General features: G+C 64.8%; 58 protein-coding genes (1 of these 58 only partly in view). 22 read left to right on the top strand and 36 right to left on the bottom strand.

Annotated elements, in window-relative coordinates; all coding sequences use genetic code 11:
• The first annotated feature begins 812 nt into the window (after window positions 1–812).
• The 8 genes from scpB (at window position 813) to PO883_RS14530 (ending at window position 11,107) form a co-directional block, all read left to right on the top strand.
• On the top strand, window positions 813–1,616 hold the full coding sequence (scpB, locus tag PO883_RS14495; RefSeq protein ID WP_167086562.1) for an SMC-Scp complex subunit ScpB: 804 nt from the start codon (window positions 813–815) through the stop codon (window positions 1,614–1,616).
• A 34-nt stretch (window positions 1,617–1,650) separates the two neighbouring features.
• The gene (locus PO883_RS14500; protein WP_289310404.1) at window positions 1,651–3,696 is read left to right on the top strand and encodes a pseudouridine synthase; all 2,046 of its coding nucleotides are present in this window, start codon (window positions 1,651–1,653) and stop codon (window positions 3,694–3,696) included.
• A 477-nt stretch (window positions 3,697–4,173) separates the two neighbouring features.
• Complete coding sequence (gene rimP / locus PO883_RS14505; protein ID WP_167086444.1) at window positions 4,174–4,662, top strand: ribosome maturation factor RimP; 489 nt, start codon at window positions 4,174–4,176, stop codon at window positions 4,660–4,662.
• Window positions 4,659–6,224 (top strand): transcription termination factor NusA, encoded by a 1,566-nt coding sequence (gene nusA, locus PO883_RS14510; RefSeq protein ID WP_099874597.1) that lies wholly within the window; start codon window positions 4,659–4,661, stop codon window positions 6,222–6,224. The genes rimP and nusA overlap by 4 nt, the downstream gene beginning before the upstream one ends.
• Before the next feature lie 47 nt (window positions 6,225–6,271).
• Window positions 6,272–9,109 (top strand): translation initiation factor IF-2, encoded by a 2,838-nt coding sequence (infB, locus tag PO883_RS14515; RefSeq protein WP_289310405.1) that lies wholly within the window; start codon window positions 6,272–6,274, stop codon window positions 9,107–9,109.
• A 96-nt stretch (window positions 9,110–9,205) separates the two neighbouring features.
• Window positions 9,206–9,685: a 30S ribosome-binding factor RbfA gene (gene rbfA / locus PO883_RS14520; protein ID WP_289310406.1), complete on the top strand. Its 480-nt coding sequence runs from the start codon at window positions 9,206–9,208 to the stop codon at window positions 9,683–9,685.
• Between the two features lie 6 nt (window positions 9,686–9,691).
• Entirely contained in the window at window positions 9,692–10,615 is a 924-nt protein-coding gene (gene truB, locus PO883_RS14525; protein ID WP_289310407.1) for a tRNA pseudouridine(55) synthase TruB, read from the top strand.
• Entirely contained in the window at window positions 10,616–11,107 is a 492-nt protein-coding gene (locus tag PO883_RS14530; protein WP_289310408.1) for a hypothetical protein, read from the top strand.
• Between the two features lie 66 nt (window positions 11,108–11,173).
• Here PO883_RS14530 and PO883_RS14535 read toward each other — a convergent pair whose 3' ends face one another.
• Genes PO883_RS14535 through PO883_RS14545 form a run of 3 tightly spaced genes read right to left on the bottom strand, consistent with a single transcriptional unit; the run spans window position 11,174 to window position 13,874 of the window.
• Entirely contained in the window at window positions 11,174–11,968 is a 795-nt protein-coding gene (locus tag PO883_RS14535) for a MipA/OmpV family protein (RefSeq protein WP_289310409.1), read from the bottom strand.
• Between the two features lie 23 nt (window positions 11,969–11,991).
• A complete protein-coding gene (locus PO883_RS14540) occupies window positions 11,992–12,627 on the bottom strand; it encodes a response regulator transcription factor (RefSeq protein ID WP_289310410.1) in 636 nt (211 codons plus the stop codon).
• A complete protein-coding gene (locus PO883_RS14545; protein ID WP_289310411.1) occupies window positions 12,624–13,874 on the bottom strand; it encodes a sensor histidine kinase in 1,251 nt (416 codons plus the stop codon). The genes PO883_RS14540 and PO883_RS14545 overlap by 4 nt, the downstream gene beginning before the upstream one ends.
• 136 nt (window positions 13,875–14,010) lie before the next feature.
• On the opposite strand from PO883_RS14545, the gene PO883_RS14550 reads away from it, so the two are divergent.
• Complete coding sequence (locus PO883_RS14550) at window positions 14,011–14,784, top strand: hypothetical protein (protein ID WP_289310412.1); 774 nt, start codon at window positions 14,011–14,013, stop codon at window positions 14,782–14,784.
• A gap of 11 nt (window positions 14,785–14,795) precedes the next feature.
• Here the strand turns inward: PO883_RS14550 and PO883_RS14555 are convergent, their stop codons facing one another.
• Window positions 14,796–15,329: a suppressor of fused domain protein gene (locus PO883_RS14555; protein WP_289310413.1), complete on the bottom strand. Its 534-nt coding sequence runs from the start codon at window positions 15,327–15,329 to the stop codon at window positions 14,796–14,798.
• 279 nt (window positions 15,330–15,608) lie between these two features.
• Between PO883_RS14555 and typA the strand changes: the two genes are divergently transcribed.
• Together typA and PO883_RS14565 are read left to right on the top strand one after the other, a co-directional pair.
• Entirely contained in the window at window positions 15,609–17,444 is a 1,836-nt protein-coding gene (gene typA, locus PO883_RS14560) for a translational GTPase TypA (protein WP_167086434.1), read from the top strand.
• A gap of 328 nt (window positions 17,445–17,772) precedes the next feature.
• Window positions 17,773–18,690: a prolipoprotein diacylglyceryl transferase gene (locus PO883_RS14565; RefSeq protein WP_289310414.1), complete on the top strand. Its 918-nt coding sequence runs from the start codon at window positions 17,773–17,775 to the stop codon at window positions 18,688–18,690.
• 119 nt (window positions 18,691–18,809) lie between these two features.
• On the opposite strand, the gene PO883_RS14570 is transcribed toward PO883_RS14565, so the two are convergent.
• From PO883_RS14570 to flgB, 12 genes are all read right to left on the bottom strand, one after another.
• A complete protein-coding gene (locus PO883_RS14570; RefSeq protein WP_289310415.1) occupies window positions 18,810–19,823 on the bottom strand; it encodes a hypothetical protein in 1,014 nt (337 codons plus the stop codon).
• A 4-nt stretch (window positions 19,824–19,827) separates the two neighbouring features.
• Window positions 19,828–20,739, bottom strand: a complete 912-nt coding sequence (gene flgL, locus PO883_RS14575; RefSeq protein WP_289310416.1) for a flagellar hook-associated protein FlgL — start codon at window positions 20,737–20,739, stop codon at window positions 19,828–19,830.
• Between the two features lie 10 nt (window positions 20,740–20,749).
• Window positions 20,750–22,120, bottom strand: coding sequence for a flagellar hook-associated protein FlgK (flgK, locus tag PO883_RS14580; RefSeq protein WP_289310417.1), 1,371 nt, complete (start codon window positions 22,118–22,120; stop codon window positions 20,750–20,752).
• Window positions 22,121–22,193: 73 nt separating this feature from the next.
• Entirely contained in the window at window positions 22,194–22,583 is a 390-nt protein-coding gene (locus PO883_RS14585; RefSeq protein ID WP_289310418.1) for a rod-binding protein, read from the bottom strand.
• A 12-nt stretch (window positions 22,584–22,595) separates the two neighbouring features.
• Window positions 22,596–23,705 carry a flagellar basal body P-ring protein FlgI gene (locus PO883_RS14590; protein ID WP_289310419.1) on the bottom strand — a complete coding sequence of 370 codons (1,110 nt, stop codon included), beginning with the start codon at window positions 23,703–23,705 and terminating at the stop codon, window positions 22,596–22,598.
• A gap of 33 nt (window positions 23,706–23,738) precedes the next feature.
• Entirely contained in the window at window positions 23,739–24,392 is a 654-nt protein-coding gene (gene flgH, locus PO883_RS14595) for a flagellar basal body L-ring protein FlgH (protein WP_289310420.1), read from the bottom strand.
• Window positions 24,392–25,180 carry a flagellar basal-body rod protein FlgG gene (gene flgG / locus PO883_RS14600; protein ID WP_167399876.1) on the bottom strand — a complete coding sequence of 263 codons (789 nt, stop codon included), beginning with the start codon at window positions 25,178–25,180 and terminating at the stop codon, window positions 24,392–24,394. The genes flgH and flgG overlap by 1 nt, the downstream gene beginning before the upstream one ends.
• A 31-nt stretch (window positions 25,181–25,211) precedes the next feature.
• The gene (locus PO883_RS14605) at window positions 25,212–25,937 is read right to left on the bottom strand and encodes a flagellar basal body rod protein FlgF (protein WP_289310421.1); all 726 of its coding nucleotides are present in this window, start codon (window positions 25,935–25,937) and stop codon (window positions 25,212–25,214) included.
• A gap of 38 nt (window positions 25,938–25,975) precedes the next feature.
• Entirely contained in the window at window positions 25,976–27,163 is a 1,188-nt protein-coding gene (locus PO883_RS14610) for a flagellar hook protein FlgE (protein ID WP_289310422.1), read from the bottom strand.
• Window positions 27,164–27,175: 12 nt separating this feature from the next.
• Window positions 27,176–27,871: a flagellar hook capping FlgD N-terminal domain-containing protein gene (locus PO883_RS14615; protein ID WP_289310423.1), complete on the bottom strand. Its 696-nt coding sequence runs from the start codon at window positions 27,869–27,871 to the stop codon at window positions 27,176–27,178.
• 4 nt (window positions 27,872–27,875) lie between these two features.
• Window positions 27,876–28,295, bottom strand: a complete 420-nt coding sequence (gene flgC / locus PO883_RS14620) for a flagellar basal body rod protein FlgC (protein ID WP_167086423.1) — start codon at window positions 28,293–28,295, stop codon at window positions 27,876–27,878.
• A gap of 2 nt (window positions 28,296–28,297) precedes the next feature.
• Window positions 28,298–28,663: a flagellar basal body rod protein FlgB gene (flgB, locus tag PO883_RS14625; protein WP_167086422.1), complete on the bottom strand. Its 366-nt coding sequence runs from the start codon at window positions 28,661–28,663 to the stop codon at window positions 28,298–28,300.
• 98 nt (window positions 28,664–28,761) lie between these two features.
• Between flgB and flgA the strand changes: the two genes are divergently transcribed.
• A complete protein-coding gene (gene flgA / locus PO883_RS14630) occupies window positions 28,762–29,502 on the top strand; it encodes a flagellar basal body P-ring formation chaperone FlgA (RefSeq protein WP_289310424.1) in 741 nt (246 codons plus the stop codon).
• Window position 29,503: 1 nt separating this feature from the next.
• On the opposite strand, the gene flgJ is transcribed toward flgA, so the two are convergent.
• From flgJ to PO883_RS14715, 17 genes are all read right to left on the bottom strand, one after another.
• Window positions 29,504–30,235, bottom strand: a complete 732-nt coding sequence (flgJ, locus tag PO883_RS14635) for a flagellar assembly peptidoglycan hydrolase FlgJ (RefSeq protein WP_289310425.1) — start codon at window positions 30,233–30,235, stop codon at window positions 29,504–29,506.
• Window positions 30,222–30,650, bottom strand: a complete 429-nt coding sequence (flgN, locus tag PO883_RS14640; RefSeq protein ID WP_289310426.1) for a flagellar export chaperone FlgN — start codon at window positions 30,648–30,650, stop codon at window positions 30,222–30,224. The genes flgJ and flgN overlap by 14 nt, the downstream gene beginning before the upstream one ends.
• Window positions 30,647–30,940 (bottom strand): flagellar biosynthesis anti-sigma factor FlgM, encoded by a 294-nt coding sequence (gene flgM / locus PO883_RS14645; RefSeq protein WP_289310427.1) that lies wholly within the window; start codon window positions 30,938–30,940, stop codon window positions 30,647–30,649. Before flgM ends, flgN begins: the two co-directional genes overlap by 4 nt.
• A 35-nt stretch (window positions 30,941–30,975) precedes the next feature.
• Window positions 30,976–31,923: a flagellar motor protein MotB gene (locus PO883_RS14650; protein WP_289310428.1), complete on the bottom strand. Its 948-nt coding sequence runs from the start codon at window positions 31,921–31,923 to the stop codon at window positions 30,976–30,978.
• Entirely contained in the window at window positions 31,907–32,839 is a 933-nt protein-coding gene (gene motA, locus PO883_RS14655) for a flagellar motor stator protein MotA (protein WP_167086416.1), read from the bottom strand. Before motA ends, PO883_RS14650 begins: the two co-directional genes overlap by 17 nt.
• 57 nt (window positions 32,840–32,896) lie before the next feature.
• Complete coding sequence (locus tag PO883_RS14660; protein ID WP_289310510.1) at window positions 32,897–33,583, bottom strand: FliA/WhiG family RNA polymerase sigma factor; 687 nt, start codon at window positions 33,581–33,583, stop codon at window positions 32,897–32,899.
• Window positions 33,584–33,724: 141 nt separating this feature from the next.
• Window positions 33,725–34,189: a flagellar basal body-associated FliL family protein gene (locus PO883_RS14665; protein ID WP_289310429.1), complete on the bottom strand. Its 465-nt coding sequence runs from the start codon at window positions 34,187–34,189 to the stop codon at window positions 33,725–33,727.
• Window positions 34,186–35,532 (bottom strand): flagellar hook-length control protein FliK, encoded by a 1,347-nt coding sequence (locus tag PO883_RS14670; protein WP_289310430.1) that lies wholly within the window; start codon window positions 35,530–35,532, stop codon window positions 34,186–34,188. Before PO883_RS14670 ends, PO883_RS14665 begins: the two co-directional genes overlap by 4 nt.
• Window positions 35,533–35,535: 3 nt before the next feature.
• Window positions 35,536–35,853: a hypothetical protein gene (locus PO883_RS14675; protein WP_289310431.1), complete on the bottom strand. Its 318-nt coding sequence runs from the start codon at window positions 35,851–35,853 to the stop codon at window positions 35,536–35,538.
• Window positions 35,846–36,235: a flagellar export chaperone FliS gene (gene fliS, locus PO883_RS14680; protein ID WP_289310432.1), complete on the bottom strand. Its 390-nt coding sequence runs from the start codon at window positions 36,233–36,235 to the stop codon at window positions 35,846–35,848. The genes PO883_RS14675 and fliS overlap by 8 nt, the downstream gene beginning before the upstream one ends.
• A gap of 15 nt (window positions 36,236–36,250) precedes the next feature.
• Window positions 36,251–37,636, bottom strand: a complete 1,386-nt coding sequence (fliD, locus tag PO883_RS14685; protein WP_289310433.1) for a flagellar filament capping protein FliD — start codon at window positions 37,634–37,636, stop codon at window positions 36,251–36,253.
• Between the two features lie 28 nt (window positions 37,637–37,664).
• Window positions 37,665–38,099 (bottom strand): flagellar export protein FliJ, encoded by a 435-nt coding sequence (locus PO883_RS14690; protein WP_167086410.1) that lies wholly within the window; start codon window positions 38,097–38,099, stop codon window positions 37,665–37,667.
• Window positions 38,096–39,412 carry a flagellar protein export ATPase FliI gene (fliI, locus tag PO883_RS14695; RefSeq protein WP_167086409.1) on the bottom strand — a complete coding sequence of 439 codons (1,317 nt, stop codon included), beginning with the start codon at window positions 39,410–39,412 and terminating at the stop codon, window positions 38,096–38,098. The genes PO883_RS14690 and fliI overlap by 4 nt, the downstream gene beginning before the upstream one ends.
• On the bottom strand, window positions 39,409–40,095 hold the full coding sequence (gene fliH, locus PO883_RS14700) for a flagellar assembly protein FliH (RefSeq protein WP_167086408.1): 687 nt from the start codon (window positions 40,093–40,095) through the stop codon (window positions 39,409–39,411). Before fliH ends, fliI begins: the two co-directional genes overlap by 4 nt.
• Window positions 40,092–41,120, bottom strand: a complete 1,029-nt coding sequence (locus PO883_RS14705; RefSeq protein ID WP_099874634.1) for a flagellar motor switch protein FliG — start codon at window positions 41,118–41,120, stop codon at window positions 40,092–40,094. The genes fliH and PO883_RS14705 overlap by 4 nt, the downstream gene beginning before the upstream one ends.
• A complete protein-coding gene (gene fliF / locus PO883_RS14710) occupies window positions 41,101–42,819 on the bottom strand; it encodes a flagellar basal-body MS-ring/collar protein FliF (protein WP_373890068.1) in 1,719 nt (572 codons plus the stop codon). Before fliF ends, PO883_RS14705 begins: the two co-directional genes overlap by 20 nt.
• Window positions 42,820–42,862: 43 nt before the next feature.
• Window positions 42,863–43,219 carry a flagellar hook-basal body complex protein FliE gene (locus PO883_RS14715; protein WP_289310434.1) on the bottom strand — a complete coding sequence of 119 codons (357 nt, stop codon included), beginning with the start codon at window positions 43,217–43,219 and terminating at the stop codon, window positions 42,863–42,865.
• A gap of 438 nt (window positions 43,220–43,657) precedes the next feature.
• Between PO883_RS14715 and PO883_RS14720 the strand changes: the two genes are divergently transcribed.
• The 7 genes from PO883_RS14720 to PO883_RS14750 all read left to right on the top strand — a co-directional run bounded on the left by PO883_RS14720 (window position 43,658) and on the right by PO883_RS14750 (window position 49,983).
• Window positions 43,658–44,533: a hypothetical protein gene (locus tag PO883_RS14720; protein ID WP_289310435.1), complete on the top strand. Its 876-nt coding sequence runs from the start codon at window positions 43,658–43,660 to the stop codon at window positions 44,531–44,533.
• Window positions 44,534–44,613: 80 nt separating this feature from the next.
• Complete coding sequence (locus PO883_RS14725; protein WP_187363281.1) at window positions 44,614–44,925, top strand: FliM/FliN family flagellar motor switch protein; 312 nt, start codon at window positions 44,614–44,616, stop codon at window positions 44,923–44,925.
• Entirely contained in the window at window positions 44,922–45,683 is a 762-nt protein-coding gene (gene fliP, locus PO883_RS14730) for a flagellar type III secretion system pore protein FliP (protein ID WP_289310436.1), read from the top strand. Before PO883_RS14725 ends, fliP begins: the two co-directional genes overlap by 4 nt.
• 30 nt (window positions 45,684–45,713) lie before the next feature.
• Window positions 45,714–45,983, top strand: a complete 270-nt coding sequence (gene fliQ, locus PO883_RS14735) for a flagellar biosynthesis protein FliQ (protein WP_167086403.1) — start codon at window positions 45,714–45,716, stop codon at window positions 45,981–45,983.
• Between the two features lie 4 nt (window positions 45,984–45,987).
• The gene (fliR, locus tag PO883_RS14740; protein WP_167086402.1) at window positions 45,988–46,764 is read left to right on the top strand and encodes a flagellar biosynthetic protein FliR; all 777 of its coding nucleotides are present in this window, start codon (window positions 45,988–45,990) and stop codon (window positions 46,762–46,764) included.
• On the top strand, window positions 46,757–47,899 hold the full coding sequence (locus PO883_RS14745) for a flagellar biosynthesis protein FlhB (RefSeq protein WP_289310437.1): 1,143 nt from the start codon (window positions 46,757–46,759) through the stop codon (window positions 47,897–47,899). Before fliR ends, PO883_RS14745 begins: the two co-directional genes overlap by 8 nt.
• Window positions 47,896–49,983 carry a flagellar biosynthesis protein FlhA gene (locus tag PO883_RS14750; RefSeq protein WP_289310438.1) on the top strand — a complete coding sequence of 696 codons (2,088 nt, stop codon included), beginning with the start codon at window positions 47,896–47,898 and terminating at the stop codon, window positions 49,981–49,983. The genes PO883_RS14745 and PO883_RS14750 overlap by 4 nt, the downstream gene beginning before the upstream one ends.
• A 126-nt stretch (window positions 49,984–50,109) precedes the next feature.
• Here the strand turns inward: PO883_RS14750 and PO883_RS14755 are convergent, their stop codons facing one another.
• From PO883_RS14755 to PO883_RS14765, 3 genes are all read right to left on the bottom strand, one after another.
• Window positions 50,110–51,012, bottom strand: a complete 903-nt coding sequence (locus tag PO883_RS14755) for a flagellar hook-length control protein FliK (protein ID WP_289310439.1) — start codon at window positions 51,010–51,012, stop codon at window positions 50,110–50,112.
• A 91-nt stretch (window positions 51,013–51,103) separates the two neighbouring features.
• On the bottom strand, window positions 51,104–51,964 hold the full coding sequence (locus PO883_RS14760) for a flagellin (protein WP_167086398.1): 861 nt from the start codon (window positions 51,962–51,964) through the stop codon (window positions 51,104–51,106).
• Between the two features lie 199 nt (window positions 51,965–52,163).
• Window positions 52,164–53,024: a flagellin gene (locus tag PO883_RS14765; RefSeq protein WP_289310440.1), complete on the bottom strand. Its 861-nt coding sequence runs from the start codon at window positions 53,022–53,024 to the stop codon at window positions 52,164–52,166.
• A gap of 269 nt (window positions 53,025–53,293) precedes the next feature.
• Here PO883_RS14765 and PO883_RS14770 point away from each other — a divergent pair, with 269 nt between their 5' ends.
• The 3 genes from PO883_RS14770 to PO883_RS14780 form a co-directional block, all read left to right on the top strand.
• A complete protein-coding gene (locus tag PO883_RS14770) occupies window positions 53,294–54,214 on the top strand; it encodes a hypothetical protein (protein WP_289310441.1) in 921 nt (306 codons plus the stop codon).
• Between the two features lie 25 nt (window positions 54,215–54,239).
• Entirely contained in the window at window positions 54,240–54,680 is a 441-nt protein-coding gene (locus PO883_RS14775; RefSeq protein ID WP_289310442.1) for a hypothetical protein, read from the top strand.
• 146 nt (window positions 54,681–54,826) lie between these two features.
• Window positions 54,827–55,176, top strand: partial view of an acyltransferase gene (locus PO883_RS14780; protein ID WP_289310443.1) — the beginning only. It continues 775 nt past the right edge of the window; only the first 350 of its 1,125 coding nucleotides appear in the window; the start codon lies at window positions 54,827–54,829; its stop codon lies off the right edge, out of view.

Here is a 55,176-nt window from a genome sequence, read left to right on the forward strand (position 1 = left end):
GAAATTTCCCGCGAACGAAACCGGCTCCCTCACGAATTCCTACAACCGGGGTCAGAGCTCTAACTAGAAATTAGTTGCATATGAAGGAATCTTTTAGCACCGGGGTCTGACCTCTGATTAGCAACTAATTGCGAAATCTGGCGTAGCACCGGGGTCTGACCTCTGATTAGCAACTAATTGCGAAATCTGGCGTGATAAACGGGATTTCGGCATGGTTGCTACTTGAGAATTTCGGTGGTGGGGCATCGCCTTCATGGAGCGGAGGCAGGGCAGGATCTGGGCAGCGCCGTTATCTGCTATTCGCCTGGCAACTAATTTCTAATCAGAGGTCAGACCCCGGTTGAAGTGTGTTTTGGATCTGGGTGGCAATTAATTGCTAGTCAGAGCTCTGACCCCGGTTTGGGGTGCTGGCGATTTTGGTGCAGGGCATTTGCAGGGGATTCTGACGCCCATGCTTGTCCTTTTCGCGCTTTTATCAGGTACAATGGCCGCAGTTGGAGGAAACGATGTCGATCGTTCGTGTAGTGCGCGCCCGGAGCTTGGCCTCCTTGCCGCTGCGGCGAACCAGCGTTTCTCTTGAAAATCAACGGTTTAGCCTCGCCAGGTATGCAGGTAGCCGTGTGGCAGGGTTCGCATCTCGCCACCAGTAATATTCCCGCCCAGCGCGCTTCGTCCCGGGCGACGGATTCCAGTTTCAACGTGTTTCTCTGCAAAATGGCGTCATTCTGTGACGCTCGCTGCCATGCGTTGAGTGGTATTTGTTTGATTTTTTCTCTGCAGACCTAATTGCAATATCCGCATACGACATCGTTATGAATACTGATGAGGCCAAACGGGTCCTCGAAACCGCTTTGCTCTGTGCGCGCGAGCCCATGTCGATTCATGGCATGAAGAAGCTGTTCGTCGATGTCGATGATCATGGCCGCCCGATGGGCGCCGGGGTCGGTGCCGATACCATCAAGATCATGCTGGAAGAATTGCGCCGCGACTGGAGCGAACGCGGCATCGAAATCGTCAGCCTGGCCAGCGGCTGGCGCTTCCAGAGCCGCCCGGAAATGAAGCAGTATCTCGATCGCCTGAGCCCGGAAAAGCCGCAGAAATATTCGCGCGCCACCCTGGAAACGCTGGCGATCATCGCTTACCGCCAGCCAGTCACACGCGGCGATATCGAAGAAATACGTGGCGTTGCCGTCAATTCGCAGACGATCAAGATGCTGGAAGACCGCGGCTGGATCGATGCCATCGGCCACCGCGAAGTGATCGGGCGCCCGGCCTTGCTGGGCACGACCAAGCAGTTCCTCGACGATTTGGGCTTGAATTCGCTGTCCCAGCTGCCGCCATTGCAGCAAATCAGCGACATGCGGGGCGGTCTCGAAATGGAAGCACTCGAGGCAGCCTTGCAGGAAAATTTTGATAAAGCGGCGGCCTCGGAGGCCGCAAACGACGATGGTGCAGGTAGCGGCGACGCGCAGGAGGAATTTCCTCCCGCCGTCGCGGATGCGGCCGGCTCCGATACTTCATCTCCTGAAGTCCTCATTCACGACCCTGCGCCAGAAATAACGGTTGACGCTGCGCCAGGTCAGCACAACCAAGAAACGAATAATGAATCCAACTAAACCGACAGAGACAAGTACCGCCGACGTAGCAGGCATGGATGAGGCCGTAGCCAAGCCAAAACGCCGCACCAAGGCACAGATAGAGGCGGACGCCGCCGCCGGCATCGAGGCGCCGAAAGCGAAGCGCGCCGCCGCTAAAAAAGCCGTCGCCGACGTCGAGGCCACCGCGCCCGCCGAGGCGCCAGCCAAGCCTGCCGCCAAACCGCGCGCCAAGAAGCTTGTTGCCGTTGAAGCGGCCGAGTCCGCCCCGGCAGCCGCCAGCGCCCCAGCCGCCGCGTCCGTGAGCGCCGCGCCAGCAGCCGGTACGCCCGCCGCCGGTATGCCAGCAAGCGACACGCCAGCCCCGGCCGCCCGCAAGCCGCGCGCGCCGAAAGCGGCCGTCGCCGATGGCGCGCCAGCGCCCGCCGCCGATGCCGCCGCCCCGGCCGCCGAGGGCACCGCCCCTGCGAACCAGGACCGTGGTCCACGTCCGCCACGTGGCCCGCGCCAGATGCGCGAACTGCGCGGCCAGCGCGAAGCCCGTATCCAGATGGAGCGCGCCGAATCGGGCGAGCCGGAAGTCGTCGCCGAAGCACCGGTCGAAGCGGTTGCCCGCCCCGAGCGCGGTCCGCGCCCGGAGCGCAGCCTGGACGCCAAGCCGCGCGTGAAAAAGAATAAAAAAGGCAATCCGGGCTTGCAGCACCACGGCAAGAACAAGATGAACGACGCCGATGCCGCGTTTTCGTACGTGACCTCGGACGCCTTCGACGCCAACGACGGCGGCCGCGCGCAGCCAGTCAAGCAGGTGCGGCGCGACCTCACTTCGGACGACGACGCGCCCAAGCTGCACAAGGTGCTGGCCGAAGCCGGTCTCGGTTCGCGCCGCGACATGGAAGACCTGATCGTCGCCGGGCGCGTCTCGGTCAATGGCGAGCCGGCCCACATTGGCCAGCGCATCCTGCCGACCGACGCCGTGCGCATCAACGGCAAGCTGATTCACCGCAAGGTCACCAGCAAGCCGCCACGCGTGCTGGTGTACCACAAGCCGGCCGGCGAAATCGTCAGCCATGACGATCCGGAAGGCCGTCCATCGGTATTCGACCGCTTGCCGACCATGAAAGCCGGCAAATGGCTGGCCGTCGGCCGCCTCGACTTCAATACCGAAGGCTTGCTGCTGTTCACGACCTCGGGTGACCTGGCCAACCGCCTGATGCACCCGCGCTACAACATCGACCGCGAATACGCGGTGCGTACCCTGGGCGAGCTGGAAGAGGGCATGCGCCAGAAGCTGCTGGCCGGCGTCGAGCTCGACGACGGCGTGGCCTCGTTCACCAAGATCGCCGATGGCGGCGGTGAAGGCATCAACAAGTGGTACCGCGTGGTCATCGGCGAAGGCCGCAACCGCGAGGTGCGCCGCATGTTCGAGGCGATCGGCCTGACCGTCTCGCGCCTGATCCGTACCCGCTACGGCATCATGACCCTGCCAAGCAACCTCAAGCGCGGTCGCTGGGATGAAATGGAAGAAAACACCGTGCGCGACCTGCTGGCCGCGTTCGGCGTCGAGAAAAAAGGCGCCGGCGGCGACGCGCGCGGTCCGAAAGGCCGCAGCGATGCCAAGCCGCGCACGGACGAGGACAAGCGTTCCGATGGCAACCGCATCGACCGCGTCGACGCCAACCGCAATGCCGATCCGTTTGGTCCGCCAAATGGACGTGGCGGTGCGGGACGCGGCGCCGCTGGCCGTCCGCAGGGGCGTCCCGGTGGCGCGGGCGGCGGCATGGGCGGCATGGGCGGCCAGCCGCGCGGTGCCGGCGGCTTCGATGGCCAGAGCCGTGGCCAGGGCCAGGGTCGCCCGCAGGGTGATGGACAGCCGCGTTCGGCGCGTCCGCAGGGCGATGCGCAGCCGCGCAGCGGCCGTCCGGGCGGTGGCAATGGTGGTAATGGCGGTAATGGTGGCGGGGCCAAGGGGCCGCGTCAGCCGGATCCGCTGCAAACGACCTTCGGTTTCGGCAATGCCGGCGGCGCTAATCGCCGTCCGCAGGGTCCGCAAGGCCCGCGTAGCGCCGATCACGGCATGCCGCGTCGCGGTCGCCGGGGTTAATTTTTTCCCTAGGCGCGCGTTGCGGTTACCGTTGGCGCCCGCGTTGCCCGCATTGCTCGCGTACACCGCGTCTCGTCGGCTCTGGCATTGCCAGAACCGACTTCCCGCGCAGGCGGGAACCCAGGTTTGCTCTGAAGCCAGTGACGGCACCGAGAACTTGGGTTCCCGCCTGCGCGGGAACGACGGAGGGTGTTGTTTTGTGTTCCCCGGCGCGCGCACGGATCTCCGCGCAGCACTCCTGGCGCGGCTTTTGTTTTAAGATTGATAAGTGTTGTATGCCTGTTCATTTACCCGTCATCGGATTGCGAACGGCCCGATAACAGGTTATAATCTGCAGCCTAATAAAAGTTCTTCCCACCGCAGACCGGTGCAAGTGCTTTCATCTGGTTGGGAGTATAGGAAGATGGGCAGATGCCCATTTTTTTTTTGGTGAATCGTTTTTAGTGGTCCCGCGGGACCGTGATCTGGAGAACTTGTTTGCAGCAGTTTGAATTAATCGCCAAGACAGTCAGTGGCCTGGGCTACGAACTCGTTGATGTCGAACGGGGCGAGCGCGGCATCCTGCGCGTGTATATCGATTTCACTGCAGCCGACGCGGCCGAAAAAGGCCCGATTACGGTCGAGGACTGCGCCACCGTGAGTCACCAGCTGTCGCACGTACTGACTGTGGAAAACGTCAACTACGAGCGCCTGGAAATCTCGTCGCCGGGGCTGGACCGCCCGGTACGCACCCTGGCCGATTTCGCGCGTTTCGCCGGTTGCGAATGCACCGTGAAGCTGCGCGTGGCCATGCCCGGCACGGCCGACCGCAAGACCTACACCGGTATCTTGCAGGCCCCGCAAGGCGAGAATGTCGCATTGGAATTTGAAAGCAAGGATGGTCCGGCGCTGTTGGAGTTTACGCTCGCCGACTTGGATAAGGCACGCTTGGTGCCGCAGGTGGATTTTAGGAGTCGCAAAGCATGAGTCGCGAAGTTTTGTTATTGGTTGATGCGCTGGCGCGCGAAAAAAATGTCGATAAAGATGTGGTCTTCGGGGCGCTCGAATTCGCCTTGGCGCAAGCCACGAAGAAGCGTTACGAGGGCGAAGTCGACATTCGCGTGTCCATCGACCGTGATTCGGGCGAGTTCGAATCCTTCCGCCGCTGGCACGTGGTGCCCGACGAGGCCGGCCTGCAGCTGCCCGACCAGGAAATCCTGCACTTTGAAGCCAAGGAAAACATTCCCGACATCGAAGTCGACGAATACATCGAAGAACCGATCGAGTCCGTCGAATTCGGCCGCCGCTTCGCGCAAGACACCAAACAGGTGGTCTTGCAGCGGGTCCGCGACGCCGAGCGCGAACAGATCCTGGTCGACTTCCTGGAGCGCGGCGACTCGCTCGTGACCGGCACCATCAAGCGCATGGAACGCGGCGACGCGATCGTCGAATCGGGCAAGATCGAAGCACGCCTGCCACGCGACCAGATGATCCCTAAGGAAAACCTGCGCATCGGCGACCGTGTGCGCGCTTATATCCTGCGCATCGACCGCAATATGCGCGGCCCGCAAGTGATCCTGTCGCGCACCGCGCCGGAATTCATCATGAAGCTGTTCGAGCTGGAAGTGCCGGAAATCGAACAAGGCTTGCTGGAAATTAAATCGGCTGCCCGCGATGCGGGTGTGCGCGCCAAGATCGCCGTGTACACGGCCGACAAGCGCATCGACCCGATCGGTACCTGTGTCGGCATGCGCGGTTCGCGCGTGCAGGCCGTGACCGGTGAACTGGGCGGCGAACGCGTCGACATCGTGCTGTGGTCGGAAGATCCGGCCCAATTCGTCATCGGCGCCCTGGCGCCGGCGAATGTGTCGTCGATCATGGTCGACGAAGAAAAGCATGCGATGGACGTCGTGGTCGACGAGGAAAACCTGGCGATCGCGATCGGCCGTTCCGGCCAGAACGTGCGCCTGGCCGCCGAGCTGACCGGCTGGAAGATCAATATCATGACGGCCGAAGAGTCCGAGAATAAATCGGCTCAGGAAACCGCGGCAGTCCGCGCGCTGTTCATGGAAAAACTCGACGTCGACCAGGAAGTGGCCGACATCCTGGTGGAAGAAGGTTTCGCTAGCTTGGAGGAAATCGCGTATGTGCCGATTTCCGAGATGCTCGATATCGAATCCTTCGACGAAGATACCGTCAACGAACTGCGGACCCGTGCCCGTGATGCGCTGGTGACTGAAGCAATTGCTTCGGAAGAAGGCCTGGAAGGGATGGACGAGCAGCTGGTTAACCTGGAAGGCATGGACCGCAACACTGCGGGCAAGCTGGGTCTGGCCGGTATCAAGAACGTTGAGGCGTTCGCGGCGCTCGCGTACGACGAATTCGGTGCCATCTTGGCGCTGGCGTCGGACCGTGCACGTGATCTGATCAAGAATGAATTTAATGATGTGACCGACGACGAGATGAAGCTGGTCGACTCAAAGTATGACGACCGCGCCAAGGCGCTGCAGGCGAAAGCCTGGAGCCTGGCAGAAGTGGCCAAGGCTTAATTTGAGTAACCTTATCATCTGTCTCGACACAAAGAAAAGAGGACTGAATGGCGAGTAACAACGTAGCCCAATTTGCCACCGAACTGAAGATGCCTGCAGATTTGCTGCTGACGCAGCTGCGTTCTGCCGGCGTCGATAAAAGTTCGACGTCAGATCCATTGTCGAAAGATGATAAGGATAAGTTGTTGGATCACCTGCGCCGTACCCACGGCACGGCGACCGACACCGAGAAGAAGAAAATCACGCTGACGCGCAAAGAAACCACTGAGATCAAGCAGGCTGACGCCACTGGCAAGTCGCGCACGATCCAGGTCGAAGTGCGCAAGAAGCGCACCTTCGTGCAGCGCGACGATCCGGCACCGGCGCCAGCGCCAGTGGCCGCCGCGCCCGTTGCACCGGTGATCGACGCGGCCGAAGTGGCGCGTCGCGAGGAAGAAGCACGCCGTCAGCAAGAGCTGATCGCGCGCCAGGAAGCCGACCTGCGTGAAAAGCAGGAGCGCCTTGCCAAGCTCGACGCCGAAAAAGAAGCCCAGGCCAAGCAGGCCGAGACCGACGCCAAGAAAGAAGCGGATGCCGAAGCGAAGCGCGTAGCCGCTGCCGCAGCGGCCGCCGCTGCCGGCGCCGACCAGGCTGCCGCCGAGGAAGCCAAGAAAGCTGCCGCCGACGAAGCCAAGAAAAAGGCTGCTGTCGCCGCGCAGGAAGCTGCTGCCCGCGCCGAAGCGAACGACCGCGCCCGCAAGGCCGTGGCCGACGAAGTCGCGCAGATCAAGGCCATGATGAATGCGCCGCGGCGTGCGATCAAGGCGCCGGAACCGGTTGCGCCGCCAGTGGCCGCGATCAAGCCGAAGCCGCCCGAAGGCACGCTGCACAAGCCAGCCGACAAGAAGCCGGGCGACAAGCCGGGCGAGAAGAAGCCGGTGACGGCGGACAAGAAGTCGATCAAGTCGGCCAATGTCTCGTCGACCTGGTCGGACGACGCGAAAAAACGCGGCGCGCCGGGCTCGATCAAGCCACGTGGCAACACCGGTTCGCCGGGTGGCCGCGACAGCTGGCGCGGTGGCGCCAAGGGCCGTCGTCCATCGCACAGCGATGACCGCGAAACCAATTTCCAGGCGCCGACCGAAGCGGTCATCAAGGACGTTCACGTTCCTGAGACCATCACGGTCGCCGAACTGGCACACAAGATGTCCGTGAAGGCATCGGAAGTGATCAAGCAGCTGATGAAGCTGGGCCAGATGTGCACCATTAACCAGGTGCTGGACCAGGAAACGGCGATGATTCTGGTGGAAGAGATGGGCCACAAGGCATTTGCGGCTGAACTCGACGATCCGGAAGCACTGCTGGCCGACCAGGGCGAACACGCCCACTTCGAAGCCGTCTCGCGCGCACCGGTGGTGACCGTCATGGGTCACGTCGACCATGGCAAGACCTCGCTGCTCGATTACATTCGGCGTGCCAAAGTGGCGTCGGGCGAAGCGGGCGGGATCACGCAGCACATCGGCGCTTACCACGTCGAAACGCCGCGCGGCATCATCACCTTCCTCGATACCCCGGGTCACGAAGCGTTTACGGCGATGCGTGCAAGGGGAGCGAAAGCGACTGACATCGTGATTCTGGTGGTTGCCGCCGACGATGGCGTGATGCCGCAGACGAAGGAAGCGATTGCTCACGCAAAAGCTGCCGGCGTACCGCTGGTGGTGGCGATCAACAAGATCGACAAGCCGGGTGCGAATCTGGACCGCGTCAAGCAGGAACTGGTTGCTGAACAAGTCGTGCCGGAAGAATACGGTGGCGAATCGCCATTCGTGCCGGTGTCGGCCAAGACCGGCGAAGGCATCGATGCGCTGCTGGAACAGGTTCTGCTGCAAGCCGAAGTGCTGGAACTCAAAGCCCCGGTCGACGCGCCAGCGCGTGGCCTGGTGGTCGAGGGACGTCTGGACAAGGGCCGTGGTCCTGTCGCGACGATCCTGGTGCAGTCCGGTACCCTGCGTCGCGGCGACGTGATCCTGGCTGGTTCCTCGTATGGCCGCGTGCGCGCCATGCTGGACGAGAACGGCAAGGCGATCAGCGAAGCTGGTCCGTCGATCCCGGTCGAAATCCAGGGTCTGACCGAAGTGCCGGTTGCCGGTGAAGAAGTCATGGTCATGGCCGACGAGCGTAAAGCGCGTGAAATTGGTCTGTTCCGTCAAGGTAAGTTCCGCGACGTCAAACTGGCCAAGCAGCAAGCGGCGAAACTGGAAAACATGTTCGACAACATGGGCGAAGGCGAAGTCAAGAATCTGCCGGTCATCGTCAAGACCGACGTGCAGGGTTCGCAGGAAGCGCTGGTCGGCTCCTTGCAAAAACTGTCGACCTCCGAAGTGCGGGTACAGGTTGTACACGCGGCGGTCGGCGGCATTACCGAATCCGACGTCAATCTGGCGGTGGCATCGAAAGCGGTCATCATCGGCTTTAACACCCGTGCCGACGCCCAGGCGCGCAAGCTGGCCGAGTCGAACGGCGTGGACATCCGCTACTACAACATCATTTACGATGCGATCGACGAGATCAAGGCGGCGTTGTCGGGCATGCTGGCACCGGAGAAGCGCGAGCACATCACCGGCCAGGTCGAGATTCGCCAGGTTATCCTGGTCTCGAAAGTCGGCGCGATTGCCGGTTGCCTGGTCACCGATGGCGTGGTCAAGCGTTCGTCCTCGGTACGCCTGCTGCGCAACAACATCGTGGTGTGGACTGGCGAGATCGACTCGCTCAAGCGCTTCAAGGACGACGCGAAAGATGTGCGCGCCGGTCTGGAGTGCGGCCTGTCGCTCAAGAACTACAACGATATCGAAGTCGGCGACGTCCTCGAAGTGTTCGAAGTTCAAGAGATCGCCCGTACCCTGTAAGGTCCACTGCAATACGTAGCGTGGAAAACGAAGCGCCCCTGTTCCGGGGCGCTTCGCTTTTCCACCTTACAAAATCATAAAGAGTAGTATACGAACATGGCTAAACACAGCAAAACCATTCCCGCCCGCGGCTTGCGCGTGGCCGACCAGATCCAGCGCGACCTGGCCGAAATCGTCGCGTACGGTCTGAAAGACCCGCGCATCGGCATGATCACCATCACCGAAGTCCAGATCACCCCCGACTACGCCCACGCCAAGGTGTTCTTCACCATGTTCAAGGACGACAAGGAAACGATCAAGAATACGGTCGATGGGCTCGGCGCCGCAGCCGGCTTCATCCGCAACCAGCTGGGCAAGCGCCTGCACATCCATACCTTGCCGATGCTGCACTTCGTGCACGACACCTCGACCTCGCGCGGCATGGAAATGTCGCTGCTGATCGACCAGGCCAACGCCACCCGCGCGGCCGATGCCGATCCGGACCCGGTTCCGGACCCGGTTCCGGACCCGGTTCCGGACCCGGTTCCGGTGCCTGAAGAGACGTCGGCTACCGCCAGCAAACCCGACACCGAATAACGCGGCATGAAACAAGCCCATATCAAACGCGTGCGCGACCTGGTCGACGGCGTGCTGCTGCTCGACAAACCGGTCGGCCTGTCGTCCAATGACGCGCTGATCAAGGCCAAGCGCGTGCTCAACGCCAAGAAAGCCGGCCACACCGGCACGCTCGACCCGTTCGCCACCGGCTTGCTGCCGCTGTGCTTCGGCGAAGCGACCAAGTTTTCGCAAGACTTGCTCGAAGCCGACAAGACCTACGAAACCACGGTCCACCTGGGCATCACCACGACCACCGGCGACACTGAAGGCGAAGCGATCGACATGCGCGACGTCGACGTCACCCTGGCCCAGATCGAAGCCGTGCTGCCGCGGTTCCGCGGCCCGATCATGCAAGTGCCGCCAATGTATTCGGCGCTCAAGCGCGACGGCAAGGCCTATTACGAGTACGCGCGCGAAGGCATCACGCTCGAACGCGAAGCGCGCCCAGTCACCATCCTCAAGCTGGAACTGATCTCGTTCGAAACGCCGCTGCTGAAGTTAGCGGTTACTTGCAGCAAGGGCACCTATATCCGGGTGCTGGGCGAAGACATCGGCCACGCGCTCGGCTGCGGCGCCCACCTGATCCAGCTGCGCCGCACCCAGGTCGGCGCGCTGACCGTGGACGGCATGGTGACCCTGGAAGCCTTGCAGGCGCACGCGGAACCATTGAGCCTGCTGGCACCGGTGGATGCCTTGCTGTCGAGTTTCCCGGCGCTGCAATTGACCGGGGAACTGGCCAAGCGCTTCCTGCAGGGCCAGCGCCTGGCGCTTGGTAAGGAATCGCTCACTTTGCCGGAAACGCTCGGCCGCGTGCGGGTGTATCACGACACCCGTCTGCTGGGCACGGCGAACTTGCAGGAATACGCGATCCTGGCGCCCGAGCGCCTGATCGCCGCCTCGCACGCGTAAATGCCGTTCACGCCCTTCCACCTTGGACCCGGTGCGGCGATGAAGGCCGTGGGCGGGCGCCATTTCAGTTTCATGGTGTTTGGCGGCGCGCAAGTGCTGATCGACATCGAGCCGCTGGTGGGCCTGATTCAGGGCGCCGACATCCTGCACGGTCCGACCCATACCCTGGCTGGCGCGCTGCTGATCGGCGGCGTGGCCGCGCTGACCGGCAAACCGGTCAGCGAGTTGGTGCTGCGCATGCTGAAGATCGCCCATCAGCCGATCAGCTGGCTGGCCTCGTGCATGGGGGCGTTCCTGGGCACGCTGTCGCACATCATGCTCGACGCCATCATGCACAGCGATATGCATCCGTGGCGGCCGCTGTCGAGCAGCAATGGCTTGCTCGACCTGGTGTCGGTGAATGAATTGCACCTGGCTTGCCTGGTGCTGGCGCTGCTCGGGGGCGCGGTGGCCGCCTGGCGGCTGTACAAGGCAAGCCGGCAGCGGCCGTGATTACCCTGATTAGCCCGTCGCGCCCGCGCCAAGGCGGCACTCAGGGGCGGCCCCCGCTTCATCACATCACCAGTGATAGGTCAAGACCGTGAACAAGGAGGTACTGCCGCGGGTTTCCACCAGCGGGCTGTCGAGCGCATTGCCCATCAGGCGCGAGGCGACCATGCCGCTGCTGAGCGCGTACTTGGTGCTCAAGTCGATATTCCAGCGCAGCGACAGATAGATGTCCTTGACCCCGCCTCCGGCCCGGTACACCGGCTTGCCGCTGCGCGCGGCCTGCGCGGGCGAGATGCCGAAATACGATTGCATGTAGCTGTGGTTGACCACGTTCATCCCCACGCCGGCATTGAGCGACTGGTGGGTACCGAGCCGCATGCTGTAATTGGCACCCAGATTGAGGCGCACGCCGCCGTGGTCATCGCTTCCTCCGTACAGGACGTTTGAATGGAAGCCGATGTTGTGCGCCAGCTGGTAACTGGCAAACGCCCCCGCCTCGATCCCGAGCTGGAATTTGCTGTCCTTGTCGTCGCCACGGTGCGAGCGCGCGCCATAGGTGAGCAGGGGGCCGTACTTGAACATGGGATCTTCCGACAGCTGCATGCCGACTTCGCCCGGCTCGGCAAAGATGCCGTTGCTCCACTGGGCTGAGATACTCGGCAGCACAATGGCTTTCATCCCGCTGCGGCCCTCTTTCGCTGGCACCAGCGCGGCGATCAGGCTGATGTCGACATCCGTGGTTCCTTCCGGCATCTGGGTAGTCGGCGACTGCGCCGCCGCTGGCAGGCAGCAAGCGGCCAGGGTCGTGAACGTGGCGATGGAGGCGAAGCTGGCGCAGGCGCGCGCCCGGGTTGGAATGGTCATGGTTTCCTGTGGAAGTGCGTTGGTCAGATGTAGCCGAGTTCGAGCCCGCGCAGCACCGCGCGCACGCGGTCGCGCACGGCCAGTTTGGCAAGGATGTTTGAAACGTGATTCTTGATGGTGCCTTCGCTCGGCCCCAGCGCGGCACCGATTTCGCCATTGTTCAAGCCGGCCGCCATCAGCGCCAGGATTTCAGTCTCGCGCGCGGTCAGGCGCGCGCCGACCTCGGCCGGCATGCGCGTGCCGCCAGCCTGTTCGTAGGCGGCGCGCGTGCGTTCGGTCAGCCCCGGACGGAACAGGGTGGCGCCGGCGGCGACGCTGCGGATGCCCTCGGCCAGGCGTTCGAGTGAAATATCCTTGAGCAGGAAGCCGCGCGCGCCGGCGCGCATGCCGTCGAACAGCGCTTCGTCATCGTCGAAGGTGGTCAGGAGGATGGTGGGCGGCAGCAAGCCCTGCTGCCTGCGCAGCAGTTCGATGCCCGAACACAGCGGCATGCGCACGTCCAGCAGCAGTACATCGGCCTGGGCCTGCGCGATCACGCCCACGGCTTCATCGCCATTGGCCGCTTCGGCCACCACGCGGATGTCGTCGGTCAGGTCGAGCAAGCCGCGGATGCCGCTGCGCACCAGCATCTGGTCGTCCACCAGCACCACGCGGATCATGCTCCCGCTCCCGATGCCGGCAGGCGGATGCCGAGCGCGAAACCATGCCGCGCGCCATTCGCGGCGTGCAGGCTGCCGCCCAGCTGGGCCAGGCGTTCGCGCATGCCGCGCAAGCCATTGCCTTCGGCCGCGCCGCCGCTGCCACGGCCATCGTCGGCGATGTCGAGCAGCAGGTCGCCGCCGGTGTCGCGCCGCAAGGCGACCGTCATGACGGCCGCGCCGGCGTGCCGGATGGCATTGCTGACCGCTTCCTGCACCGCGCAAAACACCGCATGCGCGACCGCCGCCGAATCGATCCCGAGCCGCTCGCCGATGCATAGCTCGATGCGCGGCGCCGGAATGCCGGCGCACAGGGTTTCCAGCGCCAGGCGCATATCGATATCGCACCCGCCGCGTTCGCTGCTGACCAGCAGGCGCACGTCGGCCAGCAGGGTGGCGGCCAGGCTGCTGGCCGTGGCCAGCGAGGCCGGGGCTGCGGCGCCGGCCTGGCGCTTGGCCAGGTCCAGGTGCAGCTTGAGCGCGGTCAGGTGATGGCCGGCCATATCGTGCAGGTCGCGCGCCAGGCGCATGCGTTCACTGGCGCGCACCGCTTCGCCCAGCAGGGCCTGGGTCGCCTGCAGTTGCGCGTGCGCCGCGGCCAATGCCACCCGTGCGCGCCGTTCGCCCAGGGCCACATGCACCACCGTCGTGACGACGGCCATGATCATGGCTTCGCCCGCCGCCAGCATGCACGCCATGACGAAGCGTGCGTCGGACATGGGCAGGTCCAGGATCACCAGCAGGGTTGCGCCCGACGAGAACAGGGCCGCCGCCGCCAGCCAGCGCAGCGCGCTGCGCAGCGGCAGTGTGCCGAGCTGGGCGGTGAAGACATAGACCAGGCCCATGTCGCCGACCACTGCCAGCACCAGTTCCAGCCCCAGCGCCGCCGGCGAGCGCAGCACGGCCGGCCAGGCCGGCCCGCTGGCGCGCAGCCAGGCCAGCGCGGCCAAGCCGATGGCGCAGCCGGTGCGCAGCAGGCGCACCAGCAGGGCGGTCAATTCCATGCGGTCGGTGCCGGCGCTCAGCGCCGATGGCGGCGTGGTGAAGTGGTTGGCGACGATGCTGGCCAGGCGCCCGGCCACGCTATGGAGCGCGTCGAATTCGACCTGGTAGCTCCACAGCAGCGCGCAGCCCGGCCCCGCCACCAGCAGGCAAGCCAGCGGCCATACGGCGCGGGGAAACAGTTTATCGAATCGGGATGTCATCATGGCGCTGTGTGTGCGCCGGGAGCGCTTGCTATCGAGGTGGCAATTCTACGTGACGCGGCGCGGCGCGGGTCAGTGCCGGAAGTCATGCGGCGCCTCTATCTTGTGGCACATGGCGGCGCGCCCGCGCTGGACTAGAATGGCACTCCCACTTTCTGTATTGCCATCGATGAAAACGCTGACGAAATTGCTCCTGCTTGCCGCCTGCCTGCCGACCGCCGTGCCGGCCGCCGATACTGTCGTTACCGATCCCGTCGTGACGGTGGAGATCAACGCGCAGCGCGATTCCGAATGGATCGGCTACCGGCGTGCCTACAAGGCGGCCGCCTTCTTCGCCCCGTTCGTGCGCACGCGGCCCCTGATCCAGGCCCACTTGCAGGTGCGGCCGCAGCGTCCCGAGGTGCCACTCGACGGCCTGCGCCTGAGCGTGGCGGGCGCGCGCACCCGCTTCGAGGTGGCGGTCGACGCCATCGGGCGGGCCGAACTGCCGATGGAAAAGCAGGCTTACGAAGACGACGCCGTGATCACCCTCAACCGGCAAAAGGGCAACTACTATTTCAGCGGGCGCTACAGCATCCGCGAGCGCGACGACGGCGTGTACGGCGCCAGCCTGCTGCGCGAGGCCTGCGAGCAATTGCTGGCGGCCCAGCGCGCCTCGGGCTACCGCATGCGCCTGTTCGGCAAGCAATGCGCCGGCATCAAGATCGTGTATCCGGCCGGTTCCGCGCCCGAGGTCGCGCTGGAGGCGGACGGTGCGCCGCCGCGCCTGCTGGCGCCGGCCGAGGCCCACCCGTTCGAGGATGGCTCGATGGGCCTGTACCAGGTGGTGACGGTGCGCTTTGCCGACTTGCCGGCCGGGGCCAGGGTGACGGCCGCCACGCGCCCGCTGGCGATCGGCACCTTGTACGAATAGCGGGACGGGCCTTAGCCGATCGTCAGGCCGACGACCTGCAGGAATTCGACCCGGCCGTTGACCGTATCGATGGCGGGCAATTCCGGGTCGCTGGCAAACGCCATGGAGCAGATGGCGGTAGGTGTACCGAGCGCAATCGGGCCGTTGGCGGTCATCCAGTGGCCGTCCGCGAACACGTTGCCGGTGCGGAAAACGTAGCGCGCCAGGTTGTGCATAAAATTGAACGGCCACGACGGCGCTTCGGTCTCGCCGGGCAGGGCGAGCAGGCGCAAGGTCAGTTCCAGGCCATAGCCGCTGTCGTCCGGGTCGCCCGACTCCTTACCGTACAGTTCCGACAGGCCGTAGGTGACGTAATGCCAGTGCGGCAGGCCCTGCGTGCTGCGATAGACGCTGATGCCGTCCAGCGGATCGCCCCCGCCCATGCTCGCGCGCAGCACCGTTCCCACATGGCGCGGCTGCTGGCCGGGATACAGTCGCGCCAGGCTGGCGTCGATGGCGTCCCAGCCATCGTGGGTAGTGTCGCTGCCGGCCTGATCGCTCATCATGATTCCATTTGGTAAAGAGAGGGCGATGATGCGACGCATCGGCGCGACTCGGCAATCGCGGCGCGGTGAGCTTGTCATGCTGCTGACACGAAAAGCAGTCACAATTGCACCGGAGCGGTGCATGCCTGTGGTGAAAAAAGCAGCAAGCCATTGAAATTGCAGGGCTTTTCAAATTGGTGGTGCGCAATACAGCGGTTTAGCATGCTATACTAGTCGGTTCCTGATTTAAGCAGCACCGTACACCTTCGTACACCACGTACATTTCCGTTCCTTACGACCATGTCAAATTCAAAACGCGCAATTCGTAACATCGCTATCATCGCCCACGTTGACCACGGCAAAACCACGCTCGTGGACAAGCTGCTGCGCCAATCCGGTACCTTCCGTGAAAACCAGGCAGTCGAAACCCGCGTAATGGATTCGAACGACCTCGAAAAAGAACGTGGCATTACGATTCTGTCGAAGAACTGCGCGGTTGAATACAACGGCACCCACATCAACATCGTCGACACCCCAGGCCACGCCGACTTCGGCGGCGAAGTCGAGCGCGTGCTGTCGATGGTTGACTCGGTGCTGCTGCTGGTCGATGCGCAAGAAGGCCCGATGCCACAGACCCGCTTCGTGACCCGTAAAGCGCTGGCGCTGGGCCTCAAGCCTATCGTGGTCGTCAACAAGATCGACCGTCCGGGCGCACGCGCCGAATGGGCGATCAACCAGACGTTCGAACTGTTCGACAAACTGGGCGCCACCGACGAACAGCTCGACTTTCCGGTCGTGTTCGCATCGGCCCTGAACGGCTACGCCAGCCTCGATGCGGAAGTGCGCGAAGGCGACATGACCCCGCTGTTCGAAGCCATCCTCAAGCACGTTCCTGTGCGTGACGACAATCCGGACGGCCCGCTGCAGATGCAAGTGACCTCGCTCGATTACTCCTCGTACGTCGGCAAGATCGGCATTGGCCGTATCTCGCGCGGCCGCATCAAGTCCGGCCAGGACGTCATCGTCCTGAACGGTCCTGATTCGACCCCGATCAAGGGCCGCATCAACCAGGTGCTGAACTTCAAGGGCCTGGAGCGCGTGCTGGTTGACGAAGCCGTCGCCGGCGACATCGTGCTGATCAACGGTATCGACGAAATCGGCATCGGTTCGACCATCTGCCAGCCGGACACCCCGGACGCGCTGCCGATGCTGACCGTCGACGAGCCGACCCTGACCATGAACTTCATGGTCAACAACTCGCCACTGGCCGGCCGTGAAGGCAAGTTCGTCACCAGCCGCCAGCTGCGCGACCGTCTGGACCGCGAACTGAAAGCCAACGTTGCGCTGCGCGTAGCGCCGACCGACGACGACACGATTTTTGAAGTCTCGGGCCGTGGTGAGCTGCACCTGACGATTCTGATCGAAAACATGCGCCGCGAAGGCTTCGAGCTGGCCGTATCGCGTCCACGCGTGGTGTTCAAAATGGTTGATGGCGTGCGCCACGAGCCGTTCGAGCAACTGTCGGTTGACGTTGAAGAAGCCAACCAGGGCGGCGTCATGGAAGAACTGGGCCGTCGTCGTGGCGACCTGCAAAACATGGAATCGGATGGCAAGGGCCGTGTTCGTCTCGAATACAAGATTCCTGCGCGTGGCCTGATCGGCTTCCAGGGCGAATTCATGACCCTGACCCGCGGCACCGGCCTGATGAGCCACGTATTCGACGAATACGCACCGGTCGACAACTCGAAAGGCGAAATGGCTGGCCGCCGCAACGGCGTGCTGATCTCGCAAGACGACGGCGCGGCGGTTGCTTACGCAATCTGGAAACTGCAAGACCGCGGCCGTATGTTCGTGGTGCACAACGATCCAGTGTACGAAGGCATGATCATCGGCATTCACTCGCGTGACAACGACCTGGTCGTCAACCCGATCAAGGGCAAGCAGCTGACCAACGTGCGTTCCTCGGGGACCGATGAAGCGGTGCGCCTGGTACCGCCGATCCAGATGTCGCTCGAATACGCGGTGGAATTCATCGCCGACGACGAACTGGTCGAAATCACGCCAAAATCGATCCGCCTGCGCAAGCGCTATCTGAAAGAGCACGAGCGTAAAAAAGCTGGCCGCGATTCCGCGTAATTGACGCCCACGGAGTGCCCCGCATTCCGTAGCGACAACGCCTTCCCCTGGGCTTGCATCGACACGATGCGGGCCTGGCGGAAGGCGTTTTGCATTTCAGCACAACCCAGCACCACCGGGGTCTGAGCTCTGACTCGGGGTCTGACCTCTGACTCGGGGTCTGACCTCTTGACTCGGGGTCTGACCTCTGATTCGAAACATTTCTTCATCTGACTCGGGGTCTGACCTCTGATTCGAAACATTTCTTCATCGGGGTCAGAGCTCTGACTTGAAACATTCCTTCATCGGGGTCAGAGCTCTGACTCGAAACATTGCAGAAAGAATAGGCATGTCGTATCCGTATTTAAGCGATGTCATCAGGGACCTGACCGGCATCGACCTGCCGTTGCCGATCGCCACCTTCGGCTTGCTGGTGGCGTGCGCCATCATGGCCGGCGCCGAGTGCCTCAAGCGCGAGCTGGCCCGGCTGTACGCGGCCGGCCGCATCGGTCCGGCACACAAGCGCGTCAAGGGTGACGCTGGCGTGGTGAGCGAGGTGGCGGTGCCGCCGCAGGAGATCGTCAACGATCTCGCCTTTGTCGTGGTGCTGGTGGGCGTGGTCGGCGCGCGCCTGTTCCACATCCTGGAGCATACCGATCAGTTTATGGCCGATCCGTGGAGCATGATTTTCAGCCGTTCCGGCCTGAGCGTGTTCGGCGGGCTGATCCTGGGCACGGTGGCCGGGGTGATTTGCGTGCGCAGCTGGAAGTTGCCGATCCGCCCGCTGCTCGACGCGGTGGCGCCGGCCATGATGCTCGGTTACGCGCTCGGCCGCGTCGGCTGCCAGGTGTCCGGCGACGGCGACTGGGGCACGGCGGCGAACATGGCGCTGAAACCCGAGTGGCTGCCGACCTGGTTCTGGGCGCAGACCTACGACAACAATATTTTCGGTGAGGTGCTGGCGGCGCCGGGCGTGTATCCGACGTCGGTGTACGAGACGGTGATGGCGCTGGCTTGCTTCGCGCTGCTGTGGAAGCTGCGCAAGCACCAGTTCAAAAGCGGCTGGCTGTTTTCGGTGTACCTGGTGCTGGCGGGGCTGGAGCGGCTGCTGATCGAGCAGATCAGGGTCAATCCGAAATTCGCCTTGGGAAGTGTTCAGGCCAGCCAGGCCGAGATCGTGGCGCTGGCGCTGGCGCTGGCGGGCGCGGTCGGCGTCCTGCTGTTAAGCCGTCGCAGCGGCGCGCTCCAGGCACCTGAGGCGTTCTAGCTGAATGCAACATCGCAACACCGGGGTCAGAGCTCTGACCCCGGTTGTAGGGAAAATCAGGCCGGGGTCGGACGAATCGACATTGTTGCTAATCAGAGGTCAGACCCCGGTGGGGCTGGTCAGTGCAGGCCGAGCAGGGCGAGGACGCGCTCGCGGCTGATGCCGACCAGCGCCGACGTCAGCGCCAGCAGCGATTCGTAGTTCGGGGTGCTGGCGGTGTCGGCGAAATCCTGGGCCATCACTTCGATGTCGGCCGGCGGCGCCTGGTCGACGGCGGCGCGGCTGGCCGCCGCACTGAGCGCCTGGCTGGCCGCATCTTGCGAGCGCCGTACTTGCGCGAGCGCTTGCACGACTTCATGCAAACTCTGGCGCAGGGCGTCGGCGTTGCTGGCTCCCCATTGCTGCGGCATGACGACGTCGGTATCGGCTTCCACCGCAACCCGCCCCACACCCTGGATCGAGAGCGAATCGCGTACCATCGGCCAGGCCGTCTCGGGCGTGCTGAAGACCAGCGCGCCGCTGCCGTCGGCGCTCACGCGCATATTGGCCGGGGCCAGCGCGCGGTCGAAGCGCACCACGATGTCGTCGCGCGTCATGGACGGGTCGACCGTCACCGTCAGCGGCTGGGTGTTGCCGCCCACCGAAAACGACAGGGTTTGGCCGGCCCCGGCGGTGAGCATGTCGAGGTTCAGGCCCTTGATGCGGAAGCGCTGGCTGGCCGGCGCCGGACTGCTGAAGCTCAGGCGCGCGTCGACGCTGCCGCCGCTCGCCTGGCGCCGCTTGTCCATGGTCGCGCCAAGCTGGCGCAGATGGGCTTCGATGGCGCCGCTGTCGCCACGGCGCGCGCTGAGTTTGGCACTCAGCTCGCCCTTGAGCGCTTGCAGCTGGCCGGCCACCTGTTCCAGGAAATCGAGCGCTTGCTGGGCGCTGGCGACGTCGCCCTGCAGCTGGTGGTCGACGCTGGCCAGGCCGCGCCGCAGCGGGGCGGGGGCGCTGCGCGCCGGCGCCACCGGGGTCAGCTGGGGCGGACGCCCCCCTGGCGTGGCGCCCGGGGCCGCCTCGCTGCGCACGCCGCTGCCGTTGGCGCCGGCCGGGCCGCTGGTACTGCCGGTGGTGGGACGGATCGCTTCCATGGCGTCACAGCGCCGCGAACAGGGACAGGTTGCCTATCTTCGTATAGGCCTTGTAGGTCGCTTCCAGTGCACTGGTGTAGCCGCTCAGCTCGGTCGCGGCGAGGCCGTAGTCGAGCTGGCCGATGTCGGTCAGCGCCATCTGGTTCGACAAACTCACATTGCTGTGGTTTTCGTCGAGCGTGCTGAGGATGTTTTGCGAGCCGCCCAGCACCGCGATCTTGCCGGAAATGAGCTCGAGCGCGCTGTCGAAGCCGTCCAGGTTGGCCGCCAGGGTGGCCCGGGTGGCCGGGTCGTTGGCGCTGGCGCCCGGCGCGCTGAGCGCGGCCAGGGTCATGTCGAGCTGGTTGAGCATCGTTTCGATGCCGCTCATATTGCCGTTCGCAACCTGGGTGATGCCGTTGCCGACCACCACCGTCTGGTCGTTGGTGTTGCCGGCGTAGCTGTAGCGCGAACCGATTGCGGCGGCCGCGTTGTAGGCGATCGGGGCGGTGCCGGTCTGGGTGCCGGAAAACACATAGCGCCCTTCCTGGTCGATCGAGTTGGCGCTGTAGAGCAGGCTTTCGCGCAGGGCGGTCAGGGGCGAGACCATGGCGGCCAGGTCGGCCGGGGCGTTGCCGCCGTCGGACGACCAGACCAGCAGGTCGCGCCCTTGCATCATGTCGTTCACCATGCTGCCGAGGTAGGCTTCATTCTTGGTCAGGCGAATCTTGAGCGCGGCGATATTGTCGCGGTACTGGCCGACGGCGGACTCTTCGCGGTGCAGGCGCGACATGCGCACCGTGTCGACCGGGTCGTCGGACGGCAGCAGGATGCGGGTACGGCTCGCCATCTGCTGGTTCACGTAGCTGATGCGCTCCTGGTTTTGCTGGAGCGAGATATTCATCGTCGCTTGGTATTGGCTGGTGGCAATCCGCATACGTTTCTCCTTAACCCATCATGGCCAATGTCGCATCGAACAGCGAATTGGCTACTGACATCACTTTCATGTTCGCCTGGTACATATTCTGGTACTCGACCAGATTGACCGCTTCCTCATCCTTGTTGACGCCGCTGGTCGAGGTCCAGTCGTCCATCGCATGGTTGCGCATGGTCTCGGCGGTGGCCAGGGCCACACGGTTTTGCTGGCTGTCGACGGCCAGCTTGCCGACCAGCTGGGAATCGGCGTCGCTGATCATGACCGAACCGAGCGCGCCGATGTTGACCGCCTGCTTCTTGATGTCGATCATTTTTTGCAGGTTGCCGCTGTCGCCAGGGGTATTATCGCCCGAAAAGGCGAGGTCGGCGGTCTGGTAGCCGGCCGTGACCTGCAGCATGTTCGAGGGGCTGCCCGGGGTGAACACGAACAGCGGGCCGCCGGCCGTGCCGTTCATGGTGTAGCCGGCCGCCAATTGGGTGTTGACCTTTTGCGCCAGCTGCTGGGCCAGGTCGGACACGCCTTGCTGCATCGGCAGCAGGATGTCGCGTTCGTACAGGCCGAGGCCGCCGAGCTGGGCGCCGACCGCCGTCTTGTCGAGCTGGAACGAGGAACCGGCGAAGTCGACCCGCAGGTTTTGCGCCGCGCCGCCTTCGGCCACCAGGGTGGCGGCGACGTTGCCGATCACCAGCGCCTGGCCGGTCTTGAGTGAAATGCTGCGCGTGCCGTCGGGCTGGTCGGTCACTTCCAGGCCGACCTGGGTGGACAGGGCGTCGATGGCCAGGTCGCGCGCGTCGACCAGGGTCGAGGTGCTGCTGCCGGAGGCGGTGGCCAGGCCAATCTGGCGGTTCAGGTCGGCGATGGTCTGGATCGAGGCGTTGGCCGACGCGACAATCGCGCCGCGCTGGTCGCGCAAGGATTGCAGCTGGCCGTTGTAGACATTGTTCATGCTGTTGAAGCGCTGCGCCATGGCGCTGGCGGCGGTCAGCACTTGCTGGCGCAGCGGGGTCGAGGTGGGGTCGACGCCGGCCACCGCGTTGAGCGCCTGGAAGAATTTGTCGACCCCGTTGCTCAGGCCGGCGTCGTTGTCGCCCATGACCCGTTCGAGCTGGGTCAGGTAAGGCTGGGTCTGGGAATACTGGCCGACGCCGGAAGCGGCGCGCCACAGTTGCTGGTTCTTGTAGCCATCGGAAAAACGCAGCAGGGAATTGACCGCCACCCCGCCGCCGGCCGACTGGGTGCCCGTCTGCGGACCCACCGCGGTCAGCAGTGCCGACTGGCGCGTGTAGCCCTTGGTTTGCAGGTTTGCAATGTTCTGGCTGGTGGTCTGGAGCGCGAGTTGGGAAGCCAGGGCGCCGCTGAGGGCGTTGTTCATGATGCTCATGGTGTCACTTCTTTCTCGATGGGCCGGCAAGATGGGGCCACATACTGACAAGGCGACCGCTTACTTGCTTCCATTAAATTTTTTGACGGGAAGTTTGCAGCGGCATGGGCAGCGGGCCCGCTGCCGCCGCCGGCGCCGCGGCCGCCGGCAGCAATTGGCGCAGGATGGCGTCGGCCACGCCGAAGGCGCGCTGGTGCGCCATTTGCCCGGCCATCAGGTTGTCGGCCATGTCTTGCATGTCGCGGTTGACCGGGTCCTTGAACACGCTGTCATCCTCGGCCATGGCCCGGGTGCCATTGCGCATTTGCTGCAGCATATTGCCGATAAAGAAACTTTCGAATTCGATGGCGGCCTTGGTGGCTTTGGCCACGAACACCGGATCGGCGGCCGGGGCCACAGCGGCCTCGTGGCCGGGACCCATGCCGGCGCGGTTGAGGGTGGTGGTCAGGTCGAGTGGATTCATGGCAGCAATTCCTTAAATGACGACCAGTTCGCCTTCGATGGCGCCGGCCTGGTCGAGCGCTTGCAGGATCGCCATGATGTCGTCGGGGGTGGCGCCCAGGCTGTTGACGATGTCGATGATGGTTTGCAGCTTGGCGCTGGCGGGCCACTTGAACATGGCGCGCCCGGCTCCCTGGTCGACCGACAGCTTCGATTGCGGGGTGACGGCGGTGCGTCCGCCCGACAAGGGGGCGGGCTGGCTCACGGCCGAGCTTTCGGAAATCACCACCTTGAGCGAACCGTGGGTGACGGCGGCAGCCTTGACGCGCACGCCCTCGGCGATCACCACCGTGCCGGTGCGCGAATTGAACACCACTTTCGGCACGTCGGTGCCGACGTCGACCGACAGCGCTTGCAGCTTGGCCATGAAGGCCACGCGCTCGGTCGGGTTGGCGGGGGCGATCACCTGGATGCTGGCGCCGTCGGCGGTGGTGGCCAGCGGCCCGAAACGGCGGTTGATGGCTTCGACGACATTGGTGGCGGTCTCGAAGTGCGGTGTTTTCAGGCGCAGCATGACTTCGGCGCGGGTCGAGAAATCGCTGCCGATTTCGCGTTCGATATTGGCGCCGTTGGGAATCCGCCCGCCGGTCGGGGTGTTGACGGTGACGCTCGAGCCGCTCGCGCCGGTCGCGTTCAGGCCGCCGACCACCACATTGCCCTGGGCCAGGGCGTAGACTTCATTGTCGGCCGCGCGCATTTGGGTGAGCAGCAGCACGCCGCCGCGCAAGCTCTTGGCGTCGCCCAAGGAGGAGACGGTGACGTCGATCGGCTGGCCGCGCCGATAGCCGGGCGGGAATACGGCGCTGACCATGACCGCGGCCACGTTCTTGTTCTTCGCTTCGGCGCCATCCGGCAGCTTGACCCCGAACTGCTTGAGCATATTGACCACCGACTGGCTGGAAAACTTGACCTGGCTGCTGTCGCCGCTGCCGTTCAGGCCGACCACGAGGCCGTAGCCGACCAGCGGGTTCTCGCGCACGCCTTCGACACTGACCAGGTTGCGCAGGGTTTGCGCGGCCGAGGCCGGCAGGGCAAAGCAGACCAGCAGAGTCAGGGTGAGGGTGAAGAGACGGGCTTGGATCATGTGATTACCTCAAAACGGCGCTGGCGAGAGCGCTCAGAACGGCATCCAGGGGCCGAGGAAGAAACGGGTCAGCCAGCCGGGTTCGTTGGCATTGGCGAGGGCGCCGCGGCCCGAATAACTGATCTGGGCATTGGCCACGCGCAGCGAGGAGACCTGGTTGTCGGCGTCGATGTCGGCGGCGCGCAGGAAGCCCTTGAGGCGCACGAATTCTTCGCCCTGGTTCAGGGTCAGGCTTTTTTCACCGGCCACGCGCAGCAAGCCGTTGGGCAGCACTTCCTGCACGATCACGGTCAGCGCGCCGGACAGGGCGTTTTGCTGGGTGCTGGTGGCGTCGCCCTCGAAGCCGCGTTCGGCCGACAGGTCGATCGCGGCCTTGGGGAATTTCTTGCCCAGCAAGCCGGGCGCGGTCACGCCCACGCTCGATTCCTTGCTGATGCTGGTGCCGGCGCGCTTGCTGGCCTGGGTGGTTTCTTGCAGGATCACGGTGACCACGTCGCCGGTGCGGAAGGCGCGGCTGTCGGAGGTCAATGGCACGGCGTCGGCGTTGAACACGCCGCCCGACAGGCCGCCGCGCGCTTGCGCACGCGGCAGGGGCGCGGTGTCGTCGGCCATCGCGCGCGGCGGCGGCTGGACGCTGCTGGCGCAGCCGGCCAGCAACACCAAGGCGAGCGTGGCGGCGCCTTTCATCAGCGCGCCGCCTGGGCCAGGTACTGCAGCATGTTGTCGGCGGCCGAGAGCACCTTGGTGTTCATTTCGTAAGTGCGCTGGGCGGCGATCATGTCGACCATTTCCTCGACCACTTGCACGTTCGAGCCTTCCAGCGCGCCTTGCTTGAGCTTGCCGAAAGCGCCATCGCCCGGACGTCCTTCGGCGGCGGCGCCGCTGGCCGGCGTTTCCGAGAACAGGTTTTCGCCGAGTGCCAAGAGGCCGGTCGGGTTGACGAAGTTCGACAAGGTCAGCTGGCCCAGTTCCGACGGCGTGGTGCTGCCGGCAATCGTCGCCGAGACCATGCCGTTTTCACCGATGGTGATCGCGGTGGCGTTGTTCGGGACCGTAATCTGCGGCACCAGCGGCAAGCCCTGGGCATTGACCAGGGTGCCGGTAGCGTCCACCTGCAACTGGCCGGCGCGGGTGTAGGCCGGGTCGCCGTTGGGGCGCCGCACTTGCAGGAAACCATTGCCGGAAATGGCCACGTCGAGCGGCTGGCTGGTGGTTTGCAGGCTGCCGTTGGTGAATACTTTCTGGGTGCCCAGCAAGTGGGTGCCGTTACCGAGCTGCACACCCGATGGCGACAGGGTATTGTCGGCGCGCTGGGCGCCCGGCTGCTGGTCGACCTGGTAAAACAAGTCCTCGAACACGACGCGGTCGCGCTTGAAGCCGACGGTGTTGACGTTGGCCAGGTTGTTGGCGATCGCCTGCAGTTTGGCGTCCTGGGCTTGCACCCCGGTTTTGCTGATCCACATTGCTGGATTCATGATCTTTTCCTTTTACGTGTTGGGGGGCGCGTCAGGCGCCGAGCAGGCGGTTGCCCACTTCGTTCATGTTGTCGCTGGCCTTGAGCAGCTTCATCTGGAGCTCGAAGCTGCGGTTCAGGCTCATGGTGGCGACCATTTCTTCGACCGCCGACACATTGCTGCCTTCCAGATGGCGCCCGCGCACCGTCACCTTGTCGTCGGCCGCCAGCGGCTGGCCGCTGCGCGAGACGATCAGCCCGCCTTCGTTCTTGGTCACTTCGCCGGCTTCGGCGTTGACCAGGCGCAGCTTGTCGATCACTTGCATGTCGGTCGTGCCCGGCGCCAGCACCGACACCGAGCCGTCGGCGCCGATGGTGACCGCGTTATGCGGCGGCAGCACCACCGGGCCGCCTTCGCCCAGCAGCGGATGGCCGTTGACCGACAGTGCGCCATCGGCATCGATATTGATGGCGCCAGCGCGGGTATAGGCTTCGCCACCCTGCCACTGGACCGTCAGGTAACCGTTGCCGGTGATCGCCACGTCGAGGTCGCGCCCGGTTTCCTTGATCGGACCGGAGCGGCCCGACACGGCATCGGACTGCATCCGCACATAGTGGCGGTCGTCGAAACCCGAGCCGCCCAGCGCTTGCGTGGCCGATAACTCCAGGTTGGCGCGAAAGCCGGTGGTGTCCATGTTGGCCAGGTTGTTGGCGTGGACCTGCTGGGCTTTCAGCGCGCGTTCGGCGCCGCTCAGTGCTGTAAAGATCAATTTATCCATGTTGCTCCCTCACGTCATTCATTATTTCCGTACGGATACTATAGTGCCTGCATCAAGGACTGGATCATCTGATTTTCTGTTGAAATCACCTTGGAATTGGCTTGATAGTTGCGCTGTGACGTCATCAGGCCCACCAACTCTGACGTAATGTCAACATTCGAGCGTTCCAGGGCGCCGGTATTGAGCTTGCCGGCCAGGCCGCTGCCCGGGGTGCCGTACAGGGCCGCGCCGGAGGCCGAACTGGCGGTCCAGCTGGTGTCGCTCATGGCGGTCAGCGATCCTTCATCGGCGAAGGTGGCGATCGCCACGGTACCGACCACTTGCTGCTGCTCGTTGCTGTACTTGGCCATGACCGAACCGTCGGTACCCATTTCGACGCCGATGAAGGTGCCGGAGGCATAGCCGTCGGTGCTGTTGGTGGTGGTGATGGCTTCGCCGGCGAACTGGGTGGTGCCGGTGTAGTCCACGTCCAGCGTGATCGGGGCCGCGCCATTGGTCGGGGTGATGTTCAGGGTGGTCACCGGCGGCACCGGCGGCAGCTGGCCCATGTTGCTGAAGGTCAGGGTGGTGGTGGTGGCCAGCGGGGCGCCGCCGTCAACCGCGAAGTGCACCGTCATGGTGGTGCCGGCGCCCTTGACGAAATACTGCGACAGGGTGTGCTGGCTGCCCAGCGAATCGTAGACCACCGATTGCTTGGCCATATTGTAGGTGGCGGCGTTGGCCGGGTCGAAGGCGCCGGCCGGGGTCACCCAATCGTTGGACAGGTTGCCGACGTAGTTGACCTTGGTGCTGGCGACGGCCGGGATCTGGCCGGTCGGCACTTCGATATTGCCCATCACGCCGAGCGCGGCGCTGCCCTTGATCGCGGCGTAGCCCTGCACCGAGCGGCCATTGCTGTCGACCAGGATGCCATCCTTGTTGGCTGAAAAGATGCCGACGCGGCTGTAGTTGACGATGCCCTGGCTGTCGCGGCTGACAAAAAAGCCGCGCCCATCGATGGCGGCGTCGAGGCCGCGCCCGGTGGTGGTGACGCCACCGTTCAGGCCGATGCTCTGGGTCATCGAACCGACTTCCACGCCGGTCGCCTGGGAACCGGCGTACATGGCCGAAAAGTTGGCGCGGGTGCTCTTGAAGCCGTAGGTGCCGGCGTTGGCGATATTGTTACTGACTGCTTCAAGCTGGGTGTTGATCGACTGGATGCCCGACAATGCGATTTCGAAACTCATGATGTAATCCTTTTAATTTGCGGTGGAGGAGTTGGCGGCCGCCAGCGATGCGCCGGACTTGCCGTTGAAGCCAGTGACGGACGACGGCGCAACATCGCCGATTCCTGCCACCTTGAGGACCACACCGCCACCGGCCGACATGCGCACGCTGTCCAGGCGGCCGATGACTTCGATGGCGTCCTGCGCACCGGCGCTCGTTCGTACCTTGATATCGTATTTCCCTGGCGCCAGGCCAAGCGCGACCGGATCGATGGAAAACGCTTGCGGACCCGAACCGCGCGAACCGAGCTGCACGTCGTGTTTCACGCCATCGGCACCGGTCAGGGTCACGGTATTGGTGGCGCTGGCCGCGGGGAGGGTGATGCTGGCCTTGAGCGGCTTGCCGTCCAGGCGCACGCTGCTGGTGCTGACGGTGATGTCGGAGCCGACCTGGGCGCCCAGGGCCAGGGTCTGGATGCTTTCGAGCACGCTGGCGCTTGCGCTGTTGAGCTTGGCGAGGCTTTGCATCGCCTCGGTCTGGCTCAGCTGCGAGAGCTGGTTGACGAACTGCGACGGATCGCTTGGCTCCAGGGGGTCCTGGTTGCGGATCTGCGCCACCAGCAATTTGGTGAACATGTCCGCCGTTTCGCTGGCCGGGGCTTGGCCTACGATGGTGTTGGCATTGCCGGTCGCCTGGTTATTGGCGCCGTTGAGGTGATTGGTGAGCATGGGATCAGCCTTCGCCGAGTCGCAGCAGGCCCGCTTGCATCGACTTGATGCGTCCCAGGACTTCCACATTGGTTTCAAAGGCACGCGAGGCCGACATCATGTCGGTCATCTCGGCCACCTGGTTGACGTTCGGGTAGAACACCATGCCATCGGCATTCGCTACCGGATTGCCCGGCTCGTAGGCCTTGCGCAGCGGTTCGGCCGATTCGACCACGTCGAGTACCTGGACCCGGCTGCCGGCGCCGAGCTTGCCGGAACCGCTGTCGAGCATGGCGGCGAACACGGGTTTGCGGGCACGGTAGGTTTCGCCTTCCGAGCCGGACACCGAATCGGCGTTGGCCAGGTTGCTGGCGATGGTATTCAAGCGCACCGACTGCGCCGCCATGGCCGAACCCGCAATTTGGGAGATATCTTTAAAGCTCATGATTATTGTCCTGCGATGGCTTTGGCCAAACCCTTGAGGCGCATATTCACGAAGGTCAGGCTGGTCTGGAAATCGGATGCGTTTTGCGAGAACGCGGCTTGTTCGACGCCGATTTCGACTGTATTGCCGTCGGCGGTGGGGTGGTAAGGGACGCGGTACAAGGCGTCCTGATCGTCGGCGCCCAAACCAGGCATATCCGACTCGGTTTCGATGCGCTGCTGCAGCATGGCGCCGAAGTCGACGTCGCGGGCGGTGAATCCTGGCGTGTTTTCGTTGGCGATATTGGCTGCCAGTACGCGGGTGCGGTCGGCGCGCACATGCAGCGTGTCGGCGTGCACACCAAGTGCCTTTTGGAAATCAATCGACATGAAGCTTCCTCCGTGAATGAACTGCAGTGTGAATCTGGTTAGAATGAGGCTGTGCGGCGTTCCTTGCGTCGTGCGCAACGTTTACCAGGGTGCTACTTATGCTTGAGGTCCGCCGCGCCACCAGCGCCTTGTTCCAGCCATTAACGGCCGCTGCGCTGATTTCATTAGCCTGCGGCAACATAAATGCGGCAGAAAATGCGATCACGACCAGGCTCGAACAGGCCGCGCGCGAGCAGTTGGCGCGCCAGGCGGAAACGGCCGGCTTGGCGGAAGCGCAATTTACTGTCAACGTGGCAACGCCGCGCGCCGCGCCGCCCTGCGCCAAACCGGTCGAGATCGAAGCGGTCGACACGCGCACGCCGGCACGCATGCGTTTTGCCGTGCTGTGTCCGGATGCGGGCGGCTGGCGGTATGAATACGTGCTGCGCGCCTCGGTCAGCGCGCTGGTGGCGGTCAGCGCCGCGCCGGTCGCGGCCGGGCACATGCTGACGGCGCAGGATGTCACCTTGGAGCGGCGCGATGTCACCACGCTGGCCGACGCCATCAGCTCGGCCGAGGCGGCCACCGGGCAAGCCACGCGGCGCTCGCTGCGGGCCGGCGAAGTGCTGCGCCAGGCACAGTTGAGCGCCCCCTTGCTGGTCAAGCGCGGCGAACCGGTGGTGATGCTGGCGCGTTTCGAGGCGATCGAGATCAGCACCGCCGGCGAAGCGCTCGACGCCGGCGCACTCCATGCGCTGGTGCGGGTGCGCAACCTGGCCAATGGCCGGGTGGTGCGCATGCGCGTGATCGCCGCCGGCACGGTCGAACCGGTCGAGCTGCCGCGCTCGGCGCAGCCGTAGTTCACTCCGACGCTCCCTGCAGGCGCGCAGCCAATTTGGTCAGCTTGGCGGCGTAGGCCGGATCGGTGGCGTAGCCGCCCTTGGCCAGGCCCTGGGCAAAGGCGCGCGCATCGTTGCCGGTGCCGATCGCGCCAGCGTAGCGCGGGTTGTCCAGCAGCACCTGGGCGTAGTCGCGGAACGCGGCGCCCTGGTCCGGGTAGCTGCGGAAGCGTTCGGTTTTCTTCACGGCGGCGCCGTGTTCGTATTCGGTGGTGGCATTCTCGGCCACCTCGCCCTGCCAGTTGGCGCCGGCCTTGATGCCGAACAGGTTGTGGGTGCTGGCGCCTTCGGCCTGGCGCAGCGGACGCTGGCCCCAGCCCGATTCCAGCGCGGCATGGGCCGACACCAGTTGCGGCGCCACGCCCAGGCGTTCGCCGGCCTGGCGCGCCCACGGCGCGATCTGTTCCAGGAAAGCTTTTTGTTCGGAACCGTCGGCGAAGGCGGCGCCGACACCGACGCTGGCCGGCGCTGCCTCGGCATCTTGCAGGCGCGCCTGCAGCATGCGGCCCTGCGGGCTCAGCATGGAGGCGCCGCTGTCGGCGCTGCCCTGGCTGATGAAATCGGCAATCTCGTTCTGCATCGCGCTGTAGACGCCGCCGAAACCGGCGCCGCCGCCCACCGCCGCCATCGGGCGCGTGGACTGGGCTGGCGCGGTGGGCGCGATGCTGGCGGTATGGAAATCAGCGTGCCTCATACAAGGTCTCCTCTCCGTGCAGCACACGCTGCATGATGGAAAATTGTTCGGTCAGCAAGGCGCTGTTGCGAACATTCAAACGTTTGCATTCAAGTACCAGTTGCTCCAGCGCTTGCCAGTCGGCGGCGAGCTGCTCGCCTTGCGCCGCGGCCACGCCGGCGATCAGGGTGGCCATGCCGGCGGCCGCGCCGCACAGGGCGCGCACCAGCGAGACGCGCTGCACGCGGCGCTGTTCCATCGCGTCCAGCAGCGGCGTGAGCTGTTCGGCCAGGTCGGCCAGTTCGGCGCTGCGGTGGCGCAGGGCGGCCTCGAACTGGCGCGCCAGCAGCGCGAGGATGGCCTGGCAAGCGTCCAGGTCGGCGCTAACGCCGGCCCTCAGCTTGCCGAGCGCCTGCTCGCGCGTCATGCGGCTCATCGCTGGCCTCCGTGGAAGCGCGTGATCAGCCCGGCCAGGCGCGCCGGGTCAAACGGCAATTCGCCCTTGGCCAGTGCGTCGCGCAATTGCGCCACGCGTTCGTGGTCGATCTCGGGCATGGCTGCCAGGGCCGCCATGGCCGGCTGCAGCACTTCCGATTGCAGGGCGGCGGCGCTGGCGGCCACGCCAGCGCCGCCGTTCACCGGGGTCTTGGCCTCGGGCGCGGGCGCGGCGCTGCTGCGCTGCACGGCCGAGGCGTCGGCGGAGGCACCGCCAGAAGAGATTTTCATGCGTGGACCTCGGCTTTTGGATTGGATCGTCATGATTATTTGCCCTGGGCGGCGGCGCCCTTGACGTTCTTGAGTTTGTTACGCAGTTCCTCGACCGAACCTTTGGTGCCGACCGCCGTGTCGGCGCCGACCTCGTTCTTGCCCGGCACGCCGAACATGGCGGCCACGGTATTGGCCTGGCTGTGGGTCAGGATCAGCAGTTCGATGCGGCGGTTCACGGCCGCGCCGGTATTTTCCGGCTCGAAGGGCGCACGGTCGGCCATCCCGACCACTTGCAGCACGCTGTCCGGATTCATGGAACCGGCCAGCAACTGGGAGCGGGCCGCCATGGCGCGCGCATTCGACAAGGTCCAGTTGGAGTTGCCATCCTGGTCACCCGCATATTTGCGCGAATCGGTGTGGCCGACGATCAGCATCTGGTTTTCCATTTTTGCAAACAAGGGACCCATCTCGCGCATCAGGCGCCCGAAGCGGTCGGTCGGCATGGCGCTGCCCAGCAAAAACATGCCCTGGCGGTCGGTGTCGTGCAGGGTGACGCGCAAGCCGTACGGGGTGATCACGGCTTCCAGGTTGTTCGACAAACCCGCATCCACGCTCATGGTGCCCAGCTTGCGCGACAGCACGGCCAGTTCGGCCGGCGAGTCGTAGCGCACTTTCGGGCCTTCGCCGCCGTTTTCCTTTTGCGAGGAGGTGCCGCTGTGCGGCATGGCGAAACGCTCGATCAGGCTGCCGCGCGGGCCGCCGCCGATTTCCGGCTTGTTGCCCTGGCCATCGGCGTAGCTGCCGTTTTGCTCGCGCACCATGGCTTTCATGGTTTGCTGGTCGCGCGCCGCCATCAGCCACAGCACCAGGAACAAGGCCAGCAGCGCCAGGCAAAAGTCGGCGAACGCGACTTTCCAGGCGCCGCCGTGGTCGTCCTCGTGCGCCTTGCCACGGCCGCGCACGATGATCGCGGCGTCGTGCTTGTCATGCTGCTTTTGCACGCGGCTCTCCTGCACGGTCGGTGGCGCGGCGTTTCGGCGATGGCGAATCCTCGCCTTCGCCGCCCATCGCGTTGATCCAGCTTTCCAGCTGGGCGAAGCTTGGCTTGATGTTCAATTGCACCAGGCGGCGGCCGGCATCGATGGCCAGCAGGGCCGGTTTGCCGGCCACGTGGGTGACCAGCACGACTTTGACGCATTCCATGTTCGACGCTTCCTGGTTCACCAGCTGCTTCATCATGTTGCTGATCGGGTCGAGTACGCCGTAGCAAAAGAAAATGCCGAGGAAGGTACCGACCATCGCGGCGCCCACTTTGGCCGAGATCGCGCCCGCATCGGCGCCCTCGGCTACCGAGTTCATCGCCAGCACGATGCCGAGCACCGCCGCCAGGATGCCAAATCCGGGCATGGCTTCGGCAATCTTGTGCAGCGACTTGGAGGGCTGCACCAGCTCTTCGTGAATGGCTTCCAGTTCCTGCTCCAGTACGCCTTCAAGCTCATGGGCATTGATTTTTCCCATGGCCATCAAACGGAAATTATCGACAATAAACGCCAACAGTTTAGGCTCTTCCAGCACCAAGGGGTAACGCTGGAACAGCGGGCTGGACGCCGGGTCTTCCACGTGGGCATCGAGTGCCTTCAAGCCGCCTGCCGCCGTTTGCAGCAGTTCATACATCAATAACAACAACTGGCGCTGGAACTCGGAACCTTGCTTCTTGCGCACGATGATCTTGCGCAACTGGGTCGTCAATTCCTTGAGCACATGGTTGGGGTTACCCAACACCAGCGCACCGGCACCGCCGCCGGCGATGATCAGGATCTCGACCGGGTGCCAGATGGCATCGAAGGTGCCGCCCATGAGCACGAATCCGCCGAAAATACAGCCGAGAACGATGGCAATGCCGACTAGTTGCTGCATGTTAAATTCCTTTGGTAAGTCGTGAGGTGCGAAAGAAGCGGGTAAACCATGTCTTGATCAACCTTTGAGGGCGGCCTTCATCTTGGCCAGCGCCGCCTTGTTGAGCTGGCAGACGCGCGCGTCCGACAAATCGAGTACGGCGGCAACTTCCTTGTAGCTCAGTTCGAATTCGTAAATCATCTGGATCACGCGCTGTTCGCGCTCGTCGAGGGCCATCAGGGCCTGTTCCAGGCTGTGCTTGATCATGAACTGCTCTTCCGGGCCGGGCGCGCTGTGGGCCCGTTCCGCGGCTTCCTGCAGCACGTCGTCAAAGCTCAGCAGCAGCTCGGCGCCATCGTCGAGCTGGTATTGCACATAGGCTTCCTGGCTCAGGCCCAGGGCGGCGGCCGCTTCCTGGTCGGTCGGCTCGCGCCCCAGCGAGCGGGTCAGGGCGCGCACCTGGTCGCGCATCTTGTGGCTGTCCTGGCGCACCGCGCGCGGACGCCAATCCTGGCGGCGCAGCTCGTCGAGGATGGCGCCGCGGATGCGCAAGGAGGCGAAGCTGCCGAATCCGGCATCCGGCATGCCATAGCGGCGCAGCGCTTCGAGCAAACCCATCAGGCCGATCTGTTCCATGTCTTCGCGCCCCATCACGCCCGACACCTGGGCGTTGAGCTGGCGTACGATGCGCTTGACCAGCGGCGCGTAAGCGACCAGCTGGCGCTGCTCTTCGCGGGCGTCGAGCACGGGCGCGTACTCGGCCACCTGGGCGGCACCATACGCGGCGCCGTAGTCGCTGGCGTGCCCGGCCGCAGCGCCATGGGCCAGCGGGTTACCGCCCACGTAGCTGGCGCCGCTGCTGCAATCGGTGTAATCGGCGTGATAGGCCACAGGATCCCCGGTTCGCTATTCGATGATCAGTTTGCCGATCATGACTTCGGAGAACGGCTTTTCGAGCTTGTCCTTGTCATAAGTGGCGGCGAAAGTGTTGTTGAGTTGTTCGGCGTACTGCTCGACCGTCAGGTCCTGGGCGGCGCTCATGGTGTACGCCGACAGGGCGCGCACGGCCACGCTGCGCAGCATTGGCAAGTCATCCTTGGCTTTCTTTTCCTGCTCGAGCGTGGTGGACAGCACCAGGTCGGTCGAAATGTAATGGGCCTGGGTTTCGCCAGGGGCGCGGCGCAGCATGACGATGACCTTGTCGAGCGAGACATAGCGCGCCGGTTTTTTCGGATGCGCTGCCGCTTCCGGGGCGTGCTTGCCATCCTTGGCTGGCAGCGGCTGCTTGAAGTAGAGCGCCGCGCCGGCGCCGGCCGCGCCCAGGATGCCGATGACCACGAAAGCGACGATCAGTTTGGTGGTCTTTTTCATGCCGCTACCTCACGCCCGGACAGGGAGAAGGTGGCGGACGGATGGCCGGCTTCGGCCAGCGCGCGGCCAGGATCGTTGTCATGGGTGTCGCGCTCGGGCTGGCGCTGGCGGCCCTGCTGCTCGCCAAACGCGGCGCCGCTGCGCGGGGTGGCCGTGATGGTCACGGCGACATCGCTGAAGTGGCGCTGGGCCAGGTCGGAACGCATGGCATCGCTGACACTGCCCAGCTGGCGCCGCACTTCGCTGTGGGTGGCGCTGATATTTACTTCCAGCACGCCGCCGGCGGCGTGGCGGATCGCGATCTCGATGCGGCCCAGCTGCGGCGGGTCGAGGCGGATCACGGCCTGGTCGATGTTGCGGCCCAGTTGCAGTTGCAGGCGCTCGCCCAGCGCGTCGCGCAGCGGTTGCTGCCAGTCGGCCGGGTTGGCCGGCAATTTCAGGTCGAGCGGGGCGGCCACGCCGGTACTTTGCGAGGCCAGGGCGTTGGCGCCGCTCATGACGTTGCCAGGGCCGGCCACGGGGGCGTCGCTGCGCGGCGCGCTGTCGGCTGTGGCGGCCGCGATCGGCTGGGCAGTGGCGGCGACGCCGGTGTTCTGGGCGAGGGGCGCGGCTGCCGTGCCGCTGTCGCCAGTGCGCACGGGGGCACGCGGGGCCGCTGCCGGTGCCGGCGCGGCGGCCAAGGCTGGTGGCGGCACGGCCAGCGGGGCCGCCGCTGGCGTGCGCGCAGCGGCGGCCCCGCTATCGCTGGCGCTGTCGGCGGGGGCAGTGCTGCTGGCGCTGGCCGCTGGCGGGGCGCTGAAGGTGAACGAGACGGTGCTGGCCGGGGCGGCGGGCAGGGCGGCGGCGAACGGCGCGGCTGGCACGGCCGGGGTCGCGGCGGCGGCCGGAGCGGCCGGGGCGGCAAAGCTGACCGGGGCGGCGGCGGCGGCGCCAAGCGGCGTGGCAGCAGGCACGGGCGCGGCCATGGCGGCAGGCAAGCTGGACGGCATCGTCATCGGCATGGCCGGCGGCAGGACGATGCCGAGCGGCAGGGTCATGCTCATCGTCATGCTCATCGCGGGCGTGCTGGCCTGGTCCGGGGCGTCGGCCGCGACCGGCGGCGCGGCGCTGTCGGGCAGCATGCCGGGCTCGGCCAGGACGTCGGTGGGCGCGGCCCCGGCGCTGTCGGTGTCGCCTTCGGGCACGGCCAGTCCGGCGGCGGCGCTGTCGAACAGCAGCCAGCTGGCGAACGGCGCGGCGGCATCGGTGCCAGGGGTGACTGGCGTGGTGGCGGCGGCGGCGGGCGCGGCGGCGCCGGGGGCGGCCGGGGCGGCGGGAGAAGGGGGCAGGTTAGCGAGCATCATGATTTATGCCTGGTTACGTTCTATGTCAATTTCATTGTCGAGGGCGTAGGCGATAAAGCCAGCTTTATTTGCGTGCATATCGTGCATTTGCGCTCCCAGCGCTTCCAGCTCGGCGGCGCACAGCTCGGCGGCCTTGTCGTGCTGGGCGCGCAGCGCTTCCAGCGCATGTGTTTCCGCCGCGCTCCACGGGCCGCTGGCGGCCAGCACCCGCAGCTGGGTGCTCAGGGCGCCCACGGCGCGGTCGAGCGCCACCCAGTCGCGCGCAGCGCCGGCGCTGGCCAGGGCCGCGGTCAGGGCTTCGAGGGCGGCGCGCCTAGGCATTGCGCGCCTGCACGCCGAGCCAGCCCTGGCGGATCGTGCCGAGAATCTCGACCACTTCGTCCAGCAGCGCCGGGTCCATCTTGATGCCGGCCCCGTGCAGGCGGGCGGCGCAAAAGTCATATAGTGTTGCCAGGTTTTCCACCACGTCGCCACCTTGCTCGAAGTCCAGCGAGCTGGACAGTCCATTGATGATTTCGACACATTTGTCGATGCTGGCCGCCTTTTGCTCGTAGCGCTTGCCGACGATGTGGGCGCGCGCGCGGGCCAGCTCGTCCAGCAAGCCGTCGGTCAGCAGCAGGACCAGCTCGACCGGCGAGGCGCGCGCCGTCTGAGCATCAAGGTTAACCGCGTGGTAGTCGCCGTAAGCGTCGGAATAGGACATCTTTTCCTCTCTTGATCAGGATTTGTCGCCGAACAGCGCGTCGAACATGGAGGTGTTGGACGCCATCCGGCTTTGCAGTGTTTGCAACTGTGTAAATTGCGTCAGATAGCGCTTGTAGGCGCTGTCGTACTGCTTGTCGAGCTGGTCCTGGCGCTTGGTCAGGCTGGTCTGCAACTTGGTGTTTTGTTCCAGGCGCTGCTTGAGCTGGCCGTCGGTGCTGCTGCTCCATTCCTTCAGGTAGCTGTCGAGATTGCCGGCGATGCCGCTGCTGCTGCCGTTCAGGCTGCTGCCGATCAGGGTGTCCAGGCCTTTCGGCGAGACCGCGAGCTGGCTGGTCAGGCGGGTGGCGTTCAGGGACAGGCTGCCGTCGCGGGTGGCCACGATGCCGTAGGCGGCCAGGCTGTCGGCGCCGTTGACGCCGCGCAGCATGCTGACCATGCGGGTTTGCAGCACGCGCACCCCGCCATCGTTGGCGAACACGCCGGGGGCGGCGCTCTTGGACGGGTCGCCCGGCGCCACCATGGCATCGATCACGCCCTTGAGCTTGTTGTAATCGTCGACGAATTTCTGCACCTTGGCCACGGTGGCGGCGTTGTCGCTGGCCACCGTCAGGGTGACTGGCGCGTCGCCGGGGGCCTGGGCCTTGGCGAAGGTCATGGTCACCCCGTCGACATTGGTAAACACGTTCGAGGCCTGGGCGATCGGGGTACCGCTGCCCTGAGCGCCGAGCCAGACCAGGGCATCCTGGCCGGTCACGACTTGGGAAGCGTTGAGGGGATCGTCGAGTGCGGCTTTGAGGCCGGCATTGTTGACCGCCGCCGTGTTCAGGGAAATATTCCCGGCCGCGCCAGTCGTCTTCGAGGTCAGCATCAGCTGGGTGACGCCGTTGACGGTGACGATCGAGGCCGACACGCGCCCATTGTTGGTCGGTTCGGCATTGATGGCGGCCGCGATTTCGCGCGGGGTCAGGGTGCCGTCGGCGTCGCTGTTGGCGGTGGCCAGGTTGACCGAAAAGCCGGGCACGCCGCCCAGTTCGATGCCCAGGGTGCCGCCATTGGCCGCGCTGTCGGCCAGGTTGTTGTAGGACACCTGGTTGGCGGTGGCGACTTTTTCGACGAAAAAGCTGTAGCTGCCGGCGCTGGCGTTGGTATTCGCGGTGGCGGTGCCGATCGCGCTGTTGCTGAAGGTCGCGGTCTGGCTCAGCATGGTCTTGCTGGCGGTCAGCGCGCTGAGCGAGCCCTGGTAGGACGAAATCGCCGAGCGCAGGGCGGTCAGGGCTTGCGCGGCCTGGGCGGCCTGCTTGGTCTGGGCCGTCAGGATGCTCTGGCGCGCCGAGGTGTAGTTGGTCGCCAGGCCGGCTGCGGTGGTGGCCGGATCGTAGGTATTGCCAATGCTCGCCATGGGGTTCTCCAGAGTATCTAAAATGAAATTACTTGCGGCCGGCCAGCCACGATTGCGTGGCCAGGTCGTCTTCGCGCTTGCGCTCGACGCGGTGTTGGGCCAGCGCCGCCACGCCTTTTTTCTGTTCCAGTACCTGGTCGAGCAACTGGCGCTCGCTCCAGGCATCGTTCAGGGCGCGCTGCGACACGGCCATGGTCGCTTCGTGCAGGCTCAGGTCGGTGCGATGGGTGTCGGCCAGCGCGATCACGGCCAGCTTGTACTGGCCGCAGTTAAGCGCCAGCGCGAGCGGCAGGGCGCCGCTGGCGCCGCTGCCGGTGGCCAGGCCGTCCAGGCGTTCCAGGTTGGCCTTGTAGCGCGCCTGAGTCGCCTGCTGCGCCGCCAGGTCGGCCTGGAGGCGGTCCACCTTGGTAGTGCGCAGGCGTACCAGGGTGTCCAGGCTGTCGATCGTGTGCTTGATGGTCATGACATCATCGCTTCCAGTTGGGAAATGCATTCAGGCAAAGGTGCCGCTTCGCGCGTACCCTGGCACAGGTAAGCGTCGATATGCGGTTCCAGGCGCACCGCGTGGTCGGTCAGCGGATCGGCGCCCGGCACGTAGGCGCCCAGGGGAATCAGGTCGCGCACGCGGGCGTGGCGGGCCAGCGCGGCTTTCAGCTTGCGCGCGGCCAGCGCGTGCTGGGTCGGCACCACCTGGGCCATGCAGCGGCTGATGGAGGCGGCCACGTCGATCGCCGGGTAATGGCCGCGTTCGGCCAGTTCGCGGGTGAGCACGATGTGGCCGTCGAGGATCGCGCGGGCGGTATCGACCACCGGATCCTGCTGGTCGTCGCCTTCGGCCAGCACGGTGTAGATGGCGCTCATGCTGCCGTGTTCGTGCTCGCCGTTGCCGGCGCTTTCGACCAGCTGCGGCAGGGCCGAGAACACCGACGGCGGATAGCCGCGCGTGGCCGGCGGCTCGCCCAGCGCCAGCGCCACTTCGCGCAGCGCCATGGCGTAGCGGGTGAGGGAATCGACCAGCAGCAGCACGTTCAAGCCCTGGTCGCGGTAATGGGCGGCGATTGCGTGGCACAGTTCGGTTGCGCGGATGCGCATCAGCGGCGATTCGTCGGCCGGGGCGATCACCAGCACGGCTTTTTTCAAGCCTTCGGGGCCGAGCGACATGTCGACGAATTCGCGCACTTCGCGCGAACGTTCGCCGATCAGGCCGACCACCACCACGTCGGCCACGGTCTGGCGCGTGATCAGGCCCAGCAGCACGGACTTGCCGACCCCGCTGCCGGCCATCAGGCCGACGCGCTGGCCCTTGCCGATGGTCAGCATGGAATTGATGGCGCGCACGCCGACATCGAGCGGCTCGACCACCGGTTGTTTTTTCAGCGGATTGATTTTGGGCGGCGTCATGTCCAGGCGATGCTCGCCGCCCAGGCGGCCCAGGCCGTCGATCGGCTCGCCCAGGCCATTGACCATGCGCCCCAGCCACGAAGGGCCGATCTGGAGGGTGGCGGCGGTCGGGCTGGGCAGCACGCGCGCGCCGGTGGTCAAGCCGATGGCTTGCTTGAACGGCATCAGGAACGACAGGCGTTCGCGAAAACCGACCACCTGCGCATCGAGCCACTCGCCATCGACCGTTTCGATGCGGCAGCGCTGGCCCGTGTGCAGGCGGCAGCCGGCCGATTCCAGCAGCAAGCCCGAGGCACCGACCAGGCGGCCGGTCGGGATCGCGACCGGCACGTCGTCGAGCTCGACGGTGCGCAGGGAATCGGCCAGATTGCTCATGCTTCGACCTCCTCGGCCACCCGTTCGGGCACCGCCAGCAGCTGGGCGCTGACCTGCGACATGCAGGCCGCCAGGCGGCCCTGGCAACCGGCGTCGACTTCATTGTCGCCGGCGCGCACGCGGCATTCGCCCGCTTGCAGCGAGGGATCGGGCAGCAAGCTCCATTTGGCGGCGCGCACCGGATCGAGTTCGGTGATGCGCTTGAGTTCTTCCGGATTGAGGCACACTTCGATGCTGTCGCGGGTCGGCGGCATGGCGGCCAATGCTTCGTCGACCAGGGCCAGCAACTGGACCGGCTGCAGCGCCAGTTCGGCGCGGATCACCTGGCGCGCCACCTTGCCGACCAGGTCGACGACTTCCTTGCGCTGGGCGGAACGGAATTCCTCGACCATCTGGCCGAGCTGGGTGAACATGCCGTCCAGCGGCCCGGCCAGCTGCTCGAAGCGGTCCTGTACCTGCTGCATGGCTTGCTGGCGGCCGGCGGCCAGGCCCTCGGCCAGTCCGGCGGCGTAGCCTTCGGCGCTGCCGCGCGCCTGGCCGCTCTCGTATCCCTCGCGCTGCCCCTGCTGGTAGCCTTCTTCGACCGCGTTCTGCCACTGGCCCGCAGCCTCGGAGGAATGGGCGGCGCCGAGCGCGTCGAGCTGCGACAGCGGCGGAAAATGATAGGGGCGGAATTGTTTCATTCTATGACTGCCTCGGCGAACAGTTGCACTTCGATTTCGCCGTTGTCGGCCAGTTGTTTCACGGTTGCCATGATGTCCTTGCGCGTCTGTTCGATGCGCGAGAGCGGCACCGGACCGGCGCGGCGCAGCAGGTCGTCGAAGTTCTGGGCCTGGCGGCGCGGCATGGTGGTGAGGATCGCGTCGCGGATCGCCGGTTCGGCGCCCTTGAGGGCGATCGCCCACTGTTCCAGCGGCACGTCGTCGAGGATGCGGGTAATCGTGGCCTCGGTCTGGCGCGACAGGATGAAAAAGTCGTACATGCTCATTTCGATTTCGGACACCACGTCCGGATCGTGGGCGCGCAGCAGTTCGACCATGCCGGCGCGGTTGCCCGGCAGCCGGTTGAGGATCTCGGCCACCTGGCGGATCCCTTCCACGCTGGCGCTCTGGGTATCGAGCGCGCCCAGGCAGCGGGTCACCAGCTCTTCCAGTTCGGTCAAGAGGTCGCGGTCGATTTCATCCAGCCGTGCCAGGTTCAGCAGCACCAGGTCGCGCCCTTCGAGCGGCAGGGCGTCCAGGATCTGGCCGGCCAGGGCGGGCGGCAGGAAGGCCAGGAACACCGCTTGCATCTGCACGTGCTCGTTGGCGACGTAATCGGCCAGCCATTTCGGCGAGGCCCACTGCAGGCGCGCCATCATCGGGCGGATGGCATCGCCGTAGATGTTGTTGAGCACGCTGTTGGCGATATCGCTGCCGAGCGCCAGGTCGAGCGAGCGCTTCAGGTAGCTGCGCGAGGCGCCATGCACGCCCGACTGCTGGCGGTAATCGTCGAAGAAGGTTTGCATCGCCACCCGCACCGAATCGACCTTGATGCCGCTCATGCGCGACATCACTTGCGTCACTTCCAGCAATTCCTCGCGGTCGAGGCAGCGCAGGACGGCCGCGGCCGGCTCTTCGCCAATGCTCAACAGGACGATGGCGGCCTGTTCGACAGGGGTCAGTCCAGGCGCCTCTTCGGCGTCCACGTTATTGTCCAGTTCGGCCATTTTTCTGCATCCATTGTTTGACGACTTCGGCGACCCGCTCCGGTTCCTTGGCAGCGAGAACTTTCAAGTGATCGACCATCACATCGACTGCCGAGCCGGCAGGGGGAAGATCGTAGTTTTCCAGCAAAGGCACCATCGGCAGCGCTGCGCCGAGGGCCGGGAGCGCGCCGCCCGCCGCCTCGCCGGCACGGCCATCGCCGACGCGCATGGCGGGACCTGCCACCGCGCTGGCGGCACCGGCCGGGCCACCGAGCAACTGGGCGTCGGCGCTGGCGGCCGCTGGCGGCGCCAGGCGCACGGTCAGGAGGCGCAGCAGCGGACGGATGATCAGCAGGAAGCCGAGCAGGATGCCCACCGCCCACGCCGCCCAGCTGCTCATGTCGACCACGTTGTCGCGTTCCTGCCACCATGGGGCGGCGACAGGCTGGACCGGGAAGCTCATGGCGGACACGGTCAGCACATCGCCGCGTTCGGTGTTGATGCCCAGGCCGCTGCTCAGGGTTTTTTCGATATTCGCCAGTTCGGCGGCGCTCCAGCCGGTCTTGGCGGCGGCCACGTGATTGTTCAGCACCACGGCCACGCTAAGCTTGCGCAAACGGCCACGGCTGCGCTTGATCTGGGTGATGTTGCGGTCATAGGCGAACTGGCGCGTGCTGGCATTCTTGCGGGCGCTGCCATCGTCGGCTTTCGGATCGGTGCCGGCGCCGGCGCCGGCGACCTGCGGATCGGGCATGGCTGGCGGACGGTTCGACAGGGTGCCTGGCACGCCGATTGCCATGCGGTTCTTTTCCAGCTCTTCGCGCACCGCTTCGCTGGTCACTTTCGGGGTGTCGCCGTATTTTTCGCTGGTTTCCTCGATCTTGTCGTTGTCGATGTCGGCGGTGACGCTGAGCTTGAAGTTATTCGCGCCCAGCACCGGGCCGAGCAATTCGTTGACGTTGCCGCGCACCTGGTCCTGGTATTTCTTGGCGTTCGCATCCGCGCCCTGGGCGGCGCCGTCGAAGCCGTCGCTGAGGTCGACCCGCGAAGACAGGTAGTTGCCGGCCTGGTCGACCAGGCTGACGCGCTGCGGGGACAGGCTGGCGACGCTGCCGGCGACCATATTGATGATCGCGGCGATCTGTTCCGGGGCCAGGGTGCGGCCCGGTTTCACGGCCACCACCACCGAGGCCGACGATTTTTCACCGTCGCTGGCCACGAACGAGGTCGAGCGGGCGATCGACAGGTGCACTCTAGCCGAGGCGATCGCGTCGAGCGCGAGGATGCTCTGCGACAGTTCGCCTTCGAGGCCGCGCCGGAAGCGCACGTCCTGCACGAACTGGGACACGCCCAGCGGATCGTTCTTGTCCATCAGCTCCAGGCCGGCCGGCAGCTGGGCGGTGACGCCCTTGGCGGCCAGCAGCATGCGCACCTTGCCCAGCTGCGAAGCGGGCACCAGCAGCTGCCCGGTTTCCGGATGCAGGCGGTAGGCCACCTTCTCGGCGTCGAGCACGGCCATCATGTCGCCCGAGGCAACCCGCTCGCTGGCGCCGAACACCGGCTTGTAGCCGGCCTGGTCGTTCCACAGGTACATCATCACGGCGGCCGTGATGGCGATCGCCAGCACCAGCATCGGGGTCAGGTTGTTGCGCAGCGCTGGCGGCAGCGAAGGCATGGCGCCCATGCGCCCGGCGAAGTTGGATTTGAGAGAGGCAATCACGCTGGTTTTTCCCTGCGGTTAAGGTAACGTTGCAAACAGGTGCTCAGACCGGGAGCTTGATCAGCTCGTCCACGGCGCCCATGACCTTGTTACGCACTTGCATCAGCATCGAGAAGGACAGGCTGGCTTCCTGGCTGGCCAGCATGGCGCCGACCAGGTCGTCGCTCTTGCCGCTGTCGACATCGTTCATTTTCTGGCCGGCCTGGGCATCTTGCTGGTTCACGCTGTCGAGCGCGTTTTTCATGCTCTGGGTGAAAGAAAACCCGGCCGGGAGCGCTTCGCCGGCGGCGCGGCCCAGGTTGGCGTGCGCGGCCAACTGGCCGGCATCGTTGGCCAGCACTTTCAGCTCCGACTGGAGTTGGGCGGCGAGTGAATTCGATGTTGTAATTCCGACTTCCATGTTGTCTTCCCTGCATAATTTTTTGTTCATAATCAAACAGTTACGACGAATTCCCTGTCGTAGCCGGCCTGAACGGGTAAGCGCCAAGTGTGCGCGTTCCGTGCCGCGATTCCAAACGAAAACATGCTCGACGGCAAAATAATTTATTGCTGAGTCGGGTAAAACCAACAAATTTCGCCAAACCGCTTGGAGCAGAAGCAAAGGTGTCGAAATGCCTAACAAAATCGCTTACTGTTGGTAACGGGAGGGACTGTCAGAACTTGAGCCTGCCTCGCTATTTTATTTCCGTAAGGCACTATATCACAGCTTACCGTACGGCAACTATAATGCCACATGGAAATTAAATGCATCAAGTAAAAATGCTCTGATATACTGTTTTCCTCAAACAAAACAAAGAGTTGCCCTCTTTGCCATGCACTTGCCGAGTTACTTATGACCATGATAAATAAGACAAACTTGCCGGCAACACCGCAGGTGCTCGATCCCCGGCTGCTGGGCCGGCCGGTGCATTTGCTGCCCCACTTCGCGGCCCAGTTTGCCGAGGATCTGGCCGCTGCCTTGCGCCAGCCGGCCTTGCGCCGTTACTGGGATGGCTTCCAGCTCGCGGCGAGCGGTTTCGTCGGCCCGCCCGACCCCAGCCAGAGCGGGCGCTGGCTCGGCTTTAGCGGCGGCGCCGGCGGCATCGCCTTCGCGCTCGAACGCTCCCTGCTGCTCAGCGTGCTCAACCAGCGCTACGGACGGCGCGGCGCGGCCCCCGCGCCCTCGGTCGATCCGGCCACGGTCAGGGTGACGGCCACGGAAGAACGCCTCGCAATTGTGTTAGGCCAACAATTAGCGTCGGTGCTCTCCAAGCGGGTGGATGCAAACCTTGCGCGGGCGCATAATGAACTCAACGCAGCTTCCACCGAACTGGTGCCGGGCAGCGTGCCGCCGGCGCCGCCCAGCGCCGATGGCTGGACGCTCGGCATCACCCTGCGCCAGGCCCAGAGCGGAGAATGCGGCCAGCTGTGGCTGGCGCTGGACCAGGACATGGTGGCGCGCGTGCTGCTTGGGCTGGCGCCGGAGCGTGCGCGCGAGCACGCGCCGCCGCGCGCCAGCGTGGCGCTCGGCACGGCCTTGCAAGTGACGCTGGAGGGGCGCCTGGTGAGCAAGGAAATCACGCTCGAAGCGCTGTTTGCGCTCAAGCTGGGCGACATCATTCCCGTGACGGTGGGCCGGGCCGATGTCTTGCTGGCCGAGTCGCGCTTGTTTACGGCGGCGGTCACGGAACATAACGGGACGCTCTGCTTAACCTCTTTTGAAGATAGCGACTAATGAAAATCAACGAGAACGAACTTCAGGCGCAGGACCAGGACGCCGGGATCGACGAAGAATTGATCATCGATGAACCCCAGATGGGGGTGCCTTCCGGTCTGGAGGGCGCGCGCCCGCTTGAGAAGCGTCCCCAGCGCGACTTGCCGCAGATGATGCGCAAGATTCCCGTGACCTTGACCCTGGAAGTGGGCTCGGCCCGCATCTCGCTGCAGGAATTGATGGCGATCGGGCCGGCCAGCGTGATCGCGCTCGACGTGCTGGCGGGCGAGCCGCTGGTCATCAAGGTCAACGGCACCCCGATCGGGCGCGCCGAAGTGGTGGTGGCCGGCGAACAGTACGGGCTCAAGGTCATCGACCTCGACGGCCTGGACCTGGACCTGATCACTGCATGAGAGGGGGCGCACGCGGCCATGGCGCGCGGCTGGCCGTGCTGGCCTTGCTGGCTACCGGCCTGCTGCTGTGCGCGCCGGCCGCGGCCCAGGATTTGCTGGCCGGGGTGATCCCCGGCGCCAAGACCGACCTGACGGTCAAGTCGCAGGTGCTGGTCCTGATGACCTTGCTTGGGCTCTTGCCCATCATGGTCATGATGATGACCTGCTTCACCCGCTTCGTGATCGTGCTCTCGCTGCTGCGCCAGGCGCTCGGCCTGCAGCAGGGGCTGCCGAACCGGATCATCACCGGCGTGGCCCTGATCCTGACCTTGCTGGTGATGCGCCCGATCGGCGACCAGATCTGGCGCGACGCCTTCGTGCCCTACGACCAGGACAAGATCGGCATGCAGGATGCCCTGAAAGTGGCCGAAGTGCCGCTCTCGCGCTTCATGCTGGCCCAGACCAGCAAGGCCGCGCTGGCCCAGGTCGCGCACCTGGCGGGCGAACCGGCCGCGCTGGAGCCGCACAAGCGCGCGTTCACCGTCAAGCTGGCCGCGTTTGTGCTGAGCGAACTGAAAACCGCATTCCAGATCGGCGCCATGCTGTTCATTCCCTTCCTGATCATCGACCTGGTGGTGTCCTCGGTGCTGATGGCGATGGGCATGATGATGCTCTCGCCGCTGGTCATTTCGCTGCCGTTCAAGCTGCTGCTGTTCGTGCTGGTCGATGGCTGGACCCTGACCGTCAACACCCTGGTCGGCAGCATCCGGCCGTTCTGACAGACCGATTGTGATGGGAGGAGAGAGGCGATGACCCCCGACGTGGCCGTGGACCTGATGGTCGGCGCACTGCAGATCGTGATGCTGATGGTGCTGGTGCTGGTGGTGCCCGGCCTGATCACGGGCTTACTGGTGGCGCTGGTGCAGGCCGCCACCCAGATCAACGAGCAAACCCTGAGCTTCTTGCCGCGCCTGCTGGTGACCCTGCTGGCGGTGATCGTGGCCGGGCACTGGATGACGAGCTACCTGATGGATTACTGCGTCTCCGTCTTCCAGCGCGCCGCCGCGCTGGTCGGCTAGGCGCATGGAACTGGCCGGCTACCTGCTGCCGCTGCTGAACGCCCTGTGGTGGCCGTTCATCCGCATCCTGGCACTGCTGAGCGCCGCGCCGGTGGTGGGCGACATCCTGGTGCCGCTGCCGGTGCGCGTGCTGCTGGCGCTGGTGCTGTCCTTCCTGATGCTGCCTTTTTCCCCGGGCAATGCGGTGGTCGACCCGTTTTCCGTGCTCGGCATCGCCACCACCCTGGAACAGGCCGTGATCGGCGGCGTGCTGGGGCTGGCCATGCATTTTTCGATGTCGGTGGTGAACGTGCTCGGCTACCTGGTATCGAGCCAGATCGGCTTTTCGATGGCGCAGATGAACGATCCGGTCAACGGCACCGCCTCGGACGTGGTGTCGGGGCTGCTCTCGCTGCTCGCCATCATCGTGTTTTTCGCCATCGATGGCCATCTGGTGCTGACCGGGGTGCTGGCGACCAGCTTCAAGGCCTGGCCGGTGGGCGGCGGTTACGGGGCGCTGCTGTTGCATACCGTGGCGCTCAAGGCGGCCTGGATTTTCGCCGCCGCCATGCTGCTGGCGCTGCCGATCGTGTTTTCGACCCTGGTGGTGCAGCTCGGCTTTGGCCTGTTGAACCGGGTGGCGCCCTCCTTGAATCTGTTTTCGCTGGGCTTTTCGCTGACCACCCTGTTCGGCTTGATGATGCTGATCCAGATCGTGCGTTTCATTCCCCAGCACTACATTGCGATGAGTAACCAGGTGCTCGAACTGATAGCCCAACAAATGAAGGCGGCCCATGGCTGACGACGCGAGCGGTGGCGACAAGACCGAAAAGGCCTCGCAGCAAAAGCTGCGCAAGGCCCGCCAGGAAGGCCAGGTGGTGCGTTCGCGCGACCTGGGCACCGCCATCGGCATCCTGATCAGCCTGAAACTGTTCGCCATGCTGCTGCCGACCTACCTGGCCTCGTTCCGCAGCCTGTTCGACCTGGTCTTCATCCCGCTGGGCGCGGATGGGGTCATCGAAAACGCCATGTCGACCATCTTCAGCAGTGCCATGTGGCTGTTGATCAGCATGGTGCTGCCGCTGCTGGGCGTGCCATTCGCGGTGGTGCTCTCGTCCCTCATCCCGGGTGGCTGGGTGATCAGCACCAAGCACTGGGAACCGAAAATGGAGCGCCTGTCGCCGATGAAGAACCTCGGCAACCTGTTCACCGCCAAGCACGGCATCGGGGTGGCCACCTCGGTGGGCAAGGCGGTGGTGCTGGGGTCGGTGCTGGTGCACGTGAGCCGCTCGGGCATGAATGCCTTCGTCGAGCTGCAAAAGATGCCGCTCGGCGTGGCCCTGCCGACCGGCGCCGGCCTGATGCTCGACGCCCTGATGGCGATGTGCATGGTGTTCGTCATGTTCGCCGTGCTGGACGTGCCGATGCAGGCGTTCTTGTTCGCGCGCAACCAGCGCATGAGCAAGCACGACCAGAAGGAAGAACACAAGAGCAGCGAAGGCAAGCCCGAAGTGCGCCAGCGCATCCGCCAGTTGCAGCAGCAGATGGCGCGCCGCAGCGTCAACAAGACCGTGCCCACGGCGGACGTGGTGATCGTCAACCCGGAACACTACGCGGTGGCGCTCAAGTACGAGGCCAGCCGCGCCGAAGCGCCCTTCGTGGTGGCCAAGGGGGTCGATGAAATGGCCCTGTACATCCGCCAGATTGCGCGCCAGCACAATATCGAGACGCTCGAACTGCCGCCGCTGGCGCGGGCGATCTACAATACCAGCCAGGTCCAGCAGCAAATTCCGGCCCAGCTGTACCAGGCCGTGTCGCAGGTGCTCAACTATGTGCTGCAACTGAACGCTTTTCGTGCCGGCCGGCGCACTGCGCCGCCCCGTTTTCCCAACGAGGTGGTCGTGCCATCTCATCTGAGTGAGGTTCGCGCCACATGAGTTTCTTGAACAGCCTGCTGGTCGAGTTGAAGCGGCATAAATTTGCCACGCCGGTGTTCCTGCTGGTGATCTTGTCGATGATCATCCTGCCGCTGCCGCCGGTGCTGCTCGACGTGCTGTTTACCTTCAATATCGTGCTGGCCCTGATCGTCATCCTGGTGTCGGTCTCGGCCAAGCGGCCGCTCGACTTCTCGGTCTTCCCGAGCGTCATTCTCGGCACCACCATGCTGCGCCTGACCCTGAACGTGGCCTCGACCCGGGTGGTGCTGCTGCACGGCCACCAGGGCACGGACGCGGCCGGTAAAGTGATCGAAGCCTTCGCCAACGTGGTTATCGGCGGCAACTTCGTGGTTGGCTTCGTGGTGTTCGTGATTTTGATGATCATTAACTTCGCGGTGGTGACCAAGGGCGCCGAGCGCATTTCCGAGGTATCGGCGCGGTTTACCCTGGACGCGCTGCCGGGCAAGCAGATGGCCATCGACGCCGACCTCAACGCCGGCCTGATCAACCAGGAAAAAGCCCAGGTGCGGCGGCGCGACGTGGCCGCCGAAGCCGACTTCTACGGCGCCATGGACGGGGCCTCGAAGTTCGTGCGCGGCGACGCGGTCGCCAGTATCCTGATTTTGATTATCAATATGGTGGGCGGCGTGGCCATTGGCTCGCTGATGCACAACCTGTCGTTCGGCGACGCCTTCCGCCAGTACGCCCTGCTGACCATCGGTGACGGCCTGGTGGCGCAGATCCCGGCGCTGCTGCTGTCGGCCGCGGCGGCGATCCTGGTGACCCGGATCAGCGATTCGGGCGACTTCGAGCAGCAGGTCGGCGGGCAATTGCTGGCCTCGCCGGCGGTGCTGTACAGCGCCTCGGGCATGATGCTGGTGCTGGCCATGGTGCCGGGCATGCCGTGGCTGATGTTCGGCATCTTTGCCGCCGTGCTCGGCTATGTCGGCTGGCGCCTGGCGCGCATGGTCAAGGCGCCCGACCAGGCCGGCGTGGCGGCGATCGAAGCGGCCCTGCGCGACGAGCGCGCGCCGGACCTCGAATGGCACCAGTTGCCGGCGGTGCAGCCGCTGACGGTGGCGGTGGGCTACAAGCTGGTCGCTCTGGTGGACGCCGCCCAGGGCGAGCCGCTGACCAAGCGCATCAAGGGCGTACGCCAGAGCTTGTCGGAAGCGATGGGTTTGCTGCTGCCGCCGATCAATGTGCGCGACGACTTGTCGCTGCGCCCGACCCAGTATTCGATCATGCTCAGCGGCACCGTGGTGGCGGAAGCCGAAGTGGTGCCGGACTGCCTGATGGCGATTCCCTCGCCCTCGGTGTACGGCCAGCTGGACGGCATTCCCGGGATCGAACCGGCGTACGGCATGGCCATCACCTGGATTGCGCCGGCCGACAAGGCCCATGCGCTGGGGCTGGGCTACCAGGTGGTCGAGGTGCCGAGCGCGATCGCCACGCACTGCTCGAAGGTGGTGCGCGACTACCTGCCGGATCTGTTCCGCCATGAAGACGTGCCGGCGATCCTGGAGCGGCTGACGGCGCTCTCGCCGAAACTGTCGTCGGCGCTGGACAAGGCGCTCACGCATACCCAGTTGCTGCGGGTATTTCGCGTACTGCTGGCCGAAAATGTGTCGCTCAAGGATATCGTGGTGATCGGCACCACCTTGCTCGACAGCTCGGAAACGACCAAGGACCCGATCTTGCTGGCGGCCGAAGTGCGCTGCGCGCTGCGGCGCCAGATTGTCACCGCGCTGTTCGGGAAAAAGAAGGAAATGCCGGCGTTCAATCTGTCGGCCGAGCTGGAGAATATGCTGCTGGGCTCCCTGAACCAGGCGCGCCAGGGCGGGAAGGTCGCGCTCGACAATTTCCCGATCGATCCGCAGCTGCTGTCGCAGCTGCAACTGAACATGCCGGTGGCGCGCGAGCAGATGAAACAGCAGCAGAGTGCGCCGCTATTGCTGGTGCTGCCGCAGATCAGGCCTTTGCTGGCGCGCTATGCGCGCTTGTTTGCGCCCGGCTTGCATGTGCTTTCTTACAACGAGATTCCAGAAAACCGTGATGTCAGCATCGTCGGAACGGTTGGATAAGTGTCTTAACCGGGGTCAGACCCCAAGCTTCGGGGTCAGACCCCACGTTTCCCATTAACCGGGGTCAGACCCCACGTTTCCCACGTTTCCCCATAAGACCGCGCCCGCCTGCGCGGGGGTGACGGCTCATGGTTCGCCGTATGCCATGTCGCCCGGCTGCGGCCCTTGGGTGAAGCGCACCGTCGTGGTCGCATCCGGCCTGCTTGAGCCGGTCAGCAGCAGCGCCACTTCCGCCATCGCGCGGAACAGGGGCGGGGGCAGGGCGGCGCTGATCTGGGCCGAATACTGTTGCAGCGGCTTGCCCGGCCATATTCCTTGCCTGACACTGGCGCGCGCCAGGCGCAGCCCGGCCTGTTCGACGGCCAGCTTGAGCCCCGGCAGCGCCTGGCGCAACTGCGCCACCGCGCGCGGATGCTCGGCCGCCAGCTCCATCAAGACCCCATCGACCAGTTCCAGCTGCACCGTGGCATGGCTGCCGTCGGCCAGCACCACGTCCAGCCGCAAGGCCGCTTTGGCGCGCTTGCGCCGGCTGGGCGGAGGATCGGGCAGGCCGGTCAGCAGGCGCAGCGCCAGTTGCTGGCCGCCAGCCCCCGGCAGCACGAAGCGCCACGCTTCCGGATGCCACAGCATGGTTTGCTGCCCCGTGGGGGTGACCTGCAAGGCGTGCTGCACGCCCGACATCAGCAAGTTGCCCGGCATGAACTGGGAGCGTCCCTGCTCTTGCAGTGTCGCCAGCTGGGCGCCGTAGGCGCGCACCATGGTGCGCCAGGCGTTGGCCAGGCTGGCGCCGTCGAGTACCGGCCAGGCCAGCTGGCGCGCCATGAAGACCTGGTCGGTGCGCATCGAGGCGCTTTCGTTCAGGTTGGCCGGCAGGCCGGCGCCCGACGCGGCCGCGGCCACCGGTTCGGAGACCGGCAGCGGCAAGCCCATGCCCGCGGCGCCCGCCCTGGCCGGCGCCGGCAGCAGCGACACCGGCGCCAGCGCTGCAATCAGCGGCGCGCCCAGCGGTTGCGAAGTGATGGTAGACATGGCATTCACGCATGGTCAGGATAAAAAAAGAGCCAGCCGGGTTGCCGGCTGGCTCGGTCGTTCGCGACTGAAACGCCGGCGGCCGTGCCGATTATTGCAGCAGCGACATGACCATCGAGGACATGCTGTTGCTCTGTTTTAGCATGGCGGTGCCGGCTTGCAGCAGCATCTGGCTGGTGGTCATTTTCGAGCTTTCGCTGGCGAAGTCGACGTCCATGATGCGGCCGGTCGCAGCCTTGCTGTTGGTGCTGATGTTCGACAGGTTGTTGTAGACGTGTTCGAGGCGGTTGGCCGAGGCGCCCAGGGCCGAGCGCACGGTGCCGATCGAGGCGATCGCGGTGGACAGCTTGTCGATCGTGGTCGAGGCGGTGCCCACGCCGGTCAGTTCGGTACCGACCGTGTTCGGCGCGGCGTAGTTGGCGGTGGTGGCGCCGACGTCGGTGCCCAGGGTGGTCATGCTGGCCGACATATCGACCGTCATTTTTTCACTGGTGCTCGAACCGATCTGGAACGTCATGGCCGAGGCGATGGTGCCGCCCACGAGCAGCTTGGCGCCGCCGAAGGAGGTGTTGTTGAGTACGTTGTTCAGTTCGGTGCCCAGGGCATCGTATTCCGACTGCATGGCGGTCTTGTCGGCCGCGGTGGAGGAGGCATCGGCCGATTGCGTGGCCAGGTCCTTCATGCGCACCAGCATATTGCTTACTTCATCGAGCGCGCCTTCAGCGGTCTGCAGCATCGAGGTCGAGTTCTGGGTGTTGCGCATGGCAACGGCCATGCCGCTGGTCTGGGCTTTCAGGCGGGTGGCGATCTGCAGGCCGGCGGCGTCGTCCATCGACGAATTGATGCGGTAACCGGTCGACAGGCGTGTCATCGAGGTCGACAGGCTGCCTTGGGTACGGTTGATCGAATTTTGTGCGGACAGGGCAGCGTTGTTAGTGTGCAGACTCAGCATGATCGAACTCCAGATGGTGGGGGTGGGGTGGTTGGAGCCGCGGTATCTTGCGCTCTTACAAGTACAAGACGACCGTTTCGTCAAGCGCGTTAAGTGCCGCATGGAAATTAATTGAACTATTTTTTGTGCATGAAAAAAGCCAGCCGGAAGAGGGCTGGCTTGGCGCGAACCCGGCGCTTGGCCGGGCATCCGTGGGGGATTACTGCAGCAGGGACATGACCATCGAAGACATGCTGTTGCTCTGCTTGAGCATGGCGGTGCCGGCTTGCAGCAGCATCTGGCTGGTGGTCATTTTCGAGCTTTCGCTGGCGAAGTCGACGTCCATGATGCGCCCGGTGGCGGCCTTGCTGTTGGTGCTGATGTTGGACAGGTTGTTGTAGACGTGTTCCAGGCGGTTGGCCGAGGCACCCAGCGACGAGCGCACGGTGCCGATCGAGGCGATCGCGGTGGACAGCTTGTCGATGGTGGTCGAGGCGGTGCCGGCGGCGGTCAGTTCAGTGCCGAGGGTGTTCGGGGTGACGTAGTTGGAGGTGGTGGCGGTGACGTCGGTCACCAGGGTGCCCATGCTGGTCGACATATCGACCGTCATTTTTTCACTGGTGCTCGAACCGATCTGGAACGTCATGGCCGAGGCGATGGTGCCGCCCACGAGCAGCTTGGCGCCGCCGAACGAGGTGTTGGTCAGCACGTTGTTCAGTTCGGTACCGAGCGCATCGTATTCCGACTGCATGGCGGTCTTGTCGGCGGCGGTGGAGGAGGCATCGGCGGCTTGCGTGGCCAGATCCTTCATGCGCACCATCATATTGCTCACTTCATCGAGCGCGCCTTCAGCGGTTTGCAGCATCGAGGTCGAGTTTTGCGTGTTGCGCATCGCAACGGCCATGCCGCTGGTCTGGGCTTTCAGGCGGGTGGCGATCTGCAGGCCGGCGGCGTCGTCCATCGACGAATTGATGCGGTAGCCGGTCGACAGGCGCGTCATCGAGGTCGACAGGCTGCCTTGGGTGCGGTTGATCGAGTTTTGCGCGGACAAGGCAGCGTTGTTGGTGTGAAGGCTCAGCATGATCGAACTCCAGGTGTAGGGGTGGGGGCTTCGGAGCCGCGTTGCTTCGCGCTCTCCCAAGTACAAGACGACCGTTTCTCTGAAGTCATTAAGTGCCCTACGGAAATAATTTGAATTATTTTCCCGGCACGCTGGGATGGCACCGCCATGGAATGATATTTCCCTTTGTAATGAATGACTTAGTGAATGCATGACCCGATTGAGGAGGGATAAACCCCGGCCGGCGGGCTGGCGCAAGATGAGGCTCTTTCAACTTGCGGAGAGCTATCATGAAATGTTTGCTTAAATCATCTGTCTTGTTGTGCGCCGTGTTTTGCCTGGCGCAGGGGGCCGGGGCCGCGCCGGCAGCCACGCCGCAGCGCGCGGGCGGCGCCGTCCGCACCATCGCTGCGGGTGGGGAAACGTTGGTCATGCAGGGAGACCGGCTCATTGCCAGACTGACAGATGAACAGAGCACGCATTACTTCTATAAAGAGGGCCGGCTGTCCAACGTCTACCGTTCGGATGGCAAGTTCGCCACGTATTACTATGACGACGACAAGCGCCTGGAGCGGATCGAATTTTCCGATGGGCAGGTGCAGCGGGCCGTGTATCAGGCTGGGGTGCTGGTATCGATCGACAGTTCCTCGGGACAGCGCATGTTCATGGCGCCGGCTGCGGCGCTGGACAAGCGGATGGCAGCAGCCCCCGGCAGGCAGGTGCAGCTCGCGGCGGCAGCTGTCCCCGCTGCCGCCGGAACGGCGGCGCCGGATGCCCTCAACAAAAAACTGATGGCCATCGTGGGCTGGGAAGAAAAGAGCTGGGAATGCCGTCTCGCGCCCGATGAACAGACCATTTGCATCGGGCGCGGGGGAGGGGGCGGCGACAGCGGCGGCGGCGGCGATGGAGAAGGCGGTGGCAGCGGCGGCGCGCCCTACGGCGGCACTGGCTGGACGCCCGGCGATAACGCTCCTTCCGGCGGCGGCGCTGGCGCTGACGGGGGCGGAAGTGGCGACGGCGGCGGCTACGGCCCGCGCTACCCGACCAATTTGCCTACACGTATGAGTTGCCTGTCCGCTGCGAGCGAGACCTTCGAGATCATGCGCGATGAGGTGTGCACCATGGTCCGCGATCCGACCATCTGCATGGAGCAGAACTTGTTGCTCTTTCAGCAGCTGTGGCAAGAATGCATCGCCAGGTTCCCCCATTAAGCCGTCGCCTGTGAGGAGAAAGAGCATGATTTCCATCGGATCGGATGACCTTCGACGCATCCAATATTTCATCTTCGCGGTCCAGCGGCTCAACGGCATGGCTGACGTCCTTGCCACCTGGATGGCGAACGGGACGATGACCGGCTGGGATGGCACGCCGGCCCGCTTTGCCGACTGCGAAGCGGCGGCGATGGCGTATTTCGACGCGCGCCCTGGACAGGAGGGGCTGCGGCACGACTATCTGGCGGCACTGCGGGCGGCGCGCCAGATCGACCAGACCCTGGCCGCCTTCCTGGCCGGTGGCGCGCAGGGCGACCTGAATGCCTTGCTGGAGCAGGCCAGCGCGGCGCTGAACCAGTTTGCGGGCATGATCGACAGGCTGCCGGACTACCCCGGCGCGGACCTGGACGCTCCCGCCTTCAGGACCGAAGCGCGCCACTGTTTATCGCTGCGCCAGGCTGCATAACGGACAGGGGCCGGAGGCGGGTGGCGCCTGCCGTCCGCCTCCGAATAAGTGCTGCGCAGCCGGTTGGTGTTGGCTTATCATTGTCATCGTCGGCACGGCGCGCTACGCACCACACGCACTTCCCCAACTCAACCCACCATGATGGTATGCCCCCGAAAAATGAATTGATCCGCGCCAGCGGCCTGGATACCTTGCGCGCGATTGCCATTGCGCTCGTGTTGATGTCTCATTATGGTGGTTTTGTCAGCGGCAAGGACACCTTCGGCGTGGTGGGCAGCGTCGGCTGGACAGGGGTGGACCTGTTTTTCGTGCTCAGCGGCTATCTGATCGGGAACCAGATCCTGTCGGCGATCGCGCGCAAGGAAGACTTTTCCCTGAAGGCCTTCTTCGCCAAGCGCCTGCTGCGCACGCTGCCGAATTACTACTTCATGCTGGCTGTGTATTTTCTGCTGCCGGGCTTGCTCAGCGGCTCGAGCACCACGCCGCTGTGGCGATT

Origin of the sequence: Massilia sp. DJPM01 (genome assembly GCF_030348125.1) — a bacterium.
GTDB classification, from domain to species: Bacteria; Pseudomonadota; Gammaproteobacteria; order Burkholderiales; family Burkholderiaceae_D; genus Telluria_A; species Telluria_A frigida.

Bases quoted from the DNA above. Each gene is read 5' to 3' on its own strand.
- scpB (WP_167086562.1), top strand. From the start codon at position 813: ATGAATACTGATGAGGCCAAACGGGTCCTCGAAACCGCTTTGCTCTGT.
- PO883_RS14500 (WP_289310404.1), top strand. From the start codon at position 1,651: ATGGATGAGGCCGTAGCCAAGCCAAAACGCCGCACCAAGGCACAGATA.
- nusA (WP_099874597.1), top strand. From the start codon at position 4,659: ATGAGTCGCGAAGTTTTGTTATTGGTTGATGCGCTGGCGCGCGAAAAA.
- infB (WP_289310405.1), top strand. From the start codon at position 6,272: ATGGCGAGTAACAACGTAGCCCAATTTGCCACCGAACTGAAGATGCCT.
- rbfA (WP_289310406.1), top strand. From the start codon at position 9,206: ATGGCTAAACACAGCAAAACCATTCCCGCCCGCGGCTTGCGCGTGGCC.
- truB (WP_289310407.1), top strand. From the start codon at position 9,692: ATGAAACAAGCCCATATCAAACGCGTGCGCGACCTGGTCGACGGCGTG.
- PO883_RS14530 (WP_289310408.1), top strand. From the start codon at position 10,616: ATGCCGTTCACGCCCTTCCACCTTGGACCCGGTGCGGCGATGAAGGCC.
- PO883_RS14535 (WP_289310409.1), bottom strand. From the start codon at position 11,968: ATGACCATTCCAACCCGGGCGCGCGCCTGCGCCAGCTTCGCCTCCATC.
- PO883_RS14540 (WP_289310410.1), bottom strand. From the start codon at position 12,627: ATGATCCGCGTGGTGCTGGTGGACGACCAGATGCTGGTGCGCAGCGGC.
- PO883_RS14545 (WP_289310411.1), bottom strand. From the start codon at position 13,874: ATGATGACATCCCGATTCGATAAACTGTTTCCCCGCGCCGTATGGCCG.
- PO883_RS14550 (WP_289310412.1), top strand. From the start codon at position 14,011: ATGGCACTCCCACTTTCTGTATTGCCATCGATGAAAACGCTGACGAAA.
- PO883_RS14555 (WP_289310413.1), bottom strand. From the start codon at position 15,329: ATGATGAGCGATCAGGCCGGCAGCGACACTACCCACGATGGCTGGGAC.
- typA (WP_167086434.1), top strand. From the start codon at position 15,609: ATGTCAAATTCAAAACGCGCAATTCGTAACATCGCTATCATCGCCCAC.
- PO883_RS14565 (WP_289310414.1), top strand. From the start codon at position 17,773: ATGTCGTATCCGTATTTAAGCGATGTCATCAGGGACCTGACCGGCATC.
- PO883_RS14570 (WP_289310415.1), bottom strand. From the start codon at position 19,823: ATGGAAGCGATCCGTCCCACCACCGGCAGTACCAGCGGCCCGGCCGGC.
- flgL (WP_289310416.1), bottom strand. From the start codon at position 20,739: ATGCGGATTGCCACCAGCCAATACCAAGCGACGATGAATATCTCGCTC.
- flgK (WP_289310417.1), bottom strand. From the start codon at position 22,120: ATGAGCATCATGAACAACGCCCTCAGCGGCGCCCTGGCTTCCCAACTC.
- PO883_RS14585 (WP_289310418.1), bottom strand. From the start codon at position 22,583: ATGAATCCACTCGACCTGACCACCACCCTCAACCGCGCCGGCATGGGT.
- PO883_RS14590 (WP_289310419.1), bottom strand. From the start codon at position 23,705: ATGATCCAAGCCCGTCTCTTCACCCTCACCCTGACTCTGCTGGTCTGC.
- flgH (WP_289310420.1), bottom strand. From the start codon at position 24,392: ATGAAAGGCGCCGCCACGCTCGCCTTGGTGTTGCTGGCCGGCTGCGCC.
- flgG (WP_167399876.1), bottom strand. From the start codon at position 25,180: ATGAATCCAGCAATGTGGATCAGCAAAACCGGGGTGCAAGCCCAGGAC.
- PO883_RS14605 (WP_289310421.1), bottom strand. From the start codon at position 25,937: ATGGATAAATTGATCTTTACAGCACTGAGCGGCGCCGAACGCGCGCTG.
- PO883_RS14610 (WP_289310422.1), bottom strand. From the start codon at position 27,163: ATGAGTTTCGAAATCGCATTGTCGGGCATCCAGTCGATCAACACCCAG.
- PO883_RS14615 (WP_289310423.1), bottom strand. From the start codon at position 27,871: ATGCTCACCAATCACCTCAACGGCGCCAATAACCAGGCGACCGGCAAT.
- flgC (WP_167086423.1), bottom strand. From the start codon at position 28,295: ATGAGCTTTAAAGATATCTCCCAAATTGCGGGTTCGGCCATGGCGGCG.
- flgB (WP_167086422.1), bottom strand. From the start codon at position 28,663: ATGTCGATTGATTTCCAAAAGGCACTTGGTGTGCACGCCGACACGCTG.
- flgA (WP_289310424.1), top strand. From the start codon at position 28,762: ATGCTTGAGGTCCGCCGCGCCACCAGCGCCTTGTTCCAGCCATTAACG.
- flgJ (WP_289310425.1), bottom strand. From the start codon at position 30,235: ATGAGGCACGCTGATTTCCATACCGCCAGCATCGCGCCCACCGCGCCA.
- flgN (WP_289310426.1), bottom strand. From the start codon at position 30,650: ATGAGCCGCATGACGCGCGAGCAGGCGCTCGGCAAGCTGAGGGCCGGC.
- flgM (WP_289310427.1), bottom strand. From the start codon at position 30,940: ATGAAAATCTCTTCTGGCGGTGCCTCCGCCGACGCCTCGGCCGTGCAG.
- motA (WP_167086416.1), bottom strand. From the start codon at position 32,839: ATGCAGCAACTAGTCGGCATTGCCATCGTTCTCGGCTGTATTTTCGGC.
- PO883_RS14665 (WP_289310429.1), bottom strand. From the start codon at position 34,189: ATGAAAAAGACCACCAAACTGATCGTCGCTTTCGTGGTCATCGGCATC.
- PO883_RS14670 (WP_289310430.1), bottom strand. From the start codon at position 35,532: ATGATGCTCGCTAACCTGCCCCCTTCTCCCGCCGCCCCGGCCGCCCCC.
- PO883_RS14675 (WP_289310431.1), bottom strand. From the start codon at position 35,853: ATGCCTAGGCGCGCCGCCCTCGAAGCCCTGACCGCGGCCCTGGCCAGC.
- fliS (WP_289310432.1), bottom strand. From the start codon at position 36,235: ATGTCCTATTCCGACGCTTACGGCGACTACCACGCGGTTAACCTTGAT.
- fliD (WP_289310433.1), bottom strand. From the start codon at position 37,636: ATGGCGAGCATTGGCAATACCTACGATCCGGCCACCACCGCAGCCGGC.
- PO883_RS14690 (WP_167086410.1), bottom strand. From the start codon at position 38,099: ATGACCATCAAGCACACGATCGACAGCCTGGACACCCTGGTACGCCTG.
- fliI (WP_167086409.1), bottom strand. From the start codon at position 39,412: ATGAGCAATCTGGCCGATTCCCTGCGCACCGTCGAGCTCGACGACGTG.
- fliH (WP_167086408.1), bottom strand. From the start codon at position 40,095: ATGAAACAATTCCGCCCCTATCATTTTCCGCCGCTGTCGCAGCTCGAC.
- PO883_RS14705 (WP_099874634.1), bottom strand. From the start codon at position 41,120: ATGGCCGAACTGGACAATAACGTGGACGCCGAAGAGGCGCCTGGACTG.
- PO883_RS14715 (WP_289310434.1), bottom strand. From the start codon at position 43,219: ATGGAAGTCGGAATTACAACATCGAATTCACTCGCCGCCCAACTCCAG.
- PO883_RS14720 (WP_289310435.1), top strand. From the start codon at position 43,658: ATGATAAATAAGACAAACTTGCCGGCAACACCGCAGGTGCTCGATCCC.
- PO883_RS14725 (WP_187363281.1), top strand. From the start codon at position 44,614: ATGGGGGTGCCTTCCGGTCTGGAGGGCGCGCGCCCGCTTGAGAAGCGT.
- fliP (WP_289310436.1), top strand. From the start codon at position 44,922: ATGAGAGGGGGCGCACGCGGCCATGGCGCGCGGCTGGCCGTGCTGGCC.
- fliQ (WP_167086403.1), top strand. From the start codon at position 45,714: ATGACCCCCGACGTGGCCGTGGACCTGATGGTCGGCGCACTGCAGATC.
- fliR (WP_167086402.1), top strand. From the start codon at position 45,988: ATGGAACTGGCCGGCTACCTGCTGCCGCTGCTGAACGCCCTGTGGTGG.
- PO883_RS14745 (WP_289310437.1), top strand. From the start codon at position 46,757: ATGGCTGACGACGCGAGCGGTGGCGACAAGACCGAAAAGGCCTCGCAG.
- PO883_RS14750 (WP_289310438.1), top strand. From the start codon at position 47,896: ATGAGTTTCTTGAACAGCCTGCTGGTCGAGTTGAAGCGGCATAAATTT.
- PO883_RS14755 (WP_289310439.1), bottom strand. From the start codon at position 51,012: ATGTCTACCATCACTTCGCAACCGCTGGGCGCGCCGCTGATTGCAGCG.
- PO883_RS14760 (WP_167086398.1), bottom strand. From the start codon at position 51,964: ATGCTGAGTCTGCACACTAACAACGCTGCCCTGTCCGCACAAAATTCG.
- PO883_RS14765 (WP_289310440.1), bottom strand. From the start codon at position 53,024: ATGCTGAGCCTTCACACCAACAACGCTGCCTTGTCCGCGCAAAACTCG.
- PO883_RS14770 (WP_289310441.1), top strand. From the start codon at position 53,294: ATGAAATGTTTGCTTAAATCATCTGTCTTGTTGTGCGCCGTGTTTTGC.
- PO883_RS14775 (WP_289310442.1), top strand. From the start codon at position 54,240: ATGATTTCCATCGGATCGGATGACCTTCGACGCATCCAATATTTCATC.